Here is a 57,340-nt window from a genome sequence, read left to right as displayed (position 1 = left end):
CCGCACCTCGCGGTGGTCGCCCCCGTCCCGGACGGTCGGCGACCACCGCGTCGTCGGTTCCTGGGACGTCGCGGGAAACCCGACCGGTGGGAGACGGCCCGCCCGTTGCCCGGAAGGGACACGGCCCGCCCGTTGCCCGGAAGGGACACGGCCCGTCCGTTGCCCGGAAGGGACACGCGCGCCGGGAGGGAGGCGGTCAGCGTTGCGGGGTGACCGACTGGTCCGTCCCCCGGACCGCCGCCGCCCCGGCGGCGGGCAGCTCGACGGTGACCTCCAGCCCGCCCCCGGACTGGGCGACCACCCGGACGGTACCGGCGTGGGCGTCACAGACCGCCCGGACGATGGACAGCCCCAGCCCCGACCCGCGCGCCCCGGTCCGTTCCCGGCCACCCCGCCGGAACGGTTCGAACAACCCCGGAACGTCGGCCTGGTCCACCTCGAATCCGGTGTTGCCGACCACCAGCCAGGAACGACCGGCCTCCGAGCCGGTCCGGACCCAGATCCGCCCGTGCAGGTGGTTGTAGCGGACCGCGTTCTCGATCAGGTTCCCGGCCAACCGGTCGAGCAGGCCGGGGTCGCCGACGACCGGGGCGTGCGCCAGGTCGGTCTGCACCGTCAGTCCGATCCGCTCCACCTCCCGCCGGACCGCCGACAGGGCGTTGGCGGTGCCCTGGGCGAGGTCGCACTCGGAGCGCCGGCCGAGCGGCCGACCGGCCTGGGCCTCGCTGCGGGCGAGCACCAGCAGCGCGTCCACCAGGCCGTTGGCCCGTTCGGAGGCGTCCCGGACCACTGTGGCCATCCGGCGGTACTCACCGGTGTCCGCCTCGTCGTCGCTGAGGGTGACGTCGATCTCGGTACGCATCACCGCCAACGGCGTCCGTAGCTCGTGGGAGGCGTTGGCGACGAACCGCTTCTGCGTCTCGAACGACTCGGTGAGCCGGTCCAGCATCGCGTCGAAGGTCTTGGCCAGCTCGGCGACCTCGTCGTCGGCACCGGAGTAGCCGATCCGCTGGTCGAGGGTGGCCTCGCCGAGCCGCCGGGCGGTGGCGGTCACCTGGTGCAGTGGGCGCAGGGCCCGACCGGCGACCGCGTACGCCCCGGCCACCCCGACGATGCTGATGCCGACCAGGGCGAGCAGTCCGGTGACCACCAGTTCCCGGGAGGCCGCGTCGGTGAGCTGCTGCTCCCACTGCACCGCGTCCAGGGTCCGGCCGTCGGCCAGGGTCACGGTGCTGCCCGGGGCCAGTTGGTCGGTCAGCTGCGCGCCGTCCCGGACCAGCAGCCAGGCCAGGAACATCAGGATCGCTCCGGTGCTGACCAGCAGCACCCCGTTGAGCAGGGTGAGTCGCAGCCGCAGGGTCGGGCGGATCCGGGGTCGCCGGATCACGCCGGCACCTCGGCCGTGCGGTACCCCGCGCCGACCACCGTCTCGATCAGCGGCGGATCACCGAGCTTCTTGCGCAGGGTCATCACGGTGACCCGGACGATCGTGGTGAACGGGTCGGTGTTGGCGTCCCAGACCCGTTCCAGCAGCTCCTCGCTGGAGACCACCGCTCCCCGCGCCTTGAGGAGTTCGGCAAGCACCCCGAACTCCTTGTTCGTCAGCTCCACCGGGGTACCGCCCCGGGTCACCACCCGCCGGGCCGGGTCGAGCACCAGGTCGGCGAGCTCGAACACCGGGGGCGCTGCCGGGGTGGCCCGCCGCCCCAGGGCCATCACCCGGGCGACCAGCTCGTCGAAGGCGAACGGCTTCGGCAGGTAGTCGTCGGCGCCGAGTTGGAGCCCCTCGACCCGGTCGGCCACCGTGCCGCTGGCGGTGAGCATCAACACCCGGGTCAGGGCACCGGAGGCGGCCACCTCGGCGCAGATCTGGTCCCCGTGCACCCCGGGCAGGTCACGGTCGAGGACGATCACGTCGTACCTGGTGACGAAGGCGGCCTCGTGCCCGCTGTCGCCGTCGTACGCGACGTCCACCGCCATGCCCCGTTTACGCAGTCCCCGCGCGATCGCGTCGGCGAGGTTGCGCTCGTCCTCCACCACCAGCACCCGCATCCGGGCCACCTCCAAACGCTGCGCCTGGAGACAACCTAGTGGGACCCGCCGATCCGACGGACGCGGGCCGACCGGTGCGGTCAGGTCACGCCTGTACGATGGCCCGTCGTGGCTGTGCCGGTGGTAAATCCCTCGTTGAACGCAAAGACCAGATCCGCCCCGGGTGGACCCGACACGACCGATTCACCCCGGCGGCTACGCCGGCTGAATCGAGCCGACACACTGGCCATCGGAGCCTACGTGTTGTTGGGCGTCTTCGTGTGCCTGAACTACTGGGTGGACGTCCAACAGCGGGTCTCGTCCCACCTACCGACAGACCACAGCTGGTTCGAGTGGCTCTTCTCGCACGGCGCCTACTCGCTGCGGAACCTGGAGAACCCGCTGTTCAGCAGCCGTCAGAACGCCCCCGACGGGGTGAACATGATGGCCAACACCTCAATGCTGGGGGTGACCCTGCCGCTGGCGCCGGTCACCTGGCTGTTCGGCCCGCAGGTGACGTACGCCCTCTATCTGGGCGGCGCGCTGGCCGCCACGGCGGGCACCTCGTACTGGATGCTCTCCCGCTACCTGGTGCGGTCCCGGATGGGGGCGTTCATCGGTGGCGCGTTCCTCGGGTTCGCCCCGGGTGTGGTGCACCACGCCAACGGTCAGCCCAACTTCGTGTCGAACTTCCTGCTCCCGCTGATCTTCGTCCGGGTACTCCGGCTCGGTGAGCCGGGGCGGTGGCGACGCAACGGGATCGTGCTCGGCCTCCTCGTCGCGTACCAGGTGTTCATCAACGAGGAGATGCTGCTGCTCACCGCGTTGGCCTGCCTGGTCGTCGTGGTGGCGTACGCGGTGCAGCGCCCGGCGGAGGCCCGCGCCCGGGCCGGGACCTTCCTGGCCGGGCTCGGCACCGGTGGTGCGCTGACCCTGCTGCTGACCGGGTACGCGATCTGGTTCCAGTTCAACGGCCCGCAGTCGTCACGGGGCCTGCAGGACGGGGTCTTCCACAGTTGGGGCGAGGACCTCGCCGCGTTCGTCACGTTCCCCCGGGACACCCTCGCCGGGGACCCGGCGGTGGAGCAGACCATCGGTCTCACCGAGCAGAACTCCTGGTTCGGGTGGCCGGTGGTGGTGGTGTCGGTGCTCGCGCTGGTGCTGCTGTGGCGGCGGTCGTTGACGGCCCGGATCCTCGGGATCGTGGCGGTCCTGTTCGCCTTCCTCTCCCTCGGCCCGCGCCTGCGGGTGGGGGGAACCGTGACCGAGATCCCCGGCCCCTGGGAGTACATCCCGAGCAGCATGCCGCTGGTCGAGATGATGATGCCGACCCGGTTGGCCCTGGTGACCACCGGTGCGCTCGGGGTCCTGCTGGCGCTGGCCTGGGAGGCGGTCTCCCGCCACGGCGGCCCGGGGGCTGCCGTCCCCGCGCCCCGGACCCCGCAGGACGACTCCACCGGGCCCGAGGCCGGGGAGGCCGCCGAGCCGGCCCCTGCCGACGGTCCGCGCCGCCGGTGGGTCCGCCCGGTCGGCTTCGCGGCGATCGCGCTCGCCGTGCTGCCCCTGTTCCCCCGGCCGCTGCCGGCCGAGCACATCGACCTTCCGCCCCGGTTCATCATGTCCGGTGCCTGGCAGGAGTACGTCCCAGACGGCCGGACCCTGGTGCCGGTGCCGATCCCCAGCAACGTCCACGGCCTGACCACGTTGCGGTGGAGCGCCCTGACCCAGCACGAGTTCCCGATCCCGGCCGGTTACTTCATCGGCCCGGGCCTGGAGAACGAGGGGATGTTCGGTGCCCCGAACCGGCCGACCAGCACCCTGATCTACGCCACCATGGACTCGGGTGAGGTGCCGGAGCTGACCGACGAGAACCGTCGGCAGGCCGCAGAGGATCTGCGCTACTGGAAGGCCTCGGTGGTGGTCCTCGGCGAGCACCCGCGCGAGGCGGTGCTCCGCGACCTGATGGCCAACCTGCTCGGCGCCCCGCCGCAGCGGGTCGACGACGTCTGGCTCTGGGAGGTCTCAGACTGACAGACGGCCAGGGCCCCCGATCCGAGGTGAGGATCGGGGGCCCTGGCCGTTCGGCCGTCAGTCCGGGCCGGCCGTCAGTCCGGCCCGGTCGGGTTCGTCCGGGCCGGCTGTCGTCCGGGTCAGTCGTTCGTCTGGGTCAGCGGACGGACGTCCCAGATCCAGACGTCGAGTTCCTGCCGGGCCGGGCCGACAATCTGCTCGACGGTCTGCTTCAGCGGCTCGACGTTGGGCTGCCCCTCCGGCAGGACCAGGATGGCCGAGTTCCAGTACCGCAGTTCGTCGAGGGAGCGCCGACGCTCCCGGTCGTCGAGCTTGGGCGTACGGCCGGTCCGGGACACCTCCTCCAGGAGCGACCCCATCCCGCTCGGCCGACCGCCGAAGCGGCCCGCATCGCCGGTGTTGGCGTTGCGAGGTGCCAGGAAGTATCCGCCGGGAATCTTGAAGTCGAGGTTGGTGGAGGCGGCCCACCGCATGCCGTGGGTGTTGCCCATGCTGGGGACCGGGATCGGCACCAGGGTCTGCTCCGCGCTGACGTACTCCCGCCAGCGGTCGGAGGTGATGAACTCCGGCACCGGGGGACGCGTGGTCATCTTCAGCGGCATCGGGGCGATCGGGAGCAGCGCCAGGACCAACCCGGAGGCGGCGAGCGTCCGCAGGGTCCTCGGGTCGGCGACCTTGAGCGCCCGGACCCGCTCGGCGGCGATCGCCAGCAGGACGCCGATCACCACTGTCGTGATCATGCCGAACCGGGTGGGCACCACCGCGTCGAGCAGCGGCAGCCGGACCAGCAGCTCCCACGGGCCGGGGATCAGCTCCCGGTCCCACCAGGTGATCCGCTCGCCCAGGGAGAGGATCACGAAGAACAGACCGGTGGCGGCGAGCGCCCGTACGATCATCTCCCGCCGCAGCCAGACGACGATGCCGACGGCGATCAGCGCCAGGCTCCACCCGAAGAAGGCGTTCTCCTCGGAGTAGTTCGGGGCGAGGTTGACGTTGGCCCGCCGGTCCCCGCCCAACGTCGGGGAGCCCTGGGCGACCAGCGCCGCGATGTCGTTGCCGTAGTCCTGCACCGCCGAGCTGAGCCCGTGGTACGCCATCGGACCGGCGAACTGGATGTAGAGCGGGTACGCCAGCAGGGACCCGGCGACCACGCTGCAGGTCAGCACGGCCTTGCCCAGGGGACGCCACGCGGCGCTCCACATCCCCGGTCGCTGGACCACCACTGCGATGAGGAAGATCCCGCAGGCCATCGCGGTGAAGAGCAGGATCTCCTCGTTGATGAAGGCCTGCCAGACCACCAGGAGGCCGAGGATCGCCCCGTCCCGCCAGGGGCGGGTGGTCCGGGTGATCACCAGGACCCGCCAGACGATGAAGGGCAGCAGCCACTGGCTGATGATGTTCGGGTGCCAGCTGGCGTGCGACAGCATCGCCGGGGAGAAGCCGCAGAACCAGCCGCCGACGGCGGCGGCGAGCGGGCTGCGGACCACGTGCCGGGACAGCACGTAGTACCAGGCGAAGGCGGTCCCGGAGAGCGCCAGCGTGATCAGCAGGACGAAGGTCACCGCCGGCCCGAACAGCAGGGTGATCGGCACCATCGGGATCCCGAGCGCGAGGATGGCCGTGTTGGCCATCAGGTTCACGCCGTCGGGGTAGTTGAACTGGTCGGTGTAGAACGGGAACTCCCCGTGCAGCACCACCCGCACCGAGTGGGCGAGGAAGAACTGCACCTGGGCGGGGTCGCTGACGTACAGCGACGCGACCCGACCGGCCGGGTCGACCCAGATCTGACTTGTCACCCAGACGGCGGCGAGCAGGAACACCGCGTACGCGGCCAGATCCCGGCGGCGGCGGTTGTGCCACCAGGGACGTTTGCCGCCGTCGGAGTCCGACCGGTCGGCGGCCCCCCGTTCCGGTACCGCAGCCGGTACGGCCCGACCGTCGACACCGTCACGTTCAGTGATCGGTTCGACGACGGTTCGGGGTTTGGTGTCCAGCGAGGCGGCACGGGTCTCGGCAGGCGTCACAGTCGGCGGAGTCTACCCGAGGGCGAACCCGGCAAAACCTGCCGGTCCAGGTCCATTGTGGCCGGTTGTGGCGTCAGCACACTCACCGTCGGCGATCGACCCGAGGGGGCGCGGGCGCTTGACCGGACATCTCGTACTATGTGGCTTCCGCACACGACCGGCGAGACGATCGGGGGCGTAACAGGTGGCTCAGATCCGCCGATTCGGCATGACGGCCACCCTGCTGACACTGCTGCTAGCCGCCACGGCGTGCGGCCCCGACACCGAACGGTACCGGGCCGACCTGCGAGTCGGATTCGACAGCCTCGACGGCGACCTGGAGGTCTGGCCCGCCCGGGGTTCCCTGGCCGGCGACGGCCCGGCGACCAACCGGATCACCGAGGCCGTCCGCGCCTGGCGGTCCCCCATCGACGACCGGGCCCACCTGCCCACCTCGGGGATCCTCTACTCCGGCGAGGTCGACCAGGGGCGGATCGCCCTGGTCGCCGCCGACGTGCCCGGTGAGTCCGCGTCCTGGCTGCTGCAACTGCGCGCCGACGGCGACCGGTACACCGTCGAGCGGGCCACCGAGTACACCGACCCGGGCTATCTGATCTACGCCGACCTCCTTCCGGTCCACACCGACCAGGGCCGCCGTTACCTGACCTCCGGTCGGGTCGAGCGGGTGCTGGGACCGAACGGCCGCGCCGTCGAGCAGACCGACGGGCTCACCGCGACGGTGAAGATCGCGGACTGCGAGGCCGCGCCGTTGACACTGACCCTGCGGGCCACCGAGTCGCTGCCCCGTGGTCGGGCCGCCGACCGCCTGGTCGACCTCGGTACGGCCACCACCGACCCCCGCTATCCCCTGGTCCGGGACGAGGGTGGAACGGGTCGGCGGGCGCTGACCGGGTTGGACACCTGCGTCCTGGCCGACCGGGAGGGACCCTTCGGCAGCATCCCGCGCCGGATCGGCGACCGGGACGCACCCCGCTCGGTCCCCGCCTCCTGGCCGATGCAGAAGATCAGCGCGCGTTCCCTCGGCGAGGTCTCCCTCGGCGGTGGTGACCGGGGCAAGCTGGAGCAGTTGACCTGGGAGACCGACGCGGGCGCGATGACCGCTGTGGTCTACCGTCCGGCCTCCGACGGCGCCCCGGTGGTCTCCCGCGCCGACCGGGCCAACCCGCTCCAGGCGTACGTCCTGCCGGTGCCGGGTCAGCCGCTGGTCGTACTGACCTGGCGGGACCAGCAGGACAGCACCCTGGCCGTCCCGCCGAACACCCCGCGTCTGGTCGACCGGGCCGGTCTGGTGGTGATCCCGGAGCCGGAGGGCAGGGAGACGTTCAGCCTCGCCGAGCCCGAGCGCACCTACTACCGCTCCGTCGGCGGTCGCTGACCGCACCCACGGGCAGCGCCCCGGGGCGGCTACCGGGCTGCCTCTCCTCCCCCGGACGACCCGGGTGGATCACCCCAGCCCTCCACGGAGGCGAACGACCCGGGTTCCACGGACCCGAACGGACCCCGTGTCGACCACGGGGTCGGCGGCGCTTCCGATGTGCCAGGAAGGCCACCGCCCCCACGATCGACACGGGGTCGGACGGGGTCAGTTCTGCTGGGCGGGGAGCCGGACCGGCTCGTCGGAGCGGGAGTCCAGGCCGGAGATCCAGCCGGTGACGTCGCGGGCCACGTCCTGAGCGGTGAGGCGCAGGTCGGCGAGGATCTGGCTGCGGCTGCCGTGCGGATGCCACTGCGCCGGTACGCCCAGGTCACGCAGGGGCACCCGGACGTCGGCGTCCCGCATCGCCTGGCCCAGGGCGTCGCCGACCCCGCCGACGCGTACCCCGTCCTCGACGGTGACCACGAGCCGGTGCCGGGAGGCCAGGTCGACCAGCTCGGCCGGGACCGGACGGACCCAACGCGGGTCGACCACGGTCACCCCGTACCCCTGCTCGGCGACCCGGGTGGCGACCTCCATGCCCAGCTGGCCGAAGGAGCCCACGGCGACCAGGAGCACGTCGGTACGGGCCGACTCGGCCAACACGTCGACGGTGCCGACCCGGCGGACCGCCGGCAGGTCGGCGGCGACCGCCCCGGTCGGGAAGCGCACGATGGTCGGGCCGTCGTCGACGGCGACCGCCTCGCGCAGCTCCTCCCGGAGGGTGGCGGCGTCCCGGGGAGCGGCGATCCGCAGCCCGGGGACCACCCCGAAGACCGACATGTCCCAGATGCCATAGTGGCTGGGTCCGTCGGGGCCGGTGATCCCGGCCCGGTCCAGGACGAAGGTGACGGGCAGCCCGTGCATCGCCACGTCCAGCAGGACCTGGTCGAAGGCCCGGTTCAGGAAGGTGGCGTAGACAGCCACCACCGGGTGCAGTCCACCGAGGGCCAGCCCGGCCGCCGAGGTGGCGGCGTGCTGCTCGGCGATGCCCACGTCGTAGGTGCGCTCCGGGTACTTGCGGGCCAGCTTCGCGATCCCGGTCGGCTCGGCCATCGCGGCGGTGATCCCCACCACGTCGGGGCGCTCGTCGGCGATCGCGACCAGCTCGTCGGCGAAGACGTGGGTCCACTTCACCGCCGGTGCGGCGGTGACCTTGCCGGTGGCGATGTCGAACGCCCCCGGGCCGTGGAAGCAGTCCGCCTCGTCCTGCTCGGCGGGGCGGTAGCCGTACCCCTTACGGGTGACGGCGTGCACGATCACCGGGCCGCCGAAGCTCTTCGCCGCGCGCAGGGCCGACTCGACGGCGCCCACGTCGTGCCCGTCGACCGGGCCGACGTACTTGATGCCCAGGTCCTCGAACATCGCCTGCGGGGCGACGGCGTCCTTGAGCCCCTTCTTGACGGCGTGCAGGACCTCGTACATCGGACGGCCGACCAGGGGGGTGGAGCCCAGGGCGTCCTTGACGGTGTCCAGGACCTTCTCGTAGCTCGGGTTGAGCCGCAGCGAGGAGAGGTGGTCGGCCAGCCCGCCGATGGTCGGGGCGTACGACCGGCCGTTGTCGTTGACCACGATGACCAGCGGGTTGCGGGCGGCGGCGATGTTGTTCAACGCCTCCCAGCACATGCCCCCGGTCAACGCGCCGTCGCCGACGACCGCCACCACGCTGCGCTGCTCACCCCGCAGGGCGTACGCCTTGGCGAGTCCGTCGGCGTAGGACAGGGCGGTGGAGGCGTGCGAGTTCTCGATGAGGTCGTGTTCGCTCTCCGCCTGGCTCGGGTAGCCGGACAGCCCGCCGCGCTGCCGCAGACTGTCGAACCCGGCCTGCCGCCCCGTGACGATCTTGTGGACGTACGCCTGGTGGCCGGTGTCGAACAGGAGCCGGTCCCGGGGAGAGTCGAAGACCCGGTGCAGGGCGAGGGTCAGCTCCACCACACCCAGGTTGGGGCCGATGTGACCGCCGGTGCGCGACACCTTGGCGACCAGGAAGTCACGGATCTCGGCACTGAGAATGTCCAGGTCCTCGGCGGACATCCGCTTGACGTCCTGCGGACCACGCACGGTGGCCAACAGCCCGCCCTGGTTGGCCGTGCCCTCATCAACACTCATGACCGCAGAGTCTATCGGCCCGGCGACACGGTGCAGTCCGGGTGGAAATCACCCGGACACCACCCTGCGCAGAAGTCCGACGCATTCCACGTGCTGGGTCATCGGAAACAGGTCGAAGCCACGCAGGGCGGTCAGCCGCCAACCGAGCGCCGCGAAGGTCCGGACGTCCCGGGCGAAGGCCGCCGGATCGCAGGCGACGTACGCCACCGCCCGGGGTCCGGCCGCGGCCAGCGCCTCGACCACTGCGGCCCCGGCACCGGTCCGGGGTGGGTCGAGGACCACCAGGTCGACCGGTCCGGTGATCCGACGACGGGCCAGGGCGGTCTCCACCCGGGCGGCGACCACCTCCACGGAGGGCAGGTCCCGCAGGTTCTCCCGGGCGGCGGCCACCCCCTGCTCGGCCGCCTCGACCAGGGTGATCCGGGTGTCCGGGCCGACCCGGGCGGCCAGCGCGGCGGCGAACAGGCCCGCCCCGCCGTAGAGGTCCCATACGGACTCCCCCGGCTGCGGGTCGAGCAGTTCCAGGACGGCGTCGACGAGGGTGTCCGCCGCCGCCGGGTGGACCTGCCAGAAGGCGTCGGCCGGCACCTCCCACCGCCGTCCGGCGGCCTCCTCCCGGACCGTCGTCGGCCCCTGCACCGGGGTCGGGACGCCCTGGGCGACGGTGGCGACGCTGACCTGCCCGTCTGCGGCGGCGACCGTCTCCACCGTCTCGGCCTGCGGCCACCGGGCGTCGCCGAGCACGGGCAGCTGCTGGATCGCCGGGTGTGCGATGAGACACCGCTCGATCGGTACCACCTCGTGGGACCGGTGCTTGAGCAGCCCGGCCCGGTCGGCGGCGTCGACGGCGTAGCGCACCCGGGACCGCCAGCCCAGCGGTCCGCCGGGCAGCGCCTCGACAGCGACTCCCAACCGGTCGATGTCGGCCTCGGTGAGCCCGCCCAGCCGGGTCAGCTGTTCCCGGACCACAGTCGCCTTCCAGGACAGCTGCGCGGCGGGGTCGACGTGCTGGAGGTCGCAGCCCCCGCAGCCGCCCGGCACCGCGTACCGGCAGGGGGCCTCGACCCGGTCGGCGGAGGGCTCCAGGACCGTCACCGCGTCGGCTCGGACGAACGCCTTGTGCACCTCGGTGACCTCGGCGACCACCCGCTCACCGGGGAGGGCGTGCCGGACGAAGACCACCTGCCCGTCCACCCGGGCCACGCAGTGCCCGCCGGGGGCCACCGCGTCCACTGTCAGCTCGATCCGCTGCGCCTCGGTCAACCCCGACCGGTTCGCGTCGTCGGCCGGACGGCTCCGGTCGGCGTGGCGAGGGTCGGGCACGGTCTCAGTCACGCAGTCCTCCGAGGCGTTCGCCGGGCTGGTCGGGGTCGGTCGGTTCGGCCGGGGGAGGCAGGGTGCTGCGGGGGGCCACCCGTGGACCCCGGGGCGGCCCCTGGCTCAGGGCCGCGTCGAGCCGGTCGAGGTTCTTGCCGGCGGTCGAGGCGAGCTGCCAGGGGACGCTTGTCACCATCACCCCGGGCTCGAAGAGCAGCCGCCCCTTGAGTCGCAGGGCGCTCTGGTTGTGCAGCAGGTTCTCCCACCACCGTCCGACAACGTACTCGGGGATGAAGACCGTGACCACGTCGCGCGGCGACTCCCGCCTGGTGGAGGCGACGAAGTTGAGGATCGGCCTGGTGATCTCCCGGTACGGGGAGTCGACGACCGTCAGCGCGACGGGCAGCTCCCGCCGCTCCCACTCCTGCTGGAGCTGTCGGGTGTCGGACTCGTCGACGTTGACCGTGACAGCGGTGAGCGTGTCCGGCCGGGTGGCCCGGGCGTACGCCAACGCCCGCAGGGTGGGCTGGTGGAGCTTGCTCACCAGCACGATGGCGTGGTTGCGGGCGGGAAGGACGGGGCGGCCCTCGTCCGGGGTCAGCTCCACGGCGACCCGGTCGTAGTGCCGCCGGATGCCCACCATCAACGCGTACATCAGGGCCATCGCGGCGATCGCGATCCACGCACCGAGCAGGAACTTGGTCAACAGGACGATGATCAGGACGGTGCCGGTCAGCACCAGACCGAACGCGTTTATCGCCCGGGACCGGATCATCCGTTGGCGGGCCTGCGGGTCCCGTTCGGTCCGCAGGTGCCGGTTCCAGTGCCGGATCATGCCGGCCTGGGAGAGGGTGAAGGAGACGAAGACGCCGACGATGTAGAGCTGGATGAGTTTCGTCACCTCGGCCTGGAACCCGACGATCAGCACCACGGCGAAGACCGCCAGGAACAGGATCCCGTTGGAGAAGGCCAGCCGGTCGCCCCGGGTGTGCAGCTGCCGGGGCAGGTAGCGGTCCTGGGCGAGGATCGAGCCGAGGACCGGGAAGCCGTTGAACGCGGTGTTCGCGGCCAGGAAGAGGATCAACGCGGTCACCCCGGCCACCACGTACAGCAGGACCGAACCGGCGCCGAAGACCGTCTCGCCGAGCTGGGTGGTGACCGTCTTCTGGACGTACCCGTCGGGGCCGTCGACGATCTGCAGGGCCGGATTCTCCACGAACTGGAGCCCGGTCAGTCGGGCCAGCCAGATGATCCCGACGAGCATGGTGACCGCCACGGTGCCGAGCAGCAGCAGGGTGGTCGCCGCGTTGCGGCTCTTGGGCTTCCTGAACGCCGGTACGCCGTTGGAGATCGCCTCCACCCCGGTCAGCGCGGCGCAGCCGGAGGAGAAGGTCCGCAGCAGCAGGAAGATCAGGGCGAATCCGGTGACGGTGTGCTCGGCCTGGATCTCCAGGTCGGCGCTGGGGGCACGCAGGTCGTGACCGAGGACGAAGATCCGGATCAGTCCGGTGACGATCATCCCGATGATCACGATCATGAACCCGTAGGTGGGGATCGCGAACAGGTTGCCCGACTCGCGCAGCCCCCGCAGGTTGAGCGCGGTCAGCACGACCACGGCGAGGACCGCGATGAGCACCTTGTGCTCGGCGACGAAGGGCACCACCGAGCCGAGGTTGGCCACCCCGGAGGAGACCGACACGGCGACGGTCAGCACGTAGTCGACGAGCAGGGCGCTGGCCACCCCGAGACCGGCCCGGGGGCCGAGGTTGACGGTGGCCACCTCGTAGTCCCCGCCGCCCGAGGGGTAGGCGTGCACCGTCTGCCGGTAACTGGCCACCACAGTCAGCATGACCACCACGACGGCCAGGGCGATCCACGGAGAGAAGAAGTACGCGGACGCGCCCGCGATGGAGAGCGTCAGCAGGATCTCGTCGGGTGCGTACGCGACGCTGGACAACGCGTCGGAGGCGAAGACGGGCAGCGCCACGCGCTTGGGCAACAGGGTGTGCTGGAGGCGGTCGGACCGGAACGGTCGACCGAGAAGCAGACGCTTCACCAGTGAGGTGGGACGGGCCACGAGCGCCAAGAGTACGACGCGCCATCTGTCGATGGTGGGGGGTGGGGGACGGTGTGATGCAGGCGGAGTACCGTCGGGTCCGCGCCGGCGGCCAGGACGAGACAGGTTCGCAGACGACGCCCATCGGGGTGGCACCTTCTGGAGGACGAGCGTGCATGTCGTGATCATGGGTTGCGGCCGGGTCGGCGCGACCCTCGCCAGGGGCCTGGAGTCCCGAGGGCACACGGTGTCGGTCGTCGACCAGGACGCGGACGCGTTCCGGCGGCTCGGTGAGGACTTCGCCGGCACCACGGTCACCGGGGTCGGCTTCGACGGCGGTGTCCTGCGTCAGGCCGGCATCGAACGCGCCGACGCCTTCGCCGCCGTCTCCAGCGGAGACAATTCCAACATCATCTCGGCCCGGCTGGCCCGCGAGACGTTCGGCGTGTCCCGGGTCGCCGCCCGGATCTACGACCCGCGTCGGGCCCAGGTCTTCGAGCGGCTCGGCATCCCCACCGTGGCCACCGTCCGGTGGACCGCCGAGCAGATGCTGCGCCACCTGGTTCCCGAGGGGACCACCGAGATCTTCCGTGATCCGACCAGCACGGTGTCGATCGTGGAGGTTCCGGTGCACCGGGACTGGGTCGGGCGGACCGTCCGCAGCCTGGAGGGGGCCTGTGGGGCCCGGGTGGCGTACCTGATCCGGTTCGGTATCGGGACCCTGCCCACCGACTCCACGGTGGTGCAGGAGGGCGACCAGGTGTTCATGCTGGTCACCGACGACATCGTCGCGACCGTAACCGGCGTGGCGGCGGCGCCCGAAGGAGGGCACTGAGGATGCGGATCGCCATCGCCGGCGCCGGCAACGTGGGCCGGTCCATCGCCCAGGAGTTGATCGACAACGGTCACCAGGTGATGCTCATCGAGCGGCAGCCCCGGATGCTGCGCCCGGACCGGGTGCCGGGTGCGCAGTGGGTCCTCGCCGACGCCTGTGAGCTGACCAGCCTGGAGGCGGCGGATCTGGCCGACCACGACGTGGTGGTCGCGGCCACCGGGGACGACAAGGCCAACCTGGTCGTCTCCCTGCTGGCCAAGACCGAGTTCGCGGTTCCCCGGGTAGTGGCCCGGGTCAACCGGGCCGAGAACGAGGGGCTCTTCACCGAGCAGTGGGGGGTCGACGTCGCGGTGAGCAAGCCACGGGTGATGGCCGCCCTGGTCGAGGAGGCCGTCACAGTCGGCGACCTGGTCCGACTGATGACCTTCCGGCAGGGTGAGGCGAACCTGGTCGAGATCACCCTGCCTCCGGCCGCGCCGTACGTCGGGCAGCCGCTGCGTGACGTGCCGCTGCCCCGCGACAGCGCGCTGGTGGCCATCGTGCGGGGCAAGCGGGTGCTGGTGCCCACCCCGGACGACCCGATCGAGGTCGGCGACGAACTGGTCTTCGTCTGCACCGCCGAGGTCGAGGACGACGTCCGGGCCGTGATCCTCGGCGCGGACAGCGTGGAACGGACCCGCAGTGGCGGCTGACCGGTCGGCCGCTCAGCCGGTCGGCACCCGCTCCGGTTCCTCCCCGGTGGCCCGCCGGACCGTCCAGACCGTGATCAACAGCAGCAGCACGTACGGCGGATAGCCCAACGCCAACCGCGCCACGCCCAGTGCGGTGTCCTGTTGGGCGAGGTAGAGCCCGGCCTGGACACCCACCTTGGCCAACCAGACCACCCCCCACAGGACGGTCAACCAGGTGAAGGTCCGGACCAGCTTCGGGTCCTGCCGCCACTGCGACTTCCCCCCGGCCACCAGCACCGACCAGATCCAACCCACCAGGGGTTGGCGGACCGCCGCCGAGATCAGCAGGGCGAAACCGTACCCGATGCCGTAGAGGATCCCCGGTAGGTAGAAGTCGCGTTCCTCACCGGTCCGCCAGGCGATGGCGGCCCCGATGGCGACACCGAACAGGCCGTTGACGGCGTGTCGGACCGGCCGACGTTGGGCCAGCCGCAACCCGGCGATGAGCAGCGCCACCGTCACCGAGGCGATCACCGCGGGGCGGAGTTCGCCGAGGATGTTGGCCACGACGAAGACGACCACCGGGATGCTGGACTCGACCAGCCCCCGCCAGCCACCGAGCTGGTCGGCCATCTGCTCGGCCATGCTGGGCAGCGGCTCGTCGTCGCCCGGACCCCCCGGGGCGGCTGACGTCCCGGCCGACGTCGCCGACCCGTCCGCCCGACGTGGGGCCTCCACCGCCGGACCCGCTCCCCGCGCCGGCACCGCCGTCGACAGGTCCTCCACCTCGCCGTGTCCCGCCGTCACCTGATCGGCTCCAGTTCGTAGTACGGGTTGTAGATGACCTTCCGGCCGTCGCGCAACGCCACCCGGCCACGGGCGGTCAGGTGGCGACCCGGTTCGATCCCGACGATGTGGCGGCGGCCCAGCCAGACCAGCGTCACCACGTCACTTCCGTCGTAGAGGTCCGCCTCCAGGGTGGGAAGGTTGGTCCGGGGGGTGTAGACCACCGTCCGCAGCCGCCCCGACACCGAGACCACCTGACCTCGGCGGCACTGACCGGCCGGTACGCCGCCGCACTGGGCGCTCTCCCGGAGCAGCTCCTGCGCCTCGATCTCGGCCTCGGTCGCGGTGAACCGGCGCAGCATCCGCCGCAGCGACACCCGGCTCTCGTCGGTCCTCATGACCTGCGCGTCACCTTCCACCCGAACGACACCCGGTGCCACCCGTCGGGATCCCTCCCGACCGGCTTCCCCGCAGTCGCGCCCGGAGAAGTCCGGGACCGTCCCGCCAGCGTACGCCGTCGGGGCGCGGAGCCGGCCACCTCGTCGCCGCGGAACCCGACCCGGCGAGGTGGCGGCACCACCACGAGACACCACGAACCGCGCCGCCCGCCGGGCGGCGCGGTTCACGAACGGGTCAGGCGTCGGTCTGGTCGCCGTCGGCGGCCGCCTCGCGGGGCAGCCGCAGCGGGAGCGGCTCCCGGACCGGCTTGGCCTCCTGGCCCCGGTCCACCACGAGCCCGTCGAGGCACTCGGTCAGCGGGCCGGACGCCGAGGGGTCGGTGGCGACGGCCCCCTGGTAGACACCCCGCACCATCCAGCGCGGCCCGTCGATCCCGACGAACCGCAGGTCGGTCAGGCCGTCCTGGGTCCGCACCCGGGCCTGCAACTCGATGCCGTGGTCGCCCTGGATCTCCTGCGCGGCGGCCCCGTCGTTGAACAACGACTTGCGGATCTCCTCGCGCACCTCGTCCCAGATGCCCTCGGACCGGGGTGCGGCGAAGACTCCCAGCTGCAGGGCGTTGTCACCGTGGACCAGGACGACCTGCTGCACCACGCCCTGGGGGTCGGCCTGCACCCGGACCTCGACCTCGGGCACCGCCGGGATGTGCAGGCTGCCCAGGTCGAGCCGCTGCACGCCGTCGGGCGCCTCGGAGACGTCGTACGGGCCACGGGCCGGCTCCACGGCGGCCTGGTCACCGCCGTCGAGGCTGTCCAGGACCTCGGTCTGCTCTGCACGGGCCCGCTTACGGGAGAAGATCACTGCGCCCACCCTCCGCTGTTCGCACTCACCCTGCCACCTCTTCCGTCCGTCCGCCCGCCCGGTCCGCCTCCACGGGTCCGACGAGCCCGGCGTGTCCGCCTGTCGAACCGTGCCCACCGGTGCCCCGTCGGGTGGCGGACAGCTCCGACACCGGTCGGAACTCCGCCCGCGCCACCCGCTGCACGAGGAGCTGCGCGATCCGGTCGCCTCGGGAGATCTTCGCCGGTCGCTCACGATCGTGATTGATCAGGCTGACCATGATCTCACCTCGGTAGCCGGCGTCGACCGTACCGGGTGCGTTGAGCACGGTCACGCCGAGCCGGGCGGCGAGTCCGGAACGGGGATGGACCAGACCCACGTACCCCTCGGGCAGCTCGATCGCCACGCCGGTGGGCACCAGGGCACGGTCGCCCGGGGGCAGCTCCACGTCCACCGCAGCCACCAGGTCCGCCCCGGCGTCCCCGGGGTGTGCGTACGTCGGCAACGGCAGCTGGTCGTCGAGCTGACGCACCGGCACGGGTACGACGTCGGTCACACGGTCCTCCTCTTCCGTCCGCTCACGGGGTGTCCCTGCCATCCTGCCCGGTCGGTACGCCGGAGTGCGCCGTACCCTCGGACTGTGAGTGTGTCGCCATCCTCGTCGTCGACGGCCCGCCCCACGACGGCGCCCCCCGGGTACACCGAACGCATGACCCTGCCCTGGTGGCTGTGGCTGGCCGGACTGTCCGCCGCCGCCCTGCTCGCGGCCGAGGTCTGGATGGGCGCCCCCGGAGTACGCGCCTGGCTGCCCTTCGCCGTGCTGGTGCCCGGCGCGGTCGGGGGGCTCTGGTGGCTCGGCCGGATCCGGGTACGGGTCCACGACGGCGAACTCCTCGTCGACGACGCCCGGCTGCCGGTCCGCTTCGTCGCCGACGTCGTGCCGCTTGACGTGGCGGGTCGGCGGGAGGCGCTCGGGGTCGGGGCGGACCCCCTCGCCTTCGTGGTGCAGCGGCCCTGGATCGGCCCGGCCGTCCAGGTCGTGCTCGACGACCCGGACGACCCCACCCCGTTCTGGGTGGTGAGCACCCGCCGCCCGGTCGAGCTGGCCGAGGCGATCCTGGCCGCCCGCGACGCCGACTGACGGTCCGCCGGAGTCAGGGCGTGATGCGCGGCCCGATGGTGGGCGGCAGGGTCGGCAGCTGCCGTCGCTGCTCGCGCAGGTCGGCGCTGAGCTGCTCGCCCAGGGAGCGGGTGGCCCGCCGGTTCAGGTAGCTGGCCACCGCCGCACCGGTGAGGAACGGCCCGAGGGCGGTGAGGTTGCGGCCGAAACGCTTGAGCAGCGTGTGCTGGAGTTCCTTGCGGGCCGCAGTGCCGAGCACCGCGCCCACCCCCACGCCGGGCATCATCGGGTTGACCCCCCGCTGCCCGGCCCACGCCTGGATCAACGCCACGGTCTTCTGCGTGCCGCCGGTCGGCAGTGGAACGCCGTACACCTCGTGCAGCTCACCGGCGAGTTTCAGCTCGATCGAGACCACCGCCACCGTCTCGGCGGCCAGCAGGACGGGGGCGGAGAGCAGGGTCGGGGTGACGGTCCACTGGACCGCCGCGACGCCGCCCCCGGCGGCACCGACGCCGGCCGTGGCACGGGACGCGTTACGGACCAGCCGCTCGGCCAGCTGGTCGCCGTCGAGGCCGGGGTAGTGCCGGCGCAGGGTGGCCAGGTCCCGGATCGGGATGTGCGGAGCCACCTCGGCCACCGTCTCGGTCATCCACCTGAGGGCGGCCCGTGGTTTGAACAGGTCGGAGAGCCGCCCCCGACTGCGGCTCTGCCCGACGAGTCGGGACAGCAGTTGCCGACGCTTGGCCGGCTCCAGGTCGTCGGCGGTCAGTGCGGCGACGGTCTCACCCAGCTCGTGCGGCTCGGGCTGCCCCGTCGCGGGTCCGTTGCCTGGCTCACTCACTGTCCGACCTCCCGCGTGACGTCTGCGACGGGGGACATCCCCCACTGCGAGTCAAGCAGGTACCGGCCACCGGCGCACGGCAGCTCCGGCGGCGACCCGTTCAGAAGGCCGCCGCCGGCACACGGGCACCCGGCGAACCCGGCACCCGTGGGGCGGTCATACGCACTCGCGGCAGATCAACTCACCGTTCCGCTCGACCGCGAGCTGACTGCGGTGATGCACGAGGAAACAGCGAGCACAACGGAACTCGTCCTGCTGCATCGGTAGCACCTTGACGGTGAGTTCCTCGTCCGCGAGATCGGCGCCGGGCAGCTCGAAACTCTCGGCCACCTCGGCCTCGTCGACGTCCACGGCGCCGGACTGTGAGTCGACCCGCCGGGCCTTGAGTTCCTCGAGGCTGTCCTCGCCGAGGTCGACCTCGTCGCGACGCGGGGCGTCGTAGTCGGTGGCCATCGGTTTCACTCTCCCATTTCGATGATGTCGCTTCCGGTTGTAACGCCGGACGACGCTGTTTCGGTTCCGCTGGCCGGCCACCGTCACGTGTCGGTCACCCGACTCGACGACGGTCGCGCCCGGGCCGCCGAGGAACTTCCCCCAGCGAGCGCGGTACCTTACCCCCCTCGTGGGCGAGGCATGTATACCGCCCTCGTGGCAGAGATGTACGCCCCAGGCCGAGAAGTTGTTCCCAATGTGACTCAGGCGACACGAAGATAGGGGTAGTAGTACCCGGTTCCGAGGTGGCGCGCCGTCATGTCCGACTGTTTCCACGCGACGGTCGGACAACCGCTAACCTCAGCGGCGTACTCGGCGGCCGGCGGACCGACACGCCGCCGATGTCGCTGCCACCCACCATGTCCAGGGAGCGCCCGGATGAGCTTTGCGCGAGTGCGAGCACTCGTCGTCGTCGGCCTGTTGGCGGTCTTCGCCCTGGTCTTCGTGGCGGTCGCGGTGGTCCGCGACACCCAGCGCAACGCCGGCGCCAGCGGGGGCTGCCCGGAGGGTTGGCCGCTGGCCGACGTGACCCTCCGGGAGCCGAAAGACGTCAAGATCAATGTGTTGAACGCCACCGACGAGGCCGGCCGGGCCCGGACCACCGCCGACGACTTCGGCAACCGCAAGTTCCAGGTGAAGAAGGTCGCCAACGAGAAGAAGGCCGTCGACGAGGTCGCCGTCCTGCGGTACGGACCCGAGGGCGTCGGCTCGGCCCACCTGCTGCGGGCGTACTTCCTCAACAACGCGGAGCTGGCCTTCGACCCGGAGCGCGAGGAGGACACCGTCGACGTGGTCCTCGGCACCGGTTTCCAGCAGCTGGCCACCACCACGGAGGTCAACCAGTCCCTCGGTGACCTGGGTTCCCCCGTCGCACCGCAGGGCACCTGCCCGATGCCGGTCGGCAAGTAGCCGCGTCGACGCCCCCGGCGGTCCTCAGGGGCCGCCGGAGGCGTCCAGGTCGGCCAGGCGGTCGTGCAGGGGCTCGAAGAGCGCCGGCGGCACGGCCAGGAGCAGGTCCGGCCCGGGTGGCAGTCCCCGCAGCCCGGTCACCCGCAGCCCCGCCTCGGCGGCGACCAGCCCACCGGCGGCGATGTCCCAGGGGGCCAGCCCCTTCTCGAAGTACGCGTCGAGGCGTCCCTCGGCGGCCAGGCACATGTCCAGCGACGCCGCCCCCATCCGACGGATGTCGCGGACGTGCGGGATCAGTTCGGCGACCACCCGGGCCTGGTGCGACCGGCGGGCCGGGTCGTAGCCGAACCCGGTGGCGACCAGCGCCTGACCCAGGTCCGTCTGGGTGGAGCAGTGCAGCCGCACCCCGTCCCGGTACGCGCCGCCCCCGGCGGTGGCGGTCCACTCGTCACCGGTGACCACGTTGCGGACCACCCCCGCGACCACCTCGCCGTCGACCTCGGCGGCCAGCGACACCGCGCAGTACGGCAGCCCGTACAGGTAGTTGACGGTCCCGTCGATCGGATCGATGATCCACCGCACCCCGCCGGGTCCGGCAGTGGGGGTGTCGCCCGCGCCGTACTCCTCGCCGAGCACGGCGTCGGTGGGGCGCAGCCGGCGCAGCGCGTCGACCACCTGGCGCTCCACCGCCCGGTCGGCGGCGGTGACCACGTCGGTGTCGGTGCTCTTGGTGGCCACCGTCGACACCCCGTCGACGCGCATCCGGTGTGCGGTCTCGGCGGCCTTCCGGGCCACCTCGACAGCGATGTCCAGCAACTGCCGTGACGACGGCGGCAAAGGCATCTTCGTCCCCTTCCTGCACGACTGGGACGTTCCGTCGTCGCGCGCGTATCATCCTTACAAAGTCCACATCTGGGCCCAATCGGTGGTCCCAACCGCCGACGACGCCGTGCGGCGCAGGATGATCGCCGCAGACGGCGTTACAATTCATCCCTGCCCACGCGCCACGGACCGCCAACGACCGGCCGGCCCGGGACACGGGGGTTCCTCAACCACATCGTTTAGCGCGGGGCTCCATCCTGTGCCAGACGACCCGGCCGTGCTCGCTCTTCGCCTCCGGAAGGTCATTCGTGACAGAACCCCGCCACATCGGTGCCGACGTACGCTCGCTCACCGACACGCTGATCGCGCATGCGCAGACCGCCGGCGGCCAGTTGACCTCGGCTCAGCTCGCGCGCACTGTCGAGGCCGCTGAGGTGACTCCGACCCAGGCCAAGAAGATTCTGCGGGCTCTCTCCGAAGCGGGAGTGACAGTGGTCGTGGACGGCTCCGCCAGCACCCGACGTCGGGTCGCGGCGGCCCGGTCGGCCACCCCGGCGTCCCGGGCCACCACCGCCAAGACCACCCGCAAGGCCGCCGCGCCCGCCCCCAAGCAGGCCGCCGGTGGCGAGGAGGCCCCGGCTCCGGCTCCCCGGAAGGCGGCCGGTCGCAAGACCGCCACCACCACCGGCGAGGTCGCCGCCAAGGCCGCCGGCCCGGCCCGGGCCACCAAGTCCCGGGCCACCAAGGCGACGGTGGCCGCCGCGACCGGCAAGCCCACCAAGGCCGCAGGTAAGGCCAAGGGTGAGGGGGCCGAGGGTGAAATCGACCCGGAGGAGCTCGCCGCCGAGATCGAGGACGTGGTGGTCGAGGAGCCGGCCGAGCTGACCCGGGCCGCCGAGGCCGACGCGGCCCGCTCGGCACGGGACAACGACTTCGAGTGGGACGACGAGGAGTCCGAGGCGCTCAAGCAGGCCCGGCGGGACGCCGAGCTGACCGCCTCCGCCGACTCGGTCCGGGCGTACCTCAAGCAGATCGGCAAGGTTCCGCTGCTCAACGCCGAGCAGGAGGTGGAGCTCGCCAAGCGGATCGAGGCGGGCCTCTACGCCGCCGAGCGGCTGCGCGCGGCCGACGAGGGCGAGGAGAAGCTCGTCCGGGACATGCAGCGGGATCTGCTCTGGATCTCCCGCGACGGTGAGCGGGCCAAGAACCACCTGCTGGAGGCCAACCTCCGGCTGGTGGTCTCGCTGGCCAAGCGGTACACCGGCCGTGGCATGGCCTTCCTCGACCTGATCCAGGAGGGCAACCTCGGCCTCATCCGGGCGGTCGAGAAGTTCGACTACACCAAGGGCTACAAGTTCTCCACCTACGCCACCTGGTGGATCCGGCAGGCCATCACCCGGGCCATGGCCGACCAGGCCCGCACCATCCGCATCCCGGTGCACATGGTCGAGGTGATCAACAAGCTCGGCCGTATCCAGCGCGAGCTGCTTCAGGATCTGGGCCGCGAGCCCACCCCGGAGGAGCTGGCCAAGGAGATGGACATCACACCGGAGAAGGTGCTGGAGATCCAGCAGTACGCCCGGGAGCCCATCTCGCTGGACCAGACCATCGGCGACGAGGGCGACAGCCAGCTCGGTGACTTCATCGAGGACTCCGAGGCGGTGGTCGCCGTCGACGCGGTCTCCTTCTCGCTGCTACAGGACCAGTTGCAGCAGGTCCTGCAGACGCTCTCCGAGCGGGAGGCCGGCGTGGTCAGGCTCCGGTTCGGGCTGACCGACGGGCAACCGCGTACCCTGGACGAGATCGGCCAGGTGTACGGGGTGACCCGGGAACGGATCCGGCAGATCGAGTCAAAGACCATGTCCAAACTGCGCCACCCGTCCCGTTCCCAGGTCCTGCGGGATTACCTGGACTGACCCTGCCGCGTCAACCGAGGGTGTCGTTTTGGTCGCCACGCGTACAACGCCGAATGGTGATGGGGCGGTTGTACGTTCGTGATCGTTGACGTGGCACCCTTGGTGCACGGCACACTGTGTCTGCCATGTGTGACCTCGGTCCCCCGGGGGCACACAGGGAAGGCATCATCCCACCCGGGTGTTGCACGATTGGTGAGCAACGACCGAAGAGTTTGTTCATCGGTGACGACCAGAGGAGGAAGGCGATGAACCCGACCCTCACGCCGCCGCCCGAGACGGTGAGCCCCCCGGCCGCCGATGAACGGTGCGACCGCTGCAATGCTGCCGGCAAGCTCCGGATCACTCTGGCAGGTGGAAGCGAGTTGGTGTTCTGTGGACACCACGCCAACAAGTACGCCGAGGATCTAGTCAAGATCACCGTTCGGTACTCGGCAGATCCCGAGTTCAGCTGGCGGGGTGCCGACCTGATCTCGAACTGACCCCCCGAAACCCGACATAGCCGACCGGAGGCGTCCCATGGACGCCTCCGGTCGGCTTTCGGGTATCCAGGGCGGGCGGGCCCATCGGGGCAGGACCACGTCGAGGTGCGACACCGCCCCCACACCGACGTGACCAAGGCTGCGTCACGGGCAGGACGGCGTCACGGGGTGGGGCGTACCGGGGGTGGGGCCGGGCGGGTCAGAGGGACTGCACGGTGGCGATCCGCTCCTCCAACTGCTCGATCGTCGCCTGGGCGCTGGGTGGTCCGCCGCAGCGCCGGCGCAGCTCCGCGTGGATCTTGCCGTGGGGCAGACCCGTGCGGTGGTGTCGAGCGGCCACCAGAGCGTTCAGTTGGCGCCGGAGGGCCACCCGACGCTGGGCGGCACTCATCGGTACGGCAGGGGCCGCCGAGGCCGCAGGGGCCGGCTCAGCGGGCTGCCCGGCGGTACGGCGACGCTGTGCGGCGACCTGATCGGCCTGCCGCTTGCTGAGCAGCAGGGTGACCTGGTCCGAGGTGAGCAGACCGGGGAGGCCCAGATACTCCTCCTCCTCGGGGGTGCCGGCCTGGGCGGCGGTACCGAAGGACGCCCCGTCGAAGATCACCTGGTCGAGTTCGGCGGTGGCGGAGAGCGCGGCGTACCGCTTCTCCAGTTCGCCGCTGGCCTGTTCGTCACGCTGGGCGCGCTCCAGCAGGTCGTCGTCGAAGCCCTCGCGGTCCTTCGGCTTGCCCAGCACGTGGTCCCGGGAGGCCTCCATCTGGCTGGCCAGGTCGAGCAGGTGCGGCACGCTGGGCAGGAAGACCGAGGCGCTCTCCCCCGGCTGCCGGGCGCGCACGAACCGCCCGATCGCCTGGGCGAAGTAGAGCGGGGTGCTGGCGCTCGTCGCGTAGACACCGACGGCGAGACGGGGGATGTCGACCCCCTCGGAGACCATCCGCACCGCCACCATCCAGCGCTGCTCGGAGGTGGCGAAGGTGGCGATCCGGGCCGAGGCCCCGTCGTCGTCGGAGAGGACCACCACGGCCCGCTCGCCGGTCACCTGCTCCAACAGCCTGGCGTACGAGCGGGCGGCCTGCTGGTCGCTGGCGATGACCAGACCGCCGGCGTCCCCCATCCCCGCATTGCGCAGCACGGTCAGTCGGGCGTCGGCGGCCCGCAACACCTGCGGCATCCAGTCCCCGGCCGGGTCCAGGGCGGTCCGCCACGCCTGGGCGATGAGGTCCTGCGTCATCGGCTCACCGAGGCGGGCCGAGAGTTCGTCGCCGGCGTTGGTCCGCCACCGGGTCTCCCCGGAGTACGCCAGGAACAGCACCGGCCGGACCACCCCGTCGCGGAGCGCGTCGGCGTACCCGTAGGTGGCGTCGGCGCGGGAGCGCAGGAGGCCGTCGCCGCCGCGTTCGTACTCGACGAAGGGGATCGGGTTGTCGTCGGAGCGGAACGGCGTCCCGGTGAGCATCAGGCGGCGTACGGCGGGCTCGAACGCGGCCTTGACCCCGTCCCCCCAGGACTTGGAGTCCCCGGCGTGGTGGATCTCGTCGAGGACGACGAGGGTCCGTCGGGTCATGGTGCGCCGGCGGTGGACCTGCGGGGCCATGCCGACCTGGGCGTAGGTGACCACCGCCCCGTGGAAGTCGGCCGAGGAGTGCAGGTCCGCGTTGCGGAAGGCGGCGTCGAGCTGGATGCCGACCCGGGCCGCCGCGAGCGCCCACTGGGTCTTGAGGTGCTCGGTGGGGGCGACCACTGTGACCGCGTCGACGGTGCCGTCGGCGAGGAGTTCGGCGGCGATCCGCAGGGCGAAGGTGGTCTTGCCGGCGCCGGGGGTGGCGACGGCGGTGAAGTCCTCGGACCGGCCCCGCAGGTACGTGAAGAGCGCCTTGCGCTGCCAGGCACGCAGCGCCGGGAACGTCTCGATCGCCGGCAACCGGGCAGCCACGTGCACGCTCCTTCCGACCGCGTCCGGCGGCCACGGGTGCCACCGCCCATGAAAAGACCCTCGCGCATCGGGTGCCGCGAAGGCCGACTCAGCATAACCAGCGCCCGTCTCGGCGCCCACGCGCCGCCACGCCGCCGGTCGAGACCGACCGGGCGGCAGCGTCGAGGCCGAGGAGGGGGACCCGCCGGGCGGGGGCCGCCAGGGGTCGCCGTGGGGGTGCCACCGGCGGACGGACGGCCACCGGTGGAGGGTGGTGGAGGTGGTCACCACGGAAGGGATCAGGTGGGCGGCCGCGACGGGCCGCCCCGCGCTACTCGCCCCAGGAGTCGTAGATCTCCTTGCACTTCGGGCAGACCGGCGAGCCGGGCTTGGCCGACTTCGTCACCGGGAAGGTCTCGCCGCAGAGTGCGATGACGAAGGTGCCCATGACGGCACTCTCGGCAATCTTCTCTTTGCGGACGTAGTGGAACATTTCGGGGCCGGTATCGGCGTCCTTCTGCTCCGGACGCTCAAGGATCTGAGTGCTCATGATGACACCTCCAACTTTCCAGTTTTGCAGGTCACTCCGGCCCGGTCCACCGTGGGCGGCCCGGGTGCGGCCCGTAACGTACCTAAAATGACCGACTTTCACATCCGATTCGGGGCCGAGGTGGCCGAGGCGCTACGGACCGGGCGACCGGTGGTCGCCCTGGAGAGCACCATCGTCTCCCACGGCCTCCCCCGACCGCAGAACCTGACGGTCGCCCGGCAGATCGAGCAGGCCGTACGGGAGGCCGGCGCGGTGCCGGCGACGATCGGTCTGATCGGCGGGGAGCTGGTCGCCGGACTCGACGACGACCAGTTGACCCGGCTCGCCACCGCCGACGGTGTGGCCAAACTCTCCGTACGCGACCTGGCGGTGGCGGCGGCGACCGGCGCGGACGGCGCCACCACGGTCGCCGCGACCAGCGCGGTGGCCGCAGCCGCCGGGATCGGGGTGTTCGCCACCGGAGGGCTCGGCGGTGTGCACCGGGAGGCGGCCCAGACCTTCGACGAGTCGGCCGACCTGATCACCCTGGCCCGGACCCCGATCACGGTGGTCTGCGCCGGTGTGAAGTCGATCCTCGACGTCGGCGCGACGCTGGAACGGTTGGAGACCCTCGGAGTCGGCGTCGTCGGCTACCGGACCCGCCGGTTCCCCGGCTTCTTCGTCACCGACGGCGGGTTCGACCTCGACTGGTCGGTGGAGTCCCCGACGCAGGTGGCCGACGTGATCGCCGCCCGCGACGGACAGGGGGTGCACCACGGCGGGTTGCTCGTGGCGAACCCGCTGCCCACCGAGGAGCAGCTCGACCCGGACCTGCACGACCGGACCCTCGCCGACGGTCTGGCGATGCTGGCCCGGGACGGGATCACCGGCAAGGCCGTCACCCCGTTCCTGCTGTCCCACTTCCACTCCGCCACCGAGGGGGCCAGCCTGGCGGTGAACATCCGGATCATCCTGCGCAACGCCGACCTCGCCGCCCGGATCGCGGTCGCCGCCGCAGCCCGCCGTACCCCCTCGGCGGCGTGACCGGTCCCGGACGGGTCCTGGTCGTCGGGGACGTCGTCACCGACGTGGTCGCGGTGCTGGCCGGGCCGGTGGCACCCGGCTCGGACACCCCGGCGGCGATCCGGGTCACCGGGGGTGGTCAGGCCGCCAACACCGCCGCCTGGCTGGCCGGCCGGGGTCGCCCGGTGACCCTGGTCGGCGCGGTGGGCGACGACGACGCCGGCCGGGAACGCGTTGCCGAGCTCGCCCGGGGCGGGGTGGACTGTGCCCTGGCCGAGCAGGAGGGGACCGCCACCGGCACTGTGATCGTGCTGGCCGCCGAGGGCGAACGCACCATGATCACCGAGCGGGGGGCGAACCTCCGACTCACCCCGGAGCACGTGCAGACGGTGATCACGTCCGCCGCCGACGCCTGCCACCTGCACCTGTCCGGGTATCCCCTGCTGGACGAGGGGTCCCGTCCGGCCGGGCTGCGGGCGCTGGCGACGGCCCGGGGCCGGGGACTGACGATCAGCGTCGACGCGGCCTCCGCCGCCCCGCTGCGGCAGGTCGGGCCGACGGCCTTCCTGGACTGGGTACGCGACGTCGACCTGCTGCTTGTCAACGCGGACGAGGCGGCAGTGCTCGCGGGAACCGGGGAGCCCGCCCGGCAGGCCCGGTTCCTGGTCGAGCGGGTCCGTCGGGTGGTGCTGAAACGGGGCGGTTCGGGCGCCCTCTGGGTCGACCGGGAGCAGACGGTGGAGGTGGCTCCCGCCCGCCTGGTCCCCGTTGTGGACGCCACCGGGGCCGGGGACGCCTTCGCCGCCGGACTCCTCGCCGCCTGGCTGGACGGGGCGGCACCGGCGACTGCGCTTCGACACGCCGGTGAGTTGGGTGCGGCGGCGGTGACGACGGCGGGTGCCCGTCCGCCGCAGGTCAGTCCTCCGCGTCGATGATCTTGTGAGGGTGCTCCGCAGCGGTGATGACAGGCTGCGGGGTCTCCTCCCGTTGGCGCGCCCGGAACCGGTTGACCAGCCGGTGTTCCTCCTTGGGCGGCCGGTCGTTCGCGATCAGGACGGCCAGCCAGGGCAGCAGCACCATGCCGACGGCGCAGAGCGACAACCAGAGCCAGAGCAGGGGCACCCCGACCATGACCAGGACCGCGCCGATCACCACGCAGGCCACCCGGAACAGCATCATCACCAGGTACTGCTTCTGCCGACTGGTGAGCTGGTCGTCCTGACTGCGTGGGGCGTCGGTGATCAGGATCGGCTCGTACGCCTGACGCTTCACCACTGGCCTCCTCGACTCCGAACTCACCCATTGTGACACCGCGACCAGGTCTGGGGCCCCACCCGCCTGGTGCCCACCGTCACGCCGTCGCGGCAAAGGGGTGGTTGAACCGGAGGTAGACCCGCCCCGTAGAGCCGGTTCCCGGTCCGCAAGGCCGTGGCGGGGTCTCTGGACGGGGGAGGCAGCAGTGTCGCCGACCCCGACCCGAGCCCGATCGACTCGGCCTCTCCGCCACTGTCCGGACCGGGCCCAGCCGTACCCGACAGCGCCAGAGCGCCTGGCGAACCCCTTCGAAAGGACGGACACCGATGCCACCCAACCCGGACGGACACCTGGCCGGCGAGGCTACGGCACCCCGGCTCACACCGGACGCCGGCCGTTTCACCGACCACCTCACCGACGAGAATCGCCGGCTACTCGCCGGGCTCCCCCCGGAACGGCAGCAACAGATCATCGAATCTACAGCCGCCAACTTCGGTTATCTGCAGGTCGTCGAGGACGAGCTCAGCCGGCACGAACGGATTCGGTCGACGGCCATGGGTCAGGCCGACCAGGGGCAGGCCTACTGGTACGGGAACCACCTCGACGGCACCCACAACGACCTACTGGTCTACTTCGCCGACCCGCAGAACGGGCAGCAGCAGAGCTACGCCGGCAAGGGACACGGCACCCTGTCGCAGCAGGAGACCCTCTTCATCGCCGGCCAGATCAACGAGGGAAGGCACGCCAGCGAGGAAGCGATGGAGCGTCTCAAGTCACGCTTCGTCGATCTCTGGACCAACGTGAACGACCGGGTGACAACAGCTCTCGACGGCGTGAGGTCGCCCGCGCCGGCCAGTCCGGAGAGCCGGCTGATGGCTGCACAGCTGACCCCGGAGAACCAGCGACTCTTCCACCAGTTGCCTCCCGAGGCGGGTGACCAGCTCGCCCGCCGGGAGATCCACCGGATCCACGGCCTGCTGAGGTCGACGATCGACCTCAATCACCAGAACCGGATCCGGGACACGGTCCTCGATCAGGTTCCGCAGGAGAAAGCCGAATTCCACACCGACCCGGACACCGGGATCGTCGACACGGACATGCTGGTGTACACCCCCCCGAAGACCAGCAACACTTACACCTATTCGGCAGACCGGAGAGAACCTGACCCTCGGAGGCAGCCGACCATCGTGGCCGAGACGACGGCCGCAGGTCGACATGCCACCGCCTACCAGGTAAATCGGTTGAAGAACGACCAGGACAGCGCCCGGTGGGAACTCAACCAGGCCGTACGTGCCGACCTGGCAGCCCGACCACCGGCGGCGGACACGATCGCGACCACCTTCACCGCCCAGCAGGCGCAGGCGCGGTCGCTGTACTACCCCCCACCCTCCGGTCCGATCCCGAACGGCACCCGGCCACTCGCGCCTGGTGCACCGCAGCACGTCGCCGCCTCCACCGCACAGCCGCTGCGCGACGGCGCACCCGGTCCCGGGAACTCAGCCCGGCGGTAGCCCCCACCGCGCCCTCCGGTAGGCGACCCCACAGTGGGGGCGACGAGGAGACCGGCGGCTCACCCTCTGGCAGCCTTGGCCTCCGCCTTCGCCTGCTTCTTGTATTCGCGGACCTGGCGCAGCGACTCGCCGTCGACGATGTCGGCCACCGACCGGTACGCGTCCGGGTCCCCGTAGCCACCGGCCGCCTCCCGCCAACCCGGTGGGGTGACGCCGTACCGCTTGCCGAGCAGGGCGAGGAAGATCTGCGCCTTCTGCCTGCCGAAGCCGGGCAGGTCGGCGATGCGGGCCAGCAGTTCCCGCCCGTCGGTGACGCCGGTCCAGAGCCCGGCCGGGTCACCGTCGTACCGGTCGACGAGCACCCGACACACCTCCTGCACCCGGGTGGCCATCGCCTTGGGGAACCGGTGCAGGGCAGGCGGGGTGGCGAAGACGGTGATCAGCGCCTCGGGGTCGTGTTCGGCCAGCTCCCGGGCGTCTGGCTCGTGACCGAGCCGCTGGGTCAGCACGTACGGCGAGGTGAACGCCTTCTCGAGCGGGATCTGCTGGTCCAGGGTCATCCCGACCAGGAGGGCCAGCGGATCCCGGTTCAGCAGATCGTTGGCGGCCGGGTCGATCGGGAGGGAGAGAGCCATGCCCTGATCATGCCGTACCCGACAGGTACACCGGCGGACCTGCGCCGACCAGCGGGGTGATCCGGGGTGAACCGAGGGCGCGCGCTGTGAGATTCCCGGTAGTGGTCGGGTCGAACTGGGTCGGGTCGACCGCCGTAGACCGGGCATGCCCGCGCCACCACCGGCTTGGAGTGGACCGGGCATGCCTGCGGACCCACCGGAAAGGATCACCCGACCATGACCGTCCCTCTCACACCGAAGCAGCACCTCGAAGATTTGAACAGGTTCCTCGACCGGGACACCATGACAGGATTTCAGCGGAGCCTCTCCGAGCCGGCACGGCGGGACCTACCGGAACCCCGACCACGTCGTGATGCTCGCGAAGGACCTGGACCCGGTGGGCAGCTACCTGGAGAACGGGGCGAAGCCCGCGACATCCGCAGAGTCGCACCTCGTCGACCTGGCCGCTGCCCGCGGGTTGAGCACCAGCCAGGCGGACGTCCAGGCCACCCGAAAACTGGTGATGGCGAGCACCGAGGCCCTGAACACGGCCGTCACCGAGCGCGTCGCGAGCCTGCTCCAGGCGAAGGCCGCAGCGCTGCCGACGGGTGGGCGGGCCATGGCGCCCGCGACGGCGGCGGCGATGCACCTCGGATCGGGATCGGGCGGGCCCCTGGCCCGCCCGCCCAAACGGTCGGCCACCGACGTGCCGACGACCACCCGGGCGGCCGACGCGAAGCGCCAGCGCACCCTGTGACGGCCGGGATCGGGCACCCCGACGAACCGGCGACGTGACCTCCGCCCCACATGCGGGCTGGTCAAGTTGAGGTTAGGCTGTGCTAACTTCTAGCACCGTCCGCCGGGTTCACATCTCCCGGGAGCAGGCAGAAGGGGTTCCGCACCGTGTCCATCAACCTCCGCAGATCCACTGCGGCCATGCTCGCCCTCGGAGTGCTCTCGGCAGGTCTGGTCGCCTGCGGCTCCGGTGACGAGTCCACCGAAGCCGGATCCGGCGACGCCGGCGACAAGCAGATCACCGTCTACAGCGGACGCAACGAGCAGTTGATCAAGCCCCTGCTGGAGAAGTTCACCCAGCAGACCGGGATCACCGTCAACGCCCGCTACGCCAACACCGCGCAGCTCGCCGCCCAGCTGGTGGAGGAGGGTGACCGCTCCCCCGCCGACGTGTTCCTGGCCCAGGACGCCGGTGCCCTCGGCACCGTCTCCAAGCAGGAGATGTTCACCACCCTCCCGGCAGCCACCACCGACAAGGTGCCCACCACCTACCGGGCCGGCAACGGGCACTGGGTCGGGGTCAGCGCCCGGGCCCGGGTCCTGGTCTACCACGCCGACCAGGTGACCGAGGCGGAGCTGCCGAAGTCGGTGTTCGACCTGACCGACCCGGCGTGGAAGGGCAAGGTCGGCCTCGCCCCGACCAACGCCTCCTTCCAGGCGTTCGTCACCGCGATCACCGTGCAGCACGGTGAGGCCCGGGCCAAGGAGTTCCTGGCCGGGATGAAGGCCAACGACCCGCAGATCCGCGACGGCAACGGCAAGATCCTGGAGGACGTCCTCGCCGGCACCATCCCGGTCGGCCTGGTCAACCACTACTACCTCGGCGAGATCGCCAAGGAGCAGGGGACCACGATCGACGGGCTCAAGGCCAAGCTGCACTACTTCCCCGGTGGCGACACCGGTGGCCTGGTCAACGTCGCCGGGGTGGGCGTGCTGAAGCGGGCCGCAGACAACCCGAACGCCCAGGCCTTCGTCGACTACCTGCTCGGTTCCGAGGCGCAGACCTACTTCGCCGAACAGACCTTCGAGTACCCGGTCGTCGAGGGCGTCACCGGACCGGCCGGGGTGCCGACCCTGGCCGACCTCCAGGTGCCCCAGATCGACCTGAACGACCTGGACAAGCTGGACTCCACGGTGGCACTGATCAAGGAATCGGGGCTCGTGCCCTGACCACCCCGACGCACGCCCGACCAGGGCCGGACCGCAGACGCGGCCCGGCCCTGTCCGGCGTACCGGCGGGGGTCCGGCGGCTGGCTCCCCGGCCGGCGCTGCTCGCGGCCTCGACCGCGGCGGTCGCCGTGGCCACCATCCCCCTGACCTACCTCGGGGTACGCACCGTCGAGGCCGGACTGGACCGGATCGTGGCGGAGGTGTGGACGGTACGGGTCGCCTCGCTGGCCCTGCGCAGCCTCGGACTGGCCGCCGTGGTGACCACCGCCTGTGTGCTGCTCGGTGTCGGTTCGGCGTACCTGGTCACCCGGACGGACCTGCCCGCCCGGCGGGCGTTCGCGGTGCTCGCCGCGCTTCCGCTGGCCGTGCCGACCTACATCGCCGCCTTCTCCTGGGTCTCCCTGGTCGACGCGCTGGAGGGGTTCTGGCCGGCGGCGCTGGTGTTGACGCTCTGCTCGTACCCGTACGTCTTCCTGCCTGTCGCCGCCGCCCTGCGCGGAGCGGACCCGGCGCAGGAGGAGGTGTCCCGGTCGCTGGGTCGCGGTGGTTGGCAGACGTTCACGCAGGTGACGTTGCGCCAGATCCGCCCGGCCACCGCCGCCGGGGCGTTGCTCGTCGCGCTCTACGTGCTCTCCGACTTCGGCGCGGTGGCGATCCTGCGCACCGACACGTTCACCAGGGCCATCTTCGTCGCCTTCGACCTGGGTTTCGACCGGACCGGGGCGCTGGTGCTGTCCTGTGTGCTGGTGCTGCTGACGGTGCTGTTGCTGACCGGTGAGACGGTCACCCGTCGACGGGGTGCCCGGTACGCCCGGCTCGGCGGTGCCCGGCGACCCGCCGCCCGACTCCGGTTGGGCGCGGCCCGGTGGCCTGCCCTCGCCGCCCTCCTCGCTGTCGCCGCCCTGGCCCTGGGTGTCCCGGCGGTCAGCCTGGCCCGGCGGCTGCTCGCCGGGGTGTCCCGACCCGGGGCGTTGACCGAGGTGGCCGCCGCCGCCGGGAACTCCCTGGTCCTGGCCTCGGCCGGGGCGGCCCTGACAATGCTCCTGGCCCTGCCCCTGGGGCTGCTCGTCGCTCGCGCTCCCGGGCCGTTGACCACCGTCCTGGACCGGATGGCGTACATCTCGCACGCCCTTCCCGGGGTGGTGGTCGGACTGTCGCTGATCTTCTTCGGGATCAACGTCGCGTACCCGCTCTACCAGACCACCTGGCTGCTGGCGCTCGCGTACGCCGCTCTCTTCCTGCCGTTGGCAGTGGGTTCGGTGGCCGGGGCCGCCGCCCAGGCCCCGCCGGGCCTGGAGGAGGTGGCACGCTCCCTGGGGAAGGGGCCCTGGAGTGTGCTGCGGACCGTCACCCTCCCCCTGACCCTGCCGGGGATCGGCGCGGGTGCCGCACTGGTCTTCCTCACCGGCATGAAGGAACTTCCCGCCACCCTGCTGTTGCGCCCCACCGGCACCGACACCCTTGCCACCCAGTTGTGGACCAACACGGCGGTCGGGGCGTACGCCGCCGCGACCCCGTACGCGGCGCTGCTGGTGGCCATCTCGGCGCTGCCCACCTGGCTGCTCGTCGCCCGCAGCGGTCTGCTCGACAAGGAGGAACGCCGATGAGTCAGGTCGTGTTGACCGGGGTCGTGAAGCGGTACGGCCGGGTGACGGCACTGGACGGGGTCGACCTCACCGTCCCGGCCGGGGAGCTGACGGCGGTCCTGGGTCCCTCCGGGTGCGGCAAGACCACGCTGCTGCGCTGTCTGGCCGGTTTCGAACGGCTCGACGCCGGGGAGATCACGCTCGACGGGCGACCGGTGGCCGGCGGCGGCCGACACCTGCCGGCGCACCGACGCCGCATCGCCGTGGTCCCGCAGGAGGGGGCGCTCTTCCCGCACCTGAGCGTCGCCGCCAACATCGGGTACGGCCTGGACCGGGCGGCCCGACGCGGTGCCCGGGTCGAGGAGGTCCTCACCCTGGTCGGCCTGGCCGGGTACGGCGACCGGATGCCGCACCAGCTCTCCGGAGGACAGCAGCAGCGGGTGGCGGTGGCTCGGGCGTTGGCGCCCCGGCCGTCGCTGGTCCTGCTCGACGAACCGTTCAGCGCCCTCGACGCCGGGTTGCGGGCCGGACTCCGCCAGGACATCCGGGAGGCGCTGCGGGCCGACGGGGCGACAGGCGTCCTGGTCACCCACGACCAGGGGGAGGCCCTGTCGGTGGCCGACCGGGTAGTGGTCCTGCGGTCCGGGCAGGTCGTCCAGGCCGACACCCCGACGGCTGTCTACCGGTCACCCGCCGACCCGTGGGTCGCCGGTTTCGTCGGCGACGCGGTCCTGCTCGACGCGGTCGTCGAGTCCGGTCAGGCCCGTACGGCGCTGGGTCCGATCCCGGTCGCCGGGACCGCCGCGTCGGGCCGGGTCACCGTCCTGGTCCGCCCGGAGCAGGTACGCATCGTGCCCTCCGCACGCCCGGACACCGTGTCGGCGACGGTGCTCCGCCACGACTTCCACGGCCACGACGCGCTCGTCGGACTCCGGTTGACCGACGGGACCAGGATCACCGCCCGGATCCTCGACGACGCGACGGCCGCCCCGGTCGGCACCGACGTGATGGTCCGGGTCGACGGCACCGCCCGCGCCTGGCCCGCCTGAGGAACCCCGCCTCCGGTCGGTGCGGTTCCCCGATCGGTCGTTGTCGGCGCGGGGGCAGACGGCACCTCACTCTCGGTAAACGACAGATCACGAAAAAAAGACTGCCGTCGATTGAACCGAGGGTGGCAGCCTGCCGTAACAGGGAGAACCATGCCCGCCGGGCGGCCTGACACTCGGTAACCGACAGGCCACCGACCACACAGCGGGCCAAGATCACCCCAGATCGGAGCAGCCCCTTGGACCACATCCCGGCGACCGACGAGGACTGGGCAAACGTAGCCCGTCTCAGGAATGCGCTCGACCCGAATGTCCGCGCAGTATTCGACAGCACGCCACCCAGCAGCCAGGTCGCCCTCTCACGGAACGCGAACGCCCGGACCGACCTCGCCAGGTGGGAACAGCTCGCAGGAGACCCTCTGTCCACACCGGCCAGACGGGAGTTGACCGAAAGTGTACGACAGCGGGTGAACAACGGAGTACTCAAGGCATTTCACCACCCTGCGAAGTACCCGACCAACTTCGATACCGCGCAGCTGACGCCGCCCAGTGGTCCCGACCCCTCGTCCGACAAGGAGATCAAGGGGCTGTGGGAGCGGATGCAGAAGAGCCAGCTCCGCCCCCCGTCGATCCCGGCCAAGTCACAGGTGTCGTTCGCGGCCCAGGCATCCCTGCCGTCGACGGGGAGCGCACCTCCCAACACCTCCCCCGACGTCCATCGACCGAGCCGATCCTCGACCCCCCCGGTGGAGCACCACCACCAGCCCGGCTCGGCACAGGGCCGTGGGGCACAGCGCTCCCTGTAGGACCCCGTGCTCCCCGGCCGCACCGGTACCGTGCGGCCGGGGGCACCCCGATCTGCCCGCCCGCAGGTGCCCGGAACGAGGGTCGCAGTCAGCGCGGCCGGGGGCGGGCCAGACCCATGTCGTACGCGAGGATGGTGGCCTGCACCCGGTCCCGGACGCCGAGCTTGGCGAGCAGGGCGTTGACGTGGGCCTTCACCGTCCCGGTGGCCACCCCCAACTGGGCGCCGATCTCGGCGTTCGTCAGGCCGGCGGCCAGGCGGGTGAAGACCTCCCGCTCGCGCAGGGTCAGGTCGGACAGTTCGGCGGGTTCGGTCGGCGGGGCGAGGGTGCCGGTGGCGAAGGCGTCGATCAGTCGCCGGGTCACAGTCGGGGCGAGCAGCCCCTCCCCGGCGGACACCACCCGGATCGCGGTGAGCAACTCCTCCGGCTGGGCGTCCTTGAGCAGGAACCCGGACGCCCCGGCGCGTAGCGCCTGGAAGACGTAGGCGTCCAGGTCGAACGTGGTCAGTACCAGGACCCGGGGGCCCGCCGGTTCGGCGGTGAGCCGGGCGGTGGCGGTCAACCCGTCCATCCCGGGCATCCGGACGTCCATCAGTACCACGTCCGGGGCGGTCCGGGCGGCCAGGTCCAGGGCCTGGGATCCGTCGGCGGCCGTACCGACCACTGACAGGTCAGGTTCGGCGTCGACGATCGCCGCGAACCCGGCCCGGACCACCGGCTGGTCGTCCACCACCAGCACCCGGATCACGCCGGGACCCCGTCGACCCGACCGGCTCCGGGCGACCCGGCGTCGACCGGGGCAGCCACCGCACCGGCGGGGTCGGCCGTACCGAAGTCGGGCTCGGCGGAGTCGGCCGTACCCGAGTCGGGCCCGGCAGGGGCGGGCTCGACGGTCCCGGCCGTACCGTGGGCGGGCTCGGTGTCGACGGGGGTGCGGACCGACAGCGGTACGGGCAGGCGGGCCTGGAGACCCGCCCGGTCGACCCGGAGCTGCCCGCCCAGGGCCTCGACCCGGGCCCGCGCGGCGGCCGACGCCACCTCGTCCATCCTCGTGCCGGTCATCGCGAGGCGTACCTCCTGGTCGTCGACGCGCAGACGGACCCCGACGTCCCCGGCGGCGGCCTCCAACGCCGCCTCCACCAGCCGGTACACCGAGGTGTCCAGGGCGACGGGCAGCGGGGTGACGGTCTCCGGGCCGTCGAACGTCACCCGCCGGCCGGGGCCGCTGCGGATGGCGCAGAGCCCGGCGATCTCAGCGGCCCCCGGCTGCGGGGCGCTCCCCCGGGAACCCGCGTCCGGACGCAGGTCGTCGAGGAGTTCCCGCATCGCGGCGAGGGTGGCCCGCGCCTCCGTGAGGATCGCGGCGGGCGGGCCGTTGTCGGCGACGGTGACCAGCCGCCCGGCCCGGTCGAGGACTGCGGTGCGCAGCCCCTCGGCGATCCGGGCCCGTTCGGCGGCGGCGACCGCCACCGACCGGGCGGCGGTCGCCGCCAGGGCACCACCCTCCCGACTCAGGACCAGGCCCCGCCGACGACGCACCCAGAGGCCCACACCCCAGGCCGGCAGGAGCGCCACAGTCGTCGGCACCGTGAAGAAGGCGACCATGAACAGCACCACCGGAACGCTCACCGGCTCACCGCCGAGCGACCCGTCGCCCGCAGCGGTGCCCAACAGGCCACCCACGAACGCCAGCGCGGCCAGTGGCACACCGGGCCAACTCACCGCCGGACGCGCGTACGCCCCGACGGCGTACACCGCCGCGAACTCCACGACCACCGCGATGAGCAGCACGAAGGTGGCCCCCGACGGCAGCCCGAACGTCAGGGCCGCCAACGGCCACAACGTGGTGGCCAGGCCGACCCCGACAAGGGTCCACCAGGGCCGCTCGACCCGCCACAACAGCGGGGCGGCGTGCACCGCGCAGAGCAGGGCGACGAGCGCCAGCAGCCCCGGATGCACCAGACCGATCAGCTCCGGCTCGGTCTCCATCGACACCACCGCCGAGGCGACCGGCAACACCGTGGCGGTGGCGACCAGTCCGGTGGTGAGCAACGACGGTTGGATCGCCCCCCGGGTCGGACGGCCCGGGGTCGGGGCGGCGGCGACCGGCAACTCCGCCCGGACCCGCCAACCACCGCCGCCGGGACCGGCGGTCAGGGTGCCGCCCAGCGCGGTGGCCCGCTCCCGCATGCCCACGATGCCCCGGCCCGCACCGACGGTGGTGACGCCCGGGGTCGTCCGGCCGTCGTCGGTGACCTCGACCACCGCCACGGCACCGTCGACCGCCACCCGGACCTCCACGTCGGCGCCCCGGGCATGCCGCAGGACGTTCGTCAACGCCTCCCGGACCAGGGCGTGGACCGTCTCGGCGAGGGCGGGCGGCAGGTCGGTGAGGTGCAGGTCGAGGCGGACCGGCTGGTCGAGGCGGCGGAACCCGTCGGCGAGTTCGGCCAGTCGGGCCGCCAGGGGACGGTCGACGTCCCGGTCGCCGTCGCGCATCACCGCGACCAGCCGGTGCAGCGCGGTGAGGGTGTCCCGGCTGGTGGACGCCGCGAAGCGGAGCGCCTCCCCGACGAGTTCGGGTCGTCGCCCGGCCAGCCGCTCGGCGGCACCGACGGTCACCACGATCGAGGTCAGGTGGTGGGCGCTGACGTCGTGGAGTTCCCGGGCCAGCCGGTGACGTTCCCCCTCGGCGGCCCGTCGCAGCTCGTCGTCGGCGGCGACGAGTCGACGCGCCGCCACCGTCCGCCCCGCCAGCCAGCGCCGTCGACTGCGCCCCAGCTCGGCGGCGAGCAGGTAGCCGAGGACGACGAGCACCACCTCGCCGACCCAGGACATCCCCGACCCGAGCCGGACCAGGTGCACCACCACTGCCGTGCCGGAGGCACCCGCCACCGCGAGCCAGGTGGTCCGGCCGGTGCGGTGGACGGCCACCGAGAAGAGCGCTACCAGTTCGGCGACGGCGAGCAGCCACATCTCGTCCGGCGGCACCGTCGGCTGGGCGACGGCCGACGCGGTCAGCACCACCACGACGGTCGGCACCGGGGCCCGGCGGCGCCACCCCAGCGCCAGGGCTGTCACCCCCGTCGCCACCAGGGCGACCGCCGTCGGGACCGCCGCCGGTGGGGCACCACGCAACACCGGCAGGCCGGGCCAGAGCAACAGCTGCCCCGCCGCCAGCGCCACCGGCAGCCACCACGTACGCACGACATTCATGACGGGTACGACCCTACGAACAGTGCACCACCACGCGCCTCCCCCGTCGGCAGGAGGTGTCCTACATCCCAGGGCAGGTATCGGATCACCCCGCACGCCGATTCGGCGTACCCGCCCTCGGCGCAGGATGGTCACATGATCGTCGGCGCACCGCCCGCAACCCCGTACGACCGGCTCGCCCGTACCGCCCGGCACCGGTGGTGGCGTCCCCTGGCCGGCACCCTGCTCGTCATCGCCGCAACGGTGGGCACCGTCTGTGTGATCTTCGGGGTGGCCGCCGTGGTGGCCGAGCTGACCGGTCGACCCACCGACGACGACGGGATCCCCGTCCTGGGTCCGGTCGCCGACACCGCACTGCTCCTACTCGCTGTCGCCGCCGCGCTGCCGTGGACCCTGGCCGCCGCCAGGTGGTTGCAGCGCCGCCCCGCCGGGACCGTCTCCTCGGTGACGGGTCGCCTGCGCTGGCGGTGGCTGGGTGTCTGCCTGCTGGTCGCGGTGCCGCTGATCGGGGTGCTGCTGTTCGGGGCCGAACTGCTGTTGCGGCTCACCGGCCACGACGAGTCACTGACCGAACCGGCCGCCTGGGTGGGGTGGCCCGCGTTCGGGGTCGCGTTGTCGATGATCGTGCTCCTCGTGCCGTTCCAGGCCGCCGCCGAGGAGTACGTCTTCCGGGGCTGGCTGCCCCAGGCCGTCGGGGCGTACCTGGCGAACCCGTGGCCGGGGATCGTGCTCTCCGCCCTGCTCTTCTCCGCCCTGCACGGCTTCGGCACCCCGTGGGGGTTCGCCGAGCTGACGGTGATGGGGCTGTTGCTGGGATGGCTGACCCGGCGTACCGGTGGACTGGAGGCCGCTGTCGCACTGCACGTGGTCAACAACGTGCTCGCGTTCGCCCTGACGGCGGCGTACGGCGGGCTGGGCGCGACGGAGACGATGGCCGACGCGCCCTGGCAGGTGGTGGCGGTCAGCGTGCCGGTGCTGGTGACGTACACGGTGCTGGTGGACCGGCTCGCCGGTCGCCGTGCGGTGGCGACGGTGACCGCCGCCCCGCCGGTCCCGGTGGCCCCCGGGCCGTACCTGGCGACCGGGCCGTACCTGGCGACCGGGCCGCGTTGAGCCGTCGGCGTGGGCGGTGCCGGACGGTCGGGGCGCAACAGGGAGGATGGCGTGGTGGACCACGACGACATGCTGTTCTCCCCCGCCGGGGTCGAGGCGCTGCGCACCGCGCTGACCCGGGCCGGCTACACCTCGCACGGGATCGCCGCCCGGCTCGGCGCGGCGGCCACCGCCGGGGTGGCCCGCAACGACTTCCGGGCCGCCCTGCGGGCGACCGAGGAACGCGACCCGCTGGCCACCCTGATCCGGCTGTTCGTCTGTGAGCAGGTCGAGCCGGAACCGGCCGTCGCCGCCGCCCTGGCCCCGCTCCCGCTGGCCGAGGCGCTCGACGCCGGCCTGGTCGAGCGGCACGGCGACGGTCTGCGGATGGGGCTGGACCTGGAACCCTACGGGGACGGGTGGTGGCTGCTCTCCGACGTGCCGGCCAGTGCCCGGCCCGGTCGCCCGCTGCCCGCCGAGCACGTCCTGGGCGTCGGCGGGGCGACCCAGACCCTGACCGGGGCCACCCTCCGACGGCCTGTGGAGACCGCGCTCGACCTGGGCACCGGGTCGGGTGCGCAGGCGCTGCACCTGTCCACCCACGCCCGCCGGGTCACCGCCACCGACGTCTCCGCCCGGGCGCTGCGCTTCGCCGCCACCACCGCCGCGCTCAACGGCCTGGAGTGGGAGCTGCTCGCCGGTGACCTGGTCGCTCCGGTCGCCGGACGCCGGTTCGATCTGGTGGTGAGCAATCCGCCGTTCGTGGTCGGCCCGGGTACCACCACCCACGTGTACCGCGACTCCGGGCGGGTCGGCGACGCGGTCGGTGCAGAGCTGGCCGCCGCCGCGCCGGGGCTGCTCACCGAGGGCGGCACCATGCAGTACCTGGCGAACTGGGTGCACGTCACCGGGGAGGACTGGGGGGAGCGGGTGTCCGGCTGGTTCACCGGCACCGGCCTGGACGCCTGGGTCGTGCAGCGGGAGGTCGCCGACCCGATGGCGTACGTGGACCTGTGGCTGTCCGACGCCGGCCAGGCCGGTGACCCGCAGCGGGCCGCCGCCTGGCTGGACTGGTTCGACGAACACCGGATCGAGGCGGTCGGGTTCGGCATCGTCTCGCTGCGGCGCAGTGGGCACGACGACCCGGTGGTCCGGGTCGAGGCCCTGCGGCAACAGGTCGAGCAGCCGATGGGCGACCGGGTCGGCGAGTGGTTCGACAGGCAGGACTTCCTCCGGGTACGCGACACCGACGGGCTGCTCGCCCAGCGCTACCGGGCCGCCGACGGGCTCCAGCTCCGGCAGGAGGCCACCATGGGCGACGAGGGCTGGGCGGTGGACCGGCAGGTGCTCGCCATGCCGCACGGTCTGCGCTGGACCGAGGAGGTCGACCCGTTGGTCCTGGCGCTGGTCGGCGGGGCCGACGGCGAGGTGCCGCTGCGGGACCAGCTCGCGTTGCTCGCCGCCGCGCACGACGTGGCGGTCGACGAACTCGCCGAGGCCGCCGGACCGATCGTGGCGCACCTGGTGGAGCGGGGCATCGTGGAGCCGGTGGTCGGCTGATGCGGGCACTGGTGCAGACCGTGGGGCGGGCCGGTGTGACAGTCGACGGCGAGGTGGTCGGGTCGATCGACGACGGCCTGCTGGTCCTGCTCGGGGTGACCCACTCGGACACCGAGCAGGTGGCCCAGACGATGGCCCGCAAGCTGCACGAGCTGCGCATCCTCGACGAGGACCGGTCGGCGGTCGACACCGGTGCCCCGTTCCTGGTGGTCAGCCAGTTCACCCTGTACGGCGACGCCCGCAGGGGTCGTCGGCCGAGCTGGACCGCCGCCGCCCCCGCCGAGGTCGCCGAGCCGCTCGTCGACGCCGTCGTCACGGCCCTGCGTGCCCGGGGCGCGACCGTCGAGACCGGGCGGTTCCGCACCCACATGCTCGTGGAGAGCGTCAACGTCGGCCCCCGCACCCTGCTGCTCGACCTCTGAGTCCCCCGGTCCCGGGGTCGACGGCACCAGTGGGGATCCACGGGTGCCGTCGCCCTCACCACCCGGCGCGGGTCGACGGCCGGGGAGGGTCAGAAGAACAGGCCCCGGGACTGGAGGGAGTGACGCAGCCAGCCGTCGAGGTGGGCCGTCCAGTCGGTGCGGTCCACTGTGGCGTGGTCGACGGTGAGGCGGCCGAAGGCGTCCCGCCCCTCGGTGAGCAGCCCACCCCGCTTGTCCAGCTCCAGGATCACCTCGGTCCGGTGCGGGTCGGAGACGAACGTGACCTCCAACTGGTTGATCGCCCGGGCGTACTGCGGCGCCGGGTAGAACTCGATCTCCTGGTAGAACGGCAGGGTCTGGTGCACCCCGTAGATGTGACCCCGTTCCACGTCGGCGCGGGCGAACCGGAAGCCCAGCCTGACGAACGCGTCCAGGATCCGTTCCTGGGCCGGCAGCGGGTGCACCGAGACCGGGTCAAGGTCGGAGGAGTCGACCGCCCGGGCCACCTCCAACTCGGTCCGCAGACCCATCGTCATCCCGTGCAGGTGCTGGCCGTACAGCACTGTCACGGGGGTCTCCCACGGCACGTCGAAGCGGAACGGGATGTCGTAGCGCTGGCCGGGGGCGAGCGGGAACGCACCGGTGATGTGCTGGCGGTGGAACTCCTGGTTGCTCTGGTACTCGTTGTCGCCGCTCTCCACCTCGACCCGGGTCTGCAGTCCGAGGGAGACGTACGAGATGTCCACCTGGTGCTCGCCGCCGAGGATCTGGACCCGGCCCTCCACCTGACCGCCGGGACGGCAGTTCGGGTTCGCCAGGACGGTCTCCACCTGCGGACCACCCACCCCCATCGCCTGCATGAGCCGTCTGAAGACCATGAAGCCCTCTCCTCGCCTGTGCGCCGACCGACCACGATGGTCGCCGATGGCACGGTAACCGACCCCACCAAGGGTTTCTGACCTGGTCCGACGGGCCTCGGCGAGGTACCGTGTCGGCAACACCCGGTGGTACGGCGGCATCGTGGTCCTCGGATTCCTGTCGGGTCCCCGATCGCCTCACTCCCGTTTCACGTCCTTCCCGCCAAGCTGTTCGTCACCGGTGCCACCAGGTGGCCCGGTAAGCGGCACGGAAGTCGACGCGGGGAGACGACGGAGATGGCCCAGCAGATGATCGAGCAGCAGCACGGTGCGAGCACCGACACCCTCACCGACCTGGACGCCACCGACGAGCGTGGTGTCTCCACAGACCTGGTTCGGGCGTACCTCAACGGGATCGGCCGGACGAAGCTGCTCACCGCGGCGCAGGAGGTCGACCTCGCCAAGCGGATCGAGGCAGGGCTGTTCGCCGAGGAGAAGCTGACCACCTGCACCCCCGTCTCGCCCTCCCTCCGGGCAGAACTCGACGTGGTCGCGGCCGAGGGCCGCGCCGCCAAGGACCACCTCCTCGAGGCGAACCTGCGCCTGGTGGTGAGCATCGCCAAGCGGTACACCGGCCGTGGCATGGCCTTCCTCGACCTGATCCAGGAGGGCAACCTCGGCCTCATCCGGGCGGTCGAGAAGTTCGACTACGCCAAGGGCTACAAGTTCTCCACCTACGCCACCTGGTGGATCCGGCAGGCCATCACCCGGGCCATGGCCGACCAGGCCCGCACCATCCGCATCCCGGTGCACATGGTCGAGCAGGTCAACAAGATGGTCCGGGCCCGGCGGGAGCTGTCGGTGACGCTCGGCCGGGAGCCCACCGTCGCCGAGGTCGCCGTCGCGATGGACGTGCCCGAGTTCCAGGTCATCGAGCTGATCTCCTACGACCGGGAGCCGGTCAGCCTGGACCAGGCAGTCGGCGAGGACGGGGAGAGCGCCCTGGGTGACTTCGTCGCCGCCGTCGACCCGCGTGACGAGGCGGGTGAGGGCGCCGGCGGGGGTGAGCTCCGCAACGAGGTACGCGTCGTGCTCGCCACCCTCTCCAAGCGCGAGCAGGCCGTGATCCGGCTCCGGTTCGGCCTCGACGACGGCCGCCAGCGCACCCTGGACGAGGTGGGCCGCGAGTTCGGCCTCTCCCGGGAGCGGATCCGGCAGATCGAGAAGGTCACCCTGCTGAAGCTGCGCGCCCCGGAGCGGGCCCAGCGCCTGGAGGCGTACGCCTGCTGACCTCCCCGCCGGCGACCGGCGACGAGAGCGTTACCGGCGAATCAAGGCCCCGGTGGTTCACCGGGGCCTTCCGCCTGTCCGGTCCCGACAGGATGACGCCGCGCCCCTGGGGTCCCTGTGGGAACCGAGTGGGTCAGAGTCGGCGGGGGCCGGTGTCGGGACGGGCCACTGCGGCACCGGTGCGGACCGTGGCGTGCAGGATCGCGTACCCGTCTGGGCGGGCCAGGACCGGGTTGAGGGTCAGCGAACGGACCCGGGGCTGGTCGTCGGCGAGCCGCCCGACCCGTAACAGCAGGTCGGCAAGGGCGGCCCGGTCCACCGGGGCGGCACCCCGATGCCCGCGCAGCAGCGGAGCCGCCCGTGGCTCGTCGACCAACTCCAGGGCGTCCCGGTCGGTCAACGGCACCGCCCGCCACGCCCGGTCACCGAGCAGCTCCGTGGCCACGCCACCCAGCCCGAACCCGACCACCGGCCCGAAGGCCGGATCCTCCACCACCTCGACCACGCACGGCACGCCCGGCGGGACCATCGCCTGGACCAGCACGTCCGCGCCGAAAGCCACTGACAGCTCCGCGTACGCCCGACGCACCGCAGCCGGGTCGGCCAGGTCCAGGCGGACCGCACCGAGGTCGAGCCGGTGCCGCAGGCCGGGAGCGGCGGCCTTCAGCACCACCGGACACCCGAGCCGGTCGACGGCGGCCAGAACCTCGTCGAGGGTACGAGCCGACACCGAGTCGACCACGTCGATGCCGTACGCGGCGAGCAGGGGACGGGTCGGATGGTCACCGGCGGCCCGGATCGCCGCCTCCCCGGCCGTCGGGTCCACCCGGGACAGGTCGGGGACGACCCCCGGTTCCCGGCTCCGCCACCGCGCGTACGTGGTGACCCGGGCCAGGGCCCGGACCGCCTCCTCGACGCTGGGGTACGCCGGCACCCCCGCCGGCAGCCGCCCGACCGGCAACGTTCCGGCCAGGAAGGTCGCCACCGCCGGTTTCCCGGTGCTCGACACGGCGGGCAGCGCGGCGGCGAAGTCACCGGCCCCGTCGGTGGGCTGGCCGGGCAGGGGCGGGGCGCAGACGGCGACCAGGGCGTCGACCCCCTCGTCGGCCGCCGCCTCGGCGAGGGCCACAGCGAACTCCCCCGCCCCGGCCTGCGGCCCCACGTCGGTGGGGTACCCGGCGGCGACTGTGAGCCCCTGGGTGGCGCAGGCGGTCGCGGCGAGGCCGGTCAGGGCGCAGGAGTTGCCGACGACGCCGACCCGGGGACCGGCCGGCAGGGGTTGGTCGGCCAGGAGCAGGCCGACGTCGAGCAGCTCGGAGACGGTGTCCACCCGGATCACCCCGGACTGGGCGAACAGCGCGCTGACCGCCTCGGTGTCCGGTCCCGGACTCTCCCCCACCCCCGGTGACCGGGCCGGTGAGGCGAGCGCCACCACCGGCTTGCTCCGGCCGATCCCCCGGGCCAGCCGGGCGAACTTGCGGGGGTTTCCGAACGTCTCCAGGTACAACATGATCACGTCGGTGCCCGGGTCGGCCTGCCAGAACTGGAGCAGGTCGTTGCCGGAGACGTCGGCCCGGTTGCCGGCCGAGACGAAGCTTGACAGGCCCAGTCCACGACGGTGCGCCTCGGCCAGCAACGCCACAGCGAACGTGCCGGACTGGCTGAAGATCCCGACCGGTCCGGGATTCGGCAGGACCGGAGCCAGGGTGGCGTTGAGGCGTACCGCCGGGTCGGTGTTCGCCACTCCGAGGCAGTTCGGGCCGACCACCCGCATCCCGGCGGCGTGGGCGGCCCGGACCACGGTCCGCTGCGCCGCCGCGCCCTCCGGTCCCGCCTCGGCGAAACCGGCCGAGACCACCACCAGACCGTGAGCCCCGGCGGCGGCCGCGTCGGCCACCACCGCCGAGGCCGCCTCCGGCGGGACCGCGACCACCGCCAGATCCACAGGCAGGCCGGCGTCGGCCGCCGACGGGTACGCCGGTAGCCCGGCGACGCTCGACGCGCTGCGGTGCACCGGCACGATCTCGCCGGTGAAACCTGCGTCCCGTAGGTGTCCGAGCAGCGCCGCACCCACCCCCTGACCGGTGGCGCTGGCCCCGTACACGGCGACACCCCGGGGGGCGAGCAGCCGGGCGATCGAACGGGCCTCGGTCCGGTGCTCCCGACCCCGCTGCACCTCAAGGGTCTGCTCGGTCGGGGCGATCGGGAAGCTGAGGTGCACCACCCCGTCGGCGAACTGCCGCTGGACCTGGTAGCCGAAGTCGGCGAAGACCCGCAGCATCGCCCCGTTGGCCGGGAGCACCTCGGCCACGAAGCTCGTCACGTCGACCTGCCGGGCCGCGTCGGCGAGGTGTTCCAGCAGGACCGAACCGATCCCCCGACCCTGGAAGGCGTCCTCGACGACGAATGCCACCTCCGCCTCCGGGTCCTGCGGGCCGAGCCGCTCGTACCGGCCGACGGCGACGATCCGGTCACCGGCCAGCACCACCAGCGCCTCCCGGTCACCGTGGTCCACTGTCACGAACCGGTCCAGGTCCCGCTGCGGGATACGCGGGTACGCCGAGAAGTACCGCAGGTACCTGGTGCGTTCGGAGAACCGCGAGTGCATCGCCACGATCCCCGGCGCGTCCTGCGGGTTGATCTGTCGCAGCTGGACCGTCGTACCGTCGCTGAGCAGTACGTCGACCGGGTACGCCCGGGTCACGACCGCCTCCCTCCGCTGTCACCGCCGGCCGGTCGGCCCACCCGCGTACGGCCTCGGGTTCAGTCCCTCGGGTCGTGCGGGTCCAGACCGAGCAGGGGGAACACCGCCTTGCGGGTGGCCGCCACCGCCCGGTCCACCGGGTCCGGTTCGCCGGTCGGCTGCCACGGCCTGTGCGTCGGGTCGACGTCGTCGGTCATCCGCAGCGGGACCTCCCGACCGGGTCGACGGGCGGCGGCCAGCTCCCGCCACGCCGGTGGGGTCGGGGTGGCCGGGGACAGCGGCTCCCCGGTGGCCACCGCCAGCAGATGGGTCCAGGCCCGGGGAACCACCTCGACCAGGGCGTATCCCCCGCCGCCGGTGGCCACCCACCGACCGTCGCAGAGTTCGTCGGCGAGCGCCCGCAGGGCCAGGTAGGTGGCGCGTTGACCGTCCACGGACAGGTGCAGGTCGGCCAGCGGGTCGACCCGGTGGGCGTCGGCACCGCACTGGGTGACGAGCACCTGCGGCCGGAACGCCCGCAACACGGACGGGACGACGGCGTGGAAGGCCCGCTGCCATCCGGGATCTCCGGTGCCCGGCGGTAACGCCACGTTCACCGCCGATCCGGCCGCCTCCGGGCCACCGGTCTCGTCGGGGAACCCGGTGCCGGGGAAGAGCGCGAGTGGAGTCTCGTGCAGGCTGATCGTGAGCACCCGGGGGTCGTTCCAGAAGACCTCCTGGACCCCGTCGCCGTGGTGCACGTCGACGTCGACGTACGCGATCCGCTCGGCCCCCAGGTCGAGCAGACGGGCGATCGCCACCGCCGGGTCGTTGTAGACACAGAACCCGGCGGCCCGGTCGGGCATGGCGTGGTGCAGCCCCCCGGCGACGTTCACCGCCCGCCGGGCCTCGCCACGCCACACCGCCTCGGCGGCGGCCACACTGGCCCCGGCGACCAACGCACTGGACTCGTGCATCCCGGGGAAGACCGGATTGTCCGAGGTGCCCAGGCCGTACCCGGCGAAGAGCGGGTCGGTGGGGGCGGCCCGTACCGCGTCGAGGTAGTCGGCGGTGTGCACCCGGGTGAGCAGGGCGTCGTCGGCGGGTCGCGGACGGACCAGGCGTACCCCAGGGCGGTCCAGGACGCCGAGCTCGCGGGCGAGCGCGACTGTCAGCTCGACCCGGACCGGGTCGAGCGGATGATCACCGAGGTCGTAGGCGAGCAGGGACTCGTCCCACACCACCACCGTCTCGTCCGACATCAGGCCATCGTCGCACGTCGGACCGATGTCCACCGGGCAGCGTGGTCACCGACAGGCCGCCACACCGGTCAGCCGGGCTGCGGCCCGGTCGCCACCGGGCGCCCCGGATCGGCGATCCAGTTGCTCCAGGACCCGACGTAGAGCGCGGCGTCCGGGCGTCCCGCGAGGTGCAGGGCGAGGACCGCCTGCGCGGCGGTCACCCCCGAGCCGCAGTACGCCCCGACCCGGCGGCCCGGCTCCACCCCGACCTCGGCGAACCGCAGTCGCAGGTCGTCGGCGGACGGGTACCGACCGTCCGTACCGACCAGCGCGGTGGCGGGCAGGTTCACCGCCCCGGGTACGTGACCGGCGACGTTGTCGATCGGCTCGGTCTCCCCCCGGTACCGGGCAGCGGCCCGCACGTCGAGCAGGACCCCCGGCGTGGTGTCCCGGGCCGGGTCGGCCTGCGTACCGCCGGTCGGATCCACGAGGTGGACGACCTGGTCCGGGTCGAGGACCGGCAGTCCGCCCGGATCGACCACCACGTCCCCCGGAACCGGGGCGGGCGGATCGGTGCCGGTGGGCAGCCCGGCCCCGACCCAGGCGGGCCAGCCGCCGTGCAGCACCCGGACCGGCCGGTGGCCCGCCCAGCGCAGCGTCCACCAGGCTCGGGCGGCGGCCATCCCGTCGCCCCCGTCGTACACCACCACGGGGTGACCGGCCCGGACCCCGGCGGCCCGGAGAACGGCCTGGAGGGTGGCGGGGTCGGGCAGCGGATGCCGACCGGCCGGGCCGGGCGGCCCGCACAGGTCGGCGTCCAGGTCGAGGAAGACAGCGCCGGGCAGATGACCGGCGGCGTGGTCGCCCCGCCCGGACGGCCCGGACAGCCGCCACCTGACGTCGAGCAGCGTGGGCGGGTCGGGCCGCGCCAGCTCGGCGGCGAGACGATCGGGCTCGACGAGCGGGTTCGCGGATTCGGGCATGCCGCCCAGTCAACACCATCGGGGCAGCTGACGGCGGTTCGACAGAGGTCGTTCGGCGGACGCCGAGGTAGCATCGGCCACGGAAACCGCTGGCGTGGAGTGTGACCTCGTCGACACGACCGAGGGTCGACACCTTCGTCGCCAGGAAGGGATGAAGGTGTCTAAAACAGATCTAGTCGATACGACCGAGATGTACCTGCGCACCATCCTCGAACTGGAGGAGGAGGGTGTGCCGCCGCTGCGCGCCCGGATCGCCGAACGGTTGCGGCAGAGCGGACCCACTGTCAGCCAGACAGTGGCCCGGATGGAGCGCGACGGACTGCTCACCGTCGAGGGAGACCGGCACCTGACCCTCACCGACCAGGGCCGCACCAGCGCGGTCGCGGTGATGCGCAAGCACCGGTTGGCCGAACTCCTGCTGGTCAACGTGATCGGGATGCCCTACGAGGAGGCCCACGAGGAGGCCTGCCGGTGGGAGCACGTGATGAGCGACGCCGTCGAGCAGCGGGTGTACGACCTGCTCAACCGGCCGACCCGGTCGCCGTACGGCAACCCGATCCCAGGACTGGAGGAACTGGGTAGCGCGGGAACGCCCGACGTCCCCGGCAACGACAGCGAACGCAACCTCGCCTTCCCCGGCCTCTCCGGGGCGGTGGTGGTCCGACGGATCTGCGAGAGCGTCCAGACCGACTCCGACGTGCTCCGGCAACTGCACGCCGCCGGCGTCGACCCCGGTGCCACGGTGACCGTCGTCCAGGAGCGCGACGGCGTCTCCATCGACCGCTCCGGCGACCGGGTCCGGTTGCCCCGGGAGGTCGCCTCCCGGGTGTTCGTGGCCGCCGGCTGACCGTCGTACCGCCCCGATCCACGCCGGTCGACCGGTCACCCGGTCGACCGGCGGCGTCGTCGACGCCCCGGTCAGAGGGGCTTGACCTCCACCGACTTGGCCAACTCGGTCAGCTTGCCGGCCAGCTCCTGCGCTGCGGACCGCTCGGCGTCGGCAGGCAGCGTGTAGCGCAGGATCGCCAGGCGACCCTGGTCGGCCAGCCATCCCACCTCGGCGACCGGACCGTCACCGTCGGAGGCCGCCACGGTCCGGCGGTACGCCTGCTGCCCCAGGCCGGAGACAGTCTCGGCCTGCTGCGGCACCACGTCGGCGGCGAACGACGCCCGGTCCAGTGAGGTCTTGCTGACGCTGAGGGTCAACTCCGGCAGGTCGTCCTGCCCAGCCCGGACCACACAGGTGTGGCTGCCGTTGCGCTCGCCGGCGGCGGCCACGTCGAACCTGACCCCGGCGTGCTCCTCGATCTTCGCGAAGTCCAGCAACTCGCAGGCCCCACCGGCCGAGGCCGCCGGTTCGGCAACGCCCTGCGGTGTGTCCATCGGCGGCACCGGCGGCTTCGTCACCCGCTCGTCCGACTCCTGCGCACAGCCCGTCGCCAGCAACACCACCGCCGCAACCCACCACACCCGCCCGCGCACTGTCTCCACCTCCCGGTGACGTCCCGCCCCGAATGCCCGTCGGCCACCGTACGGAAAGAGCGGACGGGAGGAAAGTCGTCAGTCGTCCACATACGGACAGTGCCGACAGCCACGCCCACAGCACGTGCCTCGCCGGGCGAGGAAACCGGCGCTGAGCACGAACAGTCCGGTCGCCGGGTCGAGGTAACCGGACTCCCCGGCGGCGAGTGCGGCGGCGTGCACCGCCAGGATCCGTTCCCGGTCGGGGTGGTCGTCGGGCAGCCGGGACGGGTGCGGCTCGGTCAACGCCCGACCCGCCAACGGCACCCGCTCCCCACCCACCGCAGCAGTGTAGGAAAACAGGGGACGCCCCCGGACATCGTGGTCCGGGGGCGTCCCCTGTCGCTCAGGCGCGTGACTGCCGCCCTCAGCGCAGACGAGACCGCGACGGGTCAGCTGCAGCCGCTGGTGGAGCCGCACCCCTCACAGACGTAGCAGCTTCCGGCGGGGCGCATCTTCGTACCGCAGGTGAAGCAGAGCGGTGCGTCGGCGGCCTTGCCGATCACGGCCTCCAGGAGTTCGGTGCTGGAGCCGACCGCCGGAGCAGGCTTGGCGGCGACGACGTCGGCGACCTCCTGGGCGGGCTGGGCGACCGGACCGATCTTGGGCTCCGGCGCGGCCTCCACCGGCGCGGAGGCGGCCATCGCGGTGAGGTCGGTGCCGTTCGCCTCCGCCTCCGCCTCGGCCCGCAGCTGGGCGGCGCGCTCCTTGGCGGTGAAGATGCCCAGCTCGGCGCGGCGGTCGTACGGCAGGAAGTCCAGCGCCAGCCGACGGAAGATGTAGTCCATCACCGAGGCGGCCATCCGCACGTCCGAGTCGTCGGTCATCCCGGCCGGCTCGAACCGCATGTTGGTGAACTTGCTGACGTACGTCTCCAGCGGGACGCCGTACTGCAGCCCGATGCTGATCGCCACCGAGAAGGCGTCCATCACACCGGCCAGGGTGGAGCCCTGCTTGGACATCTTGAGGAAGACCTCGCCGAGCCCGTCGTCGGGGTACGACGAGGCGGTGAGGTAGCCCTCGGCACCACCGACGGAGAAGCTGACCGTCTGCGACGGGCGCTTCTTCGGCAGCCGCTTGCGCACCGGGCGGTACTCGACGACCCGCTCGACGGCCGGCTCCGCCACGGCGGCCGGGGCCTCGGCGACCTCCGCCGCACCCTTGTTCGGCTTCGCCACCGACAGGGGCTGGCCGACCTTGCAGTTGTCCCGGTAGATCGCCAGCGCCTTCAGGCCGAGCTTCCAGCCCTCGAAGTAGATCTTCTCGACGTCGGCGACGGTGGCCGCCTCCGGCATGTTCACCGTCTTCGAGATCGCCCCGGAGATGAACGGCTGCACCGCCGCCATCATCCGCACGTGGCCCATCGGGGCGATGGAACGCTCACCCATCGCGCAGTCGAAGACCGGGTAGTGCTCCGGCTTCAGGCCGGGGGCGTCCACCACGTGACCGTGGTCGGCGATGTGCTCGACGATCGCCTCGACCTGCTCCTCCGGGTAGCCCAGGCTGCGCAGGGCACGCGGCACCGTCTGGTTGACGATCTGCATCGAGCCGCCGCCGACCAGCTTCTTGAACTTGACCAACGCCAGGTCCGGCTCGACGCCGGTGGTGTCGCAGTCCATCATCAGGCCGATGGTGCCGGTCGGGGCGAGCACGCTGGCCTGCGAGTTGCGCCAGCCGTTCTTCTCGCCGACCTTGTTGCCCTGGGTCCACTGCTTCGTGGCCTCACGGACGATGGCGGTGGCGACCGTACCGCTGGGCTTGATCTCGTCGTTGGCGGCGGCGTGCTTGCGCATGACCCGCTTGTGCGGCTCGGCGTTGCGGGCGTAGCCCTCGTACGCGCCGACGATCCCGGCCAGCTCCGCCGAGCGGCGGTACGCGGTACCGGTCATCAGCGAGGTGATCGCCGCCGCGACGGAACGCCCCTGGTCCGAGTCGTACGGCAGACCGGAGGCCATCAGCAGCGCGCCGAGGTTGGCGTACCCGATGCCGAGCTGCCGGTAGGCACGGGTGGTCTCGCCGATCTTCTCCGTCGGGAAGTCGGCGAAGCAGATCGAGATGTCCATCGCGGTGATGACGAACTCGACCGACCTGACGAACTTCTCCACCTCGAAGCCACCGTCGGAGCGGAGGAACTTCATCAGGTTCAGGGAGGCCAGGTTGCACGAGGAGTTGTCCAGGTGCAGGTACTCCGAGCACGGGTTCGACGCGGTGATCCGCCCGGTCTCCGGGCAGGTGTGCCAGTCGTTGATGGTGTCGTCGTACTGCAGACCGGGGTCGGCGCACTCCCAGGCGGCCTGGGAGATGGTCCGGAACAGCTTCTTGGCGTCGATGGTCTCGATCACCGCGCCGTCGAGTCGGCCACGCAGGTCGAACCCGCCGCCGCCCTCCACCGCGCTCATGAACTCGTCGGAGACCCGGACCGAGTTGTTGGCGTTCTGGTACTGGACGCTGACGATGTCCGAGCCGCCGAGGTCCATGTCGAACCCGGCGTCGCGCAGCGCGCGGATCTTGTCCTCCTCGCGCGCCTTGGTGACCACGAACTCCTCGATGTCGGGGTGGTCCACGTCGAGGATGACCATCTTGGCGGCCCGCCGGGTGGCCCCGCCGGACTTGATGGTGCCCGCGCTGGCGTCCGCGCCCCGCATGAAGCTGACCGGTCCGGAGGCGGTGCCACCGGAGGAGAGCAGCTCCCGGGAGGAGCGGATCCGGGACAGGTTCACCCCGGAACCGGAGCCGCCCTTGAAGATCAGCCCCTCTTCCTTGTACCAGTCGAGGATCGAGTCCATCGAGTCGTCGACGGCCAGGATGAAGCAGTTGTGGACACGGAGGTTCCCGGCCAGGAACTCGCCGCTCTCGGTCTGGATGTCGTAGACCGCCATCGCGCCGAGCGGCTCGATGCGGTCGACCTCCAACTGCTTGACGTCGTTGGCCGGACGACCCGGCTTGGCGAAGCCCGCCTCCAGCTTGGCCATCTTCTCCGCGCCGACGAACCCGATGTGCGTGGCGAAGGCGTCACGGTCGCCGTCGTTCTGGATCCGGACGGTCCAGATGTCCTGGCGGTCCGGCCGGGGGTCGGCCTTACGCGACACGTGGGAGAAGATCCCGAACCGCAGGAGCAGGCTCTGAACCCCCCGGACCAGCTCCTCGGAGATCATGTCTGCGGCGACGAGGGTCGAGCTCTCCCGCGACGAGACGTAACCCTCGGCCTGGAAGATGCTGCGCAGGTACGCGGCGACGACCGGGAGCGGTGCGGTCAGGAGTCGCTGCGGCACCGTCATCTCGGCGCCACGGACCGACAGGTTCCACTTGTCCACGAAGGGGCGCAGGCGCTCCCCGTGGAGGCGGGTCCGCCGACGGTCCAACGTCTCGTCCTGGGTCGCCACGGTCCGCACCTTGCGGTGCGCGTCGGGGAAGACCTCGTCCAGGGAGCCGGTCACCCAGTCCAACTCGTCGTCGTTGACGGTGATCGCCTCGATCGTCAACGACCGGTTGGCGCCCTCGGTGTACTGACCGACGAACCTGTCCGACTGCAACCACCCGGCGAGGGCGGCCTCCCGGATCTCCCGCAGGTCGATCTGGTCCTCGCCGTAGGCGTACGTCCGGTGCCATTCGAGCTGGTCACCCGGCTTCAGGGTGCCCGCCTCCACCCACTTGCCGCTACCGGCCCCGGTGCTGAGCCAGACGACGTGGTCCGGCGTGACGTCGAGCTGGTAGCCCGCCTTGGTGTGCAGCCGGATGACCTCACGGACACCGTTGTCCTTGACGGCGACGATCCTGGTCAGGCCGCTCGCGTCGTACACCTTGGTGCCAACGGCCCCGTCCTCGACCAGCTTGCCGATCGGCACCAGCCCACCAGGGGTGCTCACCAACGAGTCGTACGGCAGACACGCCGAGACCTGCTGGGGTGACGGCGTACCGACGTTGAACCAGACCGGGGAGTTGAAGCTGAACACCTGGTGCAGCAGCATCCAGGTCAGTTCGTGCTCGAAGATCTCGGCGTCGCCGGGGGTGGCGAAGTATCCGTGCAGCTCACCGGCCTTGCGGTAGGTGACCACCACCCGGTCGATGAGCTGCTTGAGCGACCACTCCCGCTCCGGGGTCCCCACCGCGCCCCGGAAGTACTTGGTGGTCACGATGTTGGCGGCGTTGACGCTCCACGCCTCGGGGTACTCCACCCCGCGCTGCTCGAAGTTGATCGAGCCGTCCCGCCAGTTGGTCATGACGATGTCGCGTCGTTCCCAGGCGACCTCGTCGTAGGGGTGGACCCCGTCGGTGGTCCAGACCCGCTCGACCTTGAGTCCCGCGCCGGCCTTCGACCGCGACCGGCTGGTTGTCACGCCGTCCCCCGCCATCTCATCCACCCCTCGTCCGCGCAGCATCGCACCACGCATGGTCACTGTCGTGAAAAAATCGGAAAAAGCTCAGTTGGTACGGCCGTCGGCCCGCGCCGCGCCGTCGGCGATCCCCACCGTCACGGTGGGGTCGCCCGGGGGCGCAGTCGCCGGTACGCGGTCGGCCGGAGCAGGGTCGCCTGCCTCCCGGGCCCGCGCCACCTCCCGCAGCGTCTCGATCTCCCGCTCGAAGTCGGCGAGGGAGTCGAACGACCGGTAGACGCTGGCGAACCTGAGGTACGCCACCTCGTCCAGGTCCCGCAGGGGGCCGAGGATGGCCAGTCCCACCTCGTGGCTGGGCAGTTCGGCAGCGCCCTTGGCGCGGACGGTCTCCTCCACCCGCTGGGCGAGCAGGGCGAGTGAGTCGTCGTCGACGGGTCGCCCCTGGCATGCCTTGCGCACCCCGCCGATGATCTTCGTACGGCTGAAGGGCTCGGTCACCCCGCTGCGCTTGACCACGGCGAGGACGGCCTCCTCGACTGTGGTGAACCGCTTGCCGCACTCGGTGCAGGACCGCCGACGACGGATCAGCTGACCGTCGTCGGCCTCCCGCGAGTCGACCACCCGGGAGTCGGCGTGTCGGCAGTACGGACACCGCATCGCCCGACCTCCTCGCCATCGATTCGCAGGCAGCACCAGACACCCCCGTCGCACGCGCCGGGGCGACGGCAGCCATCACCGATGGCTGCCGACTGGCTGGCGGTACGGGGAGTGCGGTCGGTAGTCGAACCCAACCTGTAGGCGACTTACACCCATGTGACTACTACATCTAGGGGTCGACCGTATGCCGCTGACGGACCCCGGTCAAGTTGACCGGCGTGTCCGGCGCGTCACCACACCATCCGGTCACCACCCCCGCACACCCGGCGTTGCACCACCGCACGGACCAGGGCGGATTCCCCCCACGGACCCGGGCGGACCCACCGCGTGGACCGGGCCGGCCCGCCTGGCGCAGCGGGCCGGACCCGTCCGAGTCTCCAACGCCTCGAACCCGACCGGGTTACCCACCCCGCCGACGATCCGATCGCACACCTGTTCCAACCGGACGTATCATCGGCAGAACAGCGGTTCGGAATACCGGGCATCCGTCACCGACACCCCGAAAACGGTCGTACAGATGTTTGAAAATGGCCGATCCCACCTATACGGTCAGGAACAGTCGGGCAGCACCGCAACGGCGGGTCGCCCGGCCTTCACCGTATGCACCACGTGCCGCAAGGCAGTCAGCGCCGACCAGGGAGGACGGACGTGACCGAGGAGCGGGCCAGCCGGCCGAAGCACCCGCAGCAGAAGACCGACGCGGGTCCACCGGCCAGTCGGCGTCGTGGCGCCCCGCGTAGCCGTCCCGGCCAACCCGCCGTACGGCCGGTCGCCCCGGTGAGCGCGTTCTCGGAGCCGGCCACCGTCGACCTGACCGCTCGGCAGCGCCGGATCCTGGAGTTCATCCGGACCTGGGTCGACCGGCACGGTTACCCACCGAGCGTCCGGGAGATCGGCGAGGCGGTCGGCCTCGTCTCGCCCTCCAGCGTCGCCTACCAGCTCAAGGAGCTGGAGAAGAAGGGCTTCCTGCGCCGCGACCCGAACCGCCCCCGGGCGGTGGACGTCCGCACTCCCGGCGACGCCGTCGACGACGAGCTCTCCCGCGCGCAGCGCCCCGCCCCGGCGTACGTGCCGATGCTGGGCCGGATCGCCGCCGGTGGCCCGATCCTCGCCGAGCAGTCGGTGGAGGACGTCTTCCCGCTTCCCCGCGAGTTGGTGGGTGAGGGCGAGGTCTTCATGCTCCAGGTCAAGGGCGACTCGATGCTCGACGCGGCGATCTGTGACGGCGACTGGGTGGTGGTGCGCCAACAGCCCACCGCCGACTCCGGCGAGATCGTGGCAGCGATGCTCGACGGTGAAGCAACCGTCAAGACCTACCGTCGCCGCGACGGGCACGTCTGGCTGATGCCGCAGAACCCGGCCTTCGACCCGATCCCGGGCGACGACGCCACCATCATGGGACGGGTCGTCGCGGTGCTGCGCCGGATCTGACCGGCCCGAACTCGTGCCGTCGCAGGCAGTCGGCAGGGTCAGTACCGCTCACCCCGGTAGTCGTTCGGGCCGTCGTCACGCCGCCGACCACGGGAATCCTGGTCTCGGGAGTCAGGATCCCGAGGTGCCCGGCGCGGTGGTTCGGCCCGGCCGCCGCCGTAGACCCCGCCCCGACCGCCTCCACCGGCCTGGCCGCTGCGGCCACCGCCTCCGCCGGGCTGGCCGCCCCGGTTGCCCTGAGGTTGTCCGCCCCGACCACCGGCCGGCGGTCGTCCACCACGACCGCCACCGCCCTGGCCACCTGGGCCACCGCGTGGCTGCCCGCCGTCGCGGCCTCCCGAGCCCCCACCGCGTGGCTGCCCACCGCCCTGGCCACCCGAGGCCGCTCCCCCGTAGACCCCGCCGCCACCACGGCCGCCCTCGCTCGCGGCCCGACCACCGCCGTCCTCGGCCGGAGGCCGACCACCGCCGTAGACGCCGCCGCCCCGGCCGGACTGACCGCCGCCGTACACGCCGCCACCGGCCTTGCCACCGGTGGGCTTCCCACTCCCCCCGGGTCGCCCTCCGCCGGCACCACCGGGCCGAGCCGGGCCGGGCTGTCCCCCCGGCCGGGGTACGGCGGCGGCAGCCGCCCGTCCCGAGCCGGCACCGGCACCGGCACCGCCGGGACGGGCCCCCGCACGAGCTGCGGCGGGCGCGTCCTGGTCTCCCGGGC

Annotated in this window: 48 protein-coding genes and 4 pseudogenes; 23 read left to right on the top strand and 29 right to left on the bottom strand. The window is 72.1% G+C overall.

The window, feature by feature from the left end; translation table 11 throughout:
- Window positions 1–196: 196 nt before the first annotated feature.
- Together ABT336_RS07865 and ABT336_RS07860 are read right to left on the bottom strand one after the other, a co-directional pair.
- A complete protein-coding gene (locus tag ABT336_RS07865) occupies window positions 197–1,387 on the bottom strand; it encodes a sensor histidine kinase (RefSeq protein WP_350895748.1) in 1,191 nt (396 codons plus the stop codon).
- Window positions 1,384–2,052 (bottom strand): response regulator transcription factor, encoded by a 669-nt coding sequence (locus ABT336_RS07860; protein ID WP_350895747.1) that lies wholly within the window; start codon window positions 2,050–2,052, stop codon window positions 1,384–1,386. Before ABT336_RS07860 ends, ABT336_RS07865 begins: the two co-directional genes overlap by 4 nt.
- Window positions 2,053–2,187: 135 nt before the next feature.
- Here ABT336_RS07860 and ABT336_RS07855 point away from each other — a divergent pair, with 135 nt between their 5' ends.
- The gene (locus ABT336_RS07855; RefSeq protein WP_350895758.1) at window positions 2,188–4,062 is read left to right on the top strand and encodes a DUF6311 domain-containing protein; all 1,875 of its coding nucleotides are present in this window, start codon (window positions 2,188–2,190) and stop codon (window positions 4,060–4,062) included.
- A 119-nt stretch (window positions 4,063–4,181) separates the two neighbouring features.
- Here the strand turns inward: ABT336_RS07855 and ABT336_RS07850 are convergent, their stop codons facing one another.
- Window positions 4,182–6,086, bottom strand: coding sequence for a DUF6311 domain-containing protein (locus ABT336_RS07850; protein ID WP_350895746.1), 1,905 nt, complete (start codon window positions 6,084–6,086; stop codon window positions 4,182–4,184).
- Between the two features lie 208 nt (window positions 6,087–6,294).
- Between ABT336_RS07850 and ABT336_RS07845 the strand changes: the two genes are divergently transcribed.
- A complete protein-coding gene (locus tag ABT336_RS07845; RefSeq protein ID WP_502891129.1) occupies window positions 6,295–7,461 on the top strand; it encodes a hypothetical protein in 1,167 nt (388 codons plus the stop codon).
- A gap of 207 nt (window positions 7,462–7,668) precedes the next feature.
- On the opposite strand, the gene dxs is transcribed toward ABT336_RS07845, so the two are convergent.
- Genes dxs through ABT336_RS07830 form a run of 3 tightly spaced genes read right to left on the bottom strand, consistent with a single transcriptional unit; the run spans window position 7,669 to window position 13,003 of the window.
- Window positions 7,669–9,609 carry a 1-deoxy-D-xylulose-5-phosphate synthase gene (gene dxs / locus ABT336_RS07840; RefSeq protein ID WP_350895744.1) on the bottom strand — a complete coding sequence of 647 codons (1,941 nt, stop codon included), beginning with the start codon at window positions 9,607–9,609 and terminating at the stop codon, window positions 7,669–7,671.
- A gap of 48 nt (window positions 9,610–9,657) precedes the next feature.
- Window positions 9,658–10,932: a class I SAM-dependent RNA methyltransferase gene (locus tag ABT336_RS07835; RefSeq protein ID WP_502891130.1), complete on the bottom strand. Its 1,275-nt coding sequence runs from the start codon at window positions 10,930–10,932 to the stop codon at window positions 9,658–9,660.
- Between the two features lie 4 nt (window positions 10,933–10,936).
- Window positions 10,937–13,003: an APC family permease gene (locus ABT336_RS07830; RefSeq protein WP_350895742.1), complete on the bottom strand. Its 2,067-nt coding sequence runs from the start codon at window positions 13,001–13,003 to the stop codon at window positions 10,937–10,939.
- Between the two features lie 151 nt (window positions 13,004–13,154).
- Between ABT336_RS07830 and ABT336_RS07825 the strand changes: the two genes are divergently transcribed.
- Complete coding sequence (locus ABT336_RS07825) at window positions 13,155–13,817, top strand: potassium channel family protein (protein ID WP_350895741.1); 663 nt, start codon at window positions 13,155–13,157, stop codon at window positions 13,815–13,817.
- A gap of 2 nt (window positions 13,818–13,819) precedes the next feature.
- On the top strand, window positions 13,820–14,509 hold the full coding sequence (locus ABT336_RS07820) for a potassium channel family protein (protein WP_350895740.1): 690 nt from the start codon (window positions 13,820–13,822) through the stop codon (window positions 14,507–14,509).
- A gap of 12 nt (window positions 14,510–14,521) precedes the next feature.
- Here ABT336_RS07820 and ABT336_RS07815 read toward each other — a convergent pair whose 3' ends face one another.
- From ABT336_RS07815 to dut, 4 genes are all read right to left on the bottom strand, one after another.
- Window positions 14,522–15,142: a DUF3159 domain-containing protein gene (locus tag ABT336_RS07815; RefSeq protein ID WP_350895756.1), complete on the bottom strand. Its 621-nt coding sequence runs from the start codon at window positions 15,140–15,142 to the stop codon at window positions 14,522–14,524.
- Window positions 15,143–15,291: 149 nt separating this feature from the next.
- Window positions 15,292–15,672: an OB-fold nucleic acid binding domain-containing protein gene (locus ABT336_RS07810; RefSeq protein WP_350895739.1), complete on the bottom strand. Its 381-nt coding sequence runs from the start codon at window positions 15,670–15,672 to the stop codon at window positions 15,292–15,294.
- A 235-nt stretch (window positions 15,673–15,907) separates the two neighbouring features.
- Window positions 15,908–16,534, bottom strand: a complete 627-nt coding sequence (locus ABT336_RS07805; protein ID WP_350895737.1) for a DUF3710 domain-containing protein — start codon at window positions 16,532–16,534, stop codon at window positions 15,908–15,910.
- Window positions 16,535–16,559: 25 nt separating this feature from the next.
- Window positions 16,560–17,069: a dUTP diphosphatase gene (gene dut / locus ABT336_RS07800; protein ID WP_350895736.1), complete on the bottom strand. Its 510-nt coding sequence runs from the start codon at window positions 17,067–17,069 to the stop codon at window positions 16,560–16,562.
- A gap of 153 nt (window positions 17,070–17,222) precedes the next feature.
- On the opposite strand from dut, the gene ABT336_RS07795 reads away from it, so the two are divergent.
- Window positions 17,223–17,654: a DUF3093 domain-containing protein gene (locus ABT336_RS07795; protein ID WP_350895735.1), complete on the top strand. Its 432-nt coding sequence runs from the start codon at window positions 17,223–17,225 to the stop codon at window positions 17,652–17,654.
- 13 nt (window positions 17,655–17,667) lie between these two features.
- Here ABT336_RS07795 and ABT336_RS07790 read toward each other — a convergent pair whose 3' ends face one another.
- Window positions 17,668–18,474 carry a hypothetical protein gene (locus ABT336_RS07790; RefSeq protein ID WP_350895734.1) on the bottom strand — a complete coding sequence of 269 codons (807 nt, stop codon included), beginning with the start codon at window positions 18,472–18,474 and terminating at the stop codon, window positions 17,668–17,670.
- Window positions 18,475–18,630: 156 nt separating this feature from the next.
- Complete coding sequence (locus ABT336_RS07785; RefSeq protein ID WP_007075406.1) at window positions 18,631–18,927, bottom strand: DUF4193 domain-containing protein; 297 nt, start codon at window positions 18,925–18,927, stop codon at window positions 18,631–18,633.
- Between the two features lie 432 nt (window positions 18,928–19,359).
- On the opposite strand from ABT336_RS07785, the gene ABT336_RS07780 reads away from it, so the two are divergent.
- Window positions 19,360–19,875 carry a LytR C-terminal domain-containing protein gene (locus ABT336_RS07780; protein ID WP_350895755.1) on the top strand — a complete coding sequence of 172 codons (516 nt, stop codon included), beginning with the start codon at window positions 19,360–19,362 and terminating at the stop codon, window positions 19,873–19,875.
- Between the two features lie 24 nt (window positions 19,876–19,899).
- Here the strand turns inward: ABT336_RS07780 and ABT336_RS07775 are convergent, their stop codons facing one another.
- Complete coding sequence (locus tag ABT336_RS07775; protein WP_350895733.1) at window positions 19,900–20,718, bottom strand: inositol monophosphatase family protein; 819 nt, start codon at window positions 20,716–20,718, stop codon at window positions 19,900–19,902.
- Between the two features lie 287 nt (window positions 20,719–21,005).
- On the opposite strand from ABT336_RS07775, the gene ABT336_RS07770 reads away from it, so the two are divergent.
- Together ABT336_RS07770 and ABT336_RS07765 are read left to right on the top strand one after the other, a co-directional pair.
- A complete protein-coding gene (locus ABT336_RS07770; protein WP_350895732.1) occupies window positions 21,006–22,613 on the top strand; it encodes an RNA polymerase sigma factor in 1,608 nt (535 codons plus the stop codon).
- Window positions 22,614–22,858: 245 nt separating this feature from the next.
- Complete coding sequence (locus ABT336_RS07765) at window positions 22,859–23,092, top strand: DUF7455 domain-containing protein (RefSeq protein ID WP_350895731.1); 234 nt, start codon at window positions 22,859–22,861, stop codon at window positions 23,090–23,092.
- A 199-nt stretch (window positions 23,093–23,291) separates the two neighbouring features.
- On the opposite strand, the gene ABT336_RS07760 is transcribed toward ABT336_RS07765, so the two are convergent.
- Both ABT336_RS07760 and ABT336_RS07755 read right to left on the bottom strand, forming a co-directional pair.
- The gene (locus ABT336_RS07760; protein ID WP_350895730.1) at window positions 23,292–25,025 is read right to left on the bottom strand and encodes a DEAD/DEAH box helicase; all 1,734 of its coding nucleotides are present in this window, start codon (window positions 25,023–25,025) and stop codon (window positions 23,292–23,294) included.
- 310 nt (window positions 25,026–25,335) lie between these two features.
- Entirely contained in the window at window positions 25,336–25,554 is a 219-nt protein-coding gene (locus ABT336_RS07755) for a DUF3039 domain-containing protein (RefSeq protein WP_350895729.1), read from the bottom strand.
- Window positions 25,555–25,641: 87 nt separating this feature from the next.
- On the opposite strand from ABT336_RS07755, the gene ABT336_RS07750 reads away from it, so the two are divergent.
- Complete coding sequence (locus tag ABT336_RS07750; RefSeq protein WP_350895728.1) at window positions 25,642–26,577, top strand: pseudouridine-5'-phosphate glycosidase; 936 nt, start codon at window positions 25,642–25,644, stop codon at window positions 26,575–26,577.
- Complete coding sequence (locus ABT336_RS07745) at window positions 26,574–27,491, top strand: carbohydrate kinase family protein (protein ID WP_350895727.1); 918 nt, start codon at window positions 26,574–26,576, stop codon at window positions 27,489–27,491. Before ABT336_RS07750 ends, ABT336_RS07745 begins: the two co-directional genes overlap by 4 nt.
- On the opposite strand, the gene ABT336_RS07740 is transcribed toward ABT336_RS07745, so the two are convergent.
- Window positions 27,472–27,831 (bottom strand): DUF3099 domain-containing protein, encoded by a 360-nt coding sequence (locus ABT336_RS07740; RefSeq protein ID WP_350895726.1) that lies wholly within the window; start codon window positions 27,829–27,831, stop codon window positions 27,472–27,474. The genes ABT336_RS07745 and ABT336_RS07740 overlap by 20 nt on opposite strands.
- Window positions 27,832–28,136: 305 nt before the next feature.
- Here ABT336_RS07740 and ABT336_RS07735 point away from each other — a divergent pair, with 305 nt between their 5' ends.
- Window positions 28,137–29,321, top strand: a complete 1,185-nt coding sequence (locus ABT336_RS07735) for a hypothetical protein (protein ID WP_350895725.1) — start codon at window positions 28,137–28,139, stop codon at window positions 29,319–29,321.
- Between the two features lie 59 nt (window positions 29,322–29,380).
- On the opposite strand, the gene ABT336_RS07730 is transcribed toward ABT336_RS07735, so the two are convergent.
- On the bottom strand, window positions 29,381–29,956 hold the full coding sequence (locus tag ABT336_RS07730) for an HhH-GPD-type base excision DNA repair protein (RefSeq protein WP_350895724.1): 576 nt from the start codon (window positions 29,954–29,956) through the stop codon (window positions 29,381–29,383).
- Between the two features lie 352 nt (window positions 29,957–30,308).
- On the opposite strand from ABT336_RS07730, the gene ABT336_RS07725 reads away from it, so the two are divergent.
- From ABT336_RS07725 to ABT336_RS07705, 5 genes are all read left to right on the top strand, one after another.
- Window positions 30,309–30,692, top strand: a complete 384-nt coding sequence (locus tag ABT336_RS07725; RefSeq protein ID WP_350895723.1) for a hypothetical protein — start codon at window positions 30,309–30,311, stop codon at window positions 30,690–30,692.
- A 179-nt stretch (window positions 30,693–30,871) separates the two neighbouring features.
- The gene (locus ABT336_RS07720; RefSeq protein WP_350895754.1) at window positions 30,872–31,900 is read left to right on the top strand and encodes an iron ABC transporter substrate-binding protein; all 1,029 of its coding nucleotides are present in this window, start codon (window positions 30,872–30,874) and stop codon (window positions 31,898–31,900) included.
- Window positions 31,901–31,950: 50 nt separating this feature from the next.
- Window positions 31,951–33,507, top strand: a complete 1,557-nt coding sequence (locus tag ABT336_RS07715; protein WP_350895753.1) for an ABC transporter permease — start codon at window positions 31,951–31,953, stop codon at window positions 33,505–33,507.
- Entirely contained in the window at window positions 33,504–34,535 is a 1,032-nt protein-coding gene (locus ABT336_RS07710; protein WP_350895722.1) for an ABC transporter ATP-binding protein, read from the top strand. Before ABT336_RS07715 ends, ABT336_RS07710 begins: the two co-directional genes overlap by 4 nt.
- 464 nt (window positions 34,536–34,999) lie before the next feature.
- On the top strand, window positions 35,000–35,338 hold the full coding sequence (locus tag ABT336_RS07705; RefSeq protein ID WP_350895721.1) for a hypothetical protein: 339 nt from the start codon (window positions 35,000–35,002) through the stop codon (window positions 35,336–35,338).
- Window positions 35,339–35,426: 88 nt separating this feature from the next.
- Here the strand turns inward: ABT336_RS07705 and ABT336_RS07700 are convergent, their stop codons facing one another.
- Window positions 35,427–36,086: a response regulator gene (locus ABT336_RS07700; RefSeq protein ID WP_350895720.1), complete on the bottom strand. Its 660-nt coding sequence runs from the start codon at window positions 36,084–36,086 to the stop codon at window positions 35,427–35,429.
- Window positions 36,083–38,554, bottom strand: a complete 2,472-nt coding sequence (locus ABT336_RS07695; RefSeq protein WP_350895719.1) for a sensor histidine kinase — start codon at window positions 38,552–38,554, stop codon at window positions 36,083–36,085. The genes ABT336_RS07700 and ABT336_RS07695 overlap by 4 nt, the downstream gene beginning before the upstream one ends.
- Window positions 38,555–38,689: 135 nt before the next feature.
- Between ABT336_RS07695 and ABT336_RS07690 the strand changes: the two genes are divergently transcribed.
- The 3 genes from ABT336_RS07690 to dtd are packed head-to-tail and all read left to right on the top strand — an operon-like array spanning window position 38,690 to window position 41,628.
- Window positions 38,690–39,667, top strand: coding sequence for a CPBP family intramembrane glutamic endopeptidase (locus ABT336_RS07690; protein ID WP_350895718.1), 978 nt, complete (start codon window positions 38,690–38,692; stop codon window positions 39,665–39,667).
- A 54-nt stretch (window positions 39,668–39,721) separates the two neighbouring features.
- Window positions 39,722–41,206 carry a DUF7782 domain-containing protein gene (locus ABT336_RS07685; protein WP_350895752.1) on the top strand — a complete coding sequence of 495 codons (1,485 nt, stop codon included), beginning with the start codon at window positions 39,722–39,724 and terminating at the stop codon, window positions 41,204–41,206.
- A complete protein-coding gene (gene dtd, locus ABT336_RS07680; RefSeq protein WP_350895717.1) occupies window positions 41,206–41,628 on the top strand; it encodes a D-aminoacyl-tRNA deacylase in 423 nt (140 codons plus the stop codon). The genes ABT336_RS07685 and dtd overlap by 1 nt, the downstream gene beginning before the upstream one ends.
- Window positions 41,629–41,717: 89 nt before the next feature.
- Here dtd and ABT336_RS07675 read toward each other — a convergent pair whose 3' ends face one another.
- Window positions 41,718–42,506 carry a sporulation protein gene (locus ABT336_RS07675; protein ID WP_350895716.1) on the bottom strand — a complete coding sequence of 263 codons (789 nt, stop codon included), beginning with the start codon at window positions 42,504–42,506 and terminating at the stop codon, window positions 41,718–41,720.
- A 276-nt stretch (window positions 42,507–42,782) separates the two neighbouring features.
- Here ABT336_RS07675 and sigB point away from each other — a divergent pair, with 276 nt between their 5' ends.
- Window positions 42,783–43,775 (top strand): RNA polymerase sigma factor SigB, encoded by a 993-nt coding sequence (sigB, locus tag ABT336_RS07670; protein WP_350895715.1) that lies wholly within the window; start codon window positions 42,783–42,785, stop codon window positions 43,773–43,775.
- A 133-nt stretch (window positions 43,776–43,908) separates the two neighbouring features.
- Here the strand turns inward: sigB and ABT336_RS07665 are convergent, their stop codons facing one another.
- The 3 genes from ABT336_RS07665 to ABT336_RS07655 all read right to left on the bottom strand — a co-directional run bounded on the left by ABT336_RS07665 (window position 43,909) and on the right by ABT336_RS07655 (window position 48,682).
- Window positions 43,909–46,479: a bifunctional acetate--CoA ligase family protein/GNAT family N-acetyltransferase gene (locus ABT336_RS07665; protein ID WP_350895714.1), complete on the bottom strand. Its 2,571-nt coding sequence runs from the start codon at window positions 46,477–46,479 to the stop codon at window positions 43,909–43,911.
- Window positions 46,480–46,538: 59 nt separating this feature from the next.
- Entirely contained in the window at window positions 46,539–47,720 is a 1,182-nt protein-coding gene (locus tag ABT336_RS07660; protein WP_350895713.1) for an acetoin utilization protein AcuC, read from the bottom strand.
- A gap of 68 nt (window positions 47,721–47,788) precedes the next feature.
- Window positions 47,789–48,682, bottom strand: a complete 894-nt coding sequence (locus tag ABT336_RS07655) for a sulfurtransferase (protein ID WP_350895712.1) — start codon at window positions 48,680–48,682, stop codon at window positions 47,789–47,791.
- Window positions 48,683–48,833: 151 nt separating this feature from the next.
- Between ABT336_RS07655 and ABT336_RS07650 the strand changes: the two genes are divergently transcribed.
- Entirely contained in the window at window positions 48,834–49,529 is a 696-nt protein-coding gene (locus tag ABT336_RS07650; RefSeq protein ID WP_350895711.1) for an iron-dependent transcriptional repressor DtxR, read from the top strand.
- 71 nt (window positions 49,530–49,600) lie between these two features.
- Here the strand turns inward: ABT336_RS07650 and ABT336_RS07645 are convergent, their stop codons facing one another.
- The 6 genes and pseudogenes from ABT336_RS07645 to nrdR all read right to left on the bottom strand — a co-directional run bounded on the left by ABT336_RS07645 (window position 49,601) and on the right by nrdR (window position 55,194).
- A complete protein-coding gene (locus ABT336_RS07645; RefSeq protein ID WP_350895710.1) occupies window positions 49,601–50,164 on the bottom strand; it encodes a hypothetical protein in 564 nt (187 codons plus the stop codon).
- 78 nt (window positions 50,165–50,242) lie between these two features.
- A complete protein-coding gene (locus ABT336_RS07640) occupies window positions 50,243–50,485 on the bottom strand; it encodes a DUF5522 domain-containing protein (protein WP_350895709.1) in 243 nt (80 codons plus the stop codon).
- A 110-nt stretch (window positions 50,486–50,595) separates the two neighbouring features.
- A pseudogene (locus tag ABT336_RS07635) lies at window positions 50,596–53,028 on the bottom strand (vitamin B12-dependent ribonucleotide reductase); the annotation flags it as partial.
- 177 nt (window positions 53,029–53,205) lie between these two features.
- Window positions 53,206–54,087, bottom strand: a pseudogene (locus ABT336_RS07630) (LAGLIDADG family homing endonuclease); the annotation flags it as partial.
- Window positions 54,088–54,555 (bottom strand): annotated as a pseudogene (locus ABT336_RS07625) (vitamin B12-dependent ribonucleotide reductase); the annotation flags it as partial. It lies immediately after the preceding pseudogene.
- Window positions 54,556–54,624: 69 nt separating this feature from the next.
- Window positions 54,625–55,194 (bottom strand): transcriptional regulator NrdR, encoded by a 570-nt coding sequence (gene nrdR / locus ABT336_RS07620; RefSeq protein WP_350895708.1) that lies wholly within the window; start codon window positions 55,192–55,194, stop codon window positions 54,625–54,627.
- Between the two features lie 648 nt (window positions 55,195–55,842).
- Between nrdR and lexA the strand changes: the two genes are divergently transcribed.
- Window positions 55,843–56,625, top strand: coding sequence for a transcriptional repressor LexA (lexA, locus tag ABT336_RS07615; protein ID WP_350895707.1), 783 nt, complete (start codon window positions 55,843–55,845; stop codon window positions 56,623–56,625).
- A gap of 242 nt (window positions 56,626–56,867) precedes the next feature.
- Window positions 56,868–57,340, top strand: a pseudogene (locus ABT336_RS07610) (hypothetical protein); the annotation flags it as partial.

This window comes from Micromonospora sp. NPDC000207, assembly GCF_040300925.1.
In the GTDB taxonomy this organism is placed as follows: domain Bacteria; phylum Actinomycetota; class Actinomycetes; order Mycobacteriales; family Micromonosporaceae; genus Micromonospora.
The sequence above is the reverse complement of the archived record's forward strand: the minus strand, read 5'-3'. Positions and strand labels throughout refer to the sequence as shown.

Excerpts from the sequence above, each read along its gene's own strand:
- ABT336_RS07775 (WP_350895733.1), bottom strand. The coding sequence starts at position 20,718 with ATGCCTTTGCCGCCGTCGTCACGGCAGTTGCTGGACATCGCTGTCGAG.
- ABT336_RS07795 (WP_350895735.1), top strand. The coding sequence starts at position 17,223 with ATGACCCTGCCCTGGTGGCTGTGGCTGGCCGGACTGTCCGCCGCCGCC.
- ABT336_RS07750 (WP_350895728.1), top strand. The coding sequence starts at position 25,642 with ATGACCGACTTTCACATCCGATTCGGGGCCGAGGTGGCCGAGGCGCTA.
- dtd (WP_350895717.1), top strand. The coding sequence starts at position 41,206 with ATGCGGGCACTGGTGCAGACCGTGGGGCGGGCCGGTGTGACAGTCGAC.
- ABT336_RS07785 (WP_007075406.1), bottom strand. The coding sequence starts at position 18,927 with ATGGCCACCGACTACGACGCCCCGCGTCGCGACGAGGTCGACCTCGGC.
- ABT336_RS07660 (WP_350895713.1), bottom strand. The coding sequence starts at position 47,720 with ATGTCGGACGAGACGGTGGTGGTGTGGGACGAGTCCCTGCTCGCCTAC.
- nrdR (WP_350895708.1), bottom strand. The coding sequence starts at position 55,194 with ATGCGGTGTCCGTACTGCCGACACGCCGACTCCCGGGTGGTCGACTCG.
- ABT336_RS07810 (WP_350895739.1), bottom strand. The coding sequence starts at position 15,672 with ATGAGGACCGACGAGAGCCGGGTGTCGCTGCGGCGGATGCTGCGCCGG.
- ABT336_RS07820 (WP_350895740.1), top strand. The coding sequence starts at position 13,820 with ATGCGGATCGCCATCGCCGGCGCCGGCAACGTGGGCCGGTCCATCGCC.
- dxs (WP_350895744.1), bottom strand. The coding sequence starts at position 9,609 with ATGAGTGTTGATGAGGGCACGGCCAACCAGGGCGGGCTGTTGGCCACC.
- ABT336_RS07690 (WP_350895718.1), top strand. The coding sequence starts at position 38,690 with ATGATCGTCGGCGCACCGCCCGCAACCCCGTACGACCGGCTCGCCCGT.
- ABT336_RS07860 (WP_350895747.1), bottom strand. The coding sequence starts at position 2,052 with ATGCGGGTGCTGGTGGTGGAGGACGAGCGCAACCTCGCCGACGCGATC.
- ABT336_RS07675 (WP_350895716.1), bottom strand. The coding sequence starts at position 42,506 with ATGGTCTTCAGACGGCTCATGCAGGCGATGGGGGTGGGTGGTCCGCAG.
- ABT336_RS07755 (WP_350895729.1), bottom strand. The coding sequence starts at position 25,554 with ATGAGCACTCAGATCCTTGAGCGTCCGGAGCAGAAGGACGCCGATACC.
- ABT336_RS07730 (WP_350895724.1), bottom strand. The coding sequence starts at position 29,956 with ATGGCTCTCTCCCTCCCGATCGACCCGGCCGCCAACGATCTGCTGAAC.
- ABT336_RS07655 (WP_350895712.1), bottom strand. The coding sequence starts at position 48,682 with ATGCCCGAATCCGCGAACCCGCTCGTCGAGCCCGATCGTCTCGCCGCC.
- ABT336_RS07720 (WP_350895754.1), top strand. The coding sequence starts at position 30,872 with ATGCTCGCCCTCGGAGTGCTCTCGGCAGGTCTGGTCGCCTGCGGCTCC.
- ABT336_RS07735 (WP_350895725.1), top strand. The coding sequence starts at position 28,137 with ATGCCACCCAACCCGGACGGACACCTGGCCGGCGAGGCTACGGCACCC.
- sigB (WP_350895715.1), top strand. The coding sequence starts at position 42,783 with ATGGCCCAGCAGATGATCGAGCAGCAGCACGGTGCGAGCACCGACACC.
- ABT336_RS07845 (WP_502891129.1), top strand. The coding sequence starts at position 6,295 with ATGACGGCCACCCTGCTGACACTGCTGCTAGCCGCCACGGCGTGCGGC.
- ABT336_RS07725 (WP_350895723.1), top strand. The coding sequence starts at position 30,309 with ATGCTCGCGAAGGACCTGGACCCGGTGGGCAGCTACCTGGAGAACGGG.
- ABT336_RS07695 (WP_350895719.1), bottom strand. The coding sequence starts at position 38,554 with ATGAATGTCGTGCGTACGTGGTGGCTGCCGGTGGCGCTGGCGGCGGGG.
- ABT336_RS07765 (WP_350895731.1), top strand. The coding sequence starts at position 22,859 with ATGAACCCGACCCTCACGCCGCCGCCCGAGACGGTGAGCCCCCCGGCC.
- ABT336_RS07710 (WP_350895722.1), top strand. The coding sequence starts at position 33,504 with ATGAGTCAGGTCGTGTTGACCGGGGTCGTGAAGCGGTACGGCCGGGTG.
- ABT336_RS07650 (WP_350895711.1), top strand. The coding sequence starts at position 48,834 with ATGAAGGTGTCTAAAACAGATCTAGTCGATACGACCGAGATGTACCTG.